The 56,858-nt window shown below is 68.1% G+C and carries 55 protein-coding genes (2 of these 55 cut by a window edge); 27 read left to right on the top strand and 28 right to left on the bottom strand.

Going from position 1 to position 56,858, the window contains the following annotated elements:
- Positions 1–780: the 3' portion of a sugar porter family MFS transporter gene (locus QM841_RS22115; RefSeq protein WP_283333585.1), read on the top strand. 690 nt of this gene lie to the left of the window's left edge; 780 of the gene's 1,470 nt are visible here — the last part of the coding sequence; its start codon lies beyond the left edge, outside the window; its stop codon occupies positions 778–780.
- A gap of 76 nt (positions 781–856) precedes the next feature.
- The gene (locus QM841_RS22120) at positions 857–1,261 is read left to right on the top strand and encodes a hypothetical protein (RefSeq protein ID WP_283333586.1); all 405 of its coding nucleotides are present in this window, start codon (positions 857–859) and stop codon (positions 1,259–1,261) included.
- A 37-nt stretch (positions 1,262–1,298) separates the two neighbouring features.
- Here QM841_RS22120 and QM841_RS43435 read toward each other — a convergent pair whose 3' ends face one another.
- The 11 genes from QM841_RS43435 to iolC all read right to left on the bottom strand — a co-directional run bounded on the left by QM841_RS43435 (position 1,299) and on the right by iolC (position 13,485).
- On the bottom strand, positions 1,299–1,760 hold the full coding sequence (locus tag QM841_RS43435) for a DUF222 domain-containing protein (RefSeq protein ID WP_502943283.1): 462 nt from the start codon (positions 1,758–1,760) through the stop codon (positions 1,299–1,301).
- An 84-nt stretch (positions 1,761–1,844) separates the two neighbouring features.
- Positions 1,845–2,846 (bottom strand): ROK family protein, encoded by a 1,002-nt coding sequence (locus QM841_RS22125; RefSeq protein ID WP_280782356.1) that lies wholly within the window; start codon positions 2,844–2,846, stop codon positions 1,845–1,847.
- Positions 2,843–4,234 (bottom strand): NAD(P)/FAD-dependent oxidoreductase, encoded by a 1,392-nt coding sequence (locus tag QM841_RS22130; protein WP_283333587.1) that lies wholly within the window; start codon positions 4,232–4,234, stop codon positions 2,843–2,845. The genes QM841_RS22125 and QM841_RS22130 overlap by 4 nt, the downstream gene beginning before the upstream one ends.
- 66 nt (positions 4,235–4,300) lie before the next feature.
- The gene (locus QM841_RS22135) at positions 4,301–5,806 is read right to left on the bottom strand and encodes a CoA-acylating methylmalonate-semialdehyde dehydrogenase (RefSeq protein ID WP_283333588.1); all 1,506 of its coding nucleotides are present in this window, start codon (positions 5,804–5,806) and stop codon (positions 4,301–4,303) included.
- A gap of 11 nt (positions 5,807–5,817) precedes the next feature.
- Positions 5,818–6,690: a sugar phosphate isomerase/epimerase family protein gene (locus QM841_RS22140; protein ID WP_005261338.1), complete on the bottom strand. Its 873-nt coding sequence runs from the start codon at positions 6,688–6,690 to the stop codon at positions 5,818–5,820.
- Between the two features lie 5 nt (positions 6,691–6,695).
- Positions 6,696–7,763, bottom strand: a complete 1,068-nt coding sequence (locus QM841_RS22145; protein ID WP_005562834.1) for a Gfo/Idh/MocA family protein — start codon at positions 7,761–7,763, stop codon at positions 6,696–6,698.
- A 26-nt stretch (positions 7,764–7,789) separates the two neighbouring features.
- Complete coding sequence (locus tag QM841_RS22150; protein ID WP_265146199.1) at positions 7,790–8,695, bottom strand: sugar phosphate isomerase/epimerase family protein; 906 nt, start codon at positions 8,693–8,695, stop codon at positions 7,790–7,792.
- 35 nt (positions 8,696–8,730) lie between these two features.
- Positions 8,731–10,689 (bottom strand): 3D-(3,5/4)-trihydroxycyclohexane-1,2-dione acylhydrolase (decyclizing), encoded by a 1,959-nt coding sequence (gene iolD, locus QM841_RS22155; protein WP_283333589.1) that lies wholly within the window; start codon positions 10,687–10,689, stop codon positions 8,731–8,733.
- Positions 10,686–11,582 (bottom strand): 5-deoxy-glucuronate isomerase, encoded by an 897-nt coding sequence (gene iolB, locus QM841_RS22160; protein WP_280782360.1) that lies wholly within the window; start codon positions 11,580–11,582, stop codon positions 10,686–10,688. Before iolB ends, iolD begins: the two co-directional genes overlap by 4 nt.
- A 21-nt stretch (positions 11,583–11,603) precedes the next feature.
- Positions 11,604–12,503 (bottom strand): Cgl0159 family (beta/alpha)8-fold protein, encoded by a 900-nt coding sequence (locus QM841_RS22165; protein WP_283333590.1) that lies wholly within the window; start codon positions 12,501–12,503, stop codon positions 11,604–11,606.
- Positions 12,496–13,485 carry a 5-dehydro-2-deoxygluconokinase gene (gene iolC, locus QM841_RS22170; protein ID WP_280782362.1) on the bottom strand — a complete coding sequence of 330 codons (990 nt, stop codon included), beginning with the start codon at positions 13,483–13,485 and terminating at the stop codon, positions 12,496–12,498. The genes QM841_RS22165 and iolC overlap by 8 nt, the downstream gene beginning before the upstream one ends.
- Positions 13,486–13,687: 202 nt before the next feature.
- Between iolC and QM841_RS22175 the strand changes: the two genes are divergently transcribed.
- The 5 genes from QM841_RS22175 (at position 13,688) to QM841_RS22195 (ending at position 19,024) form a co-directional block, all read left to right on the top strand.
- Positions 13,688–14,425 carry a GntR family transcriptional regulator gene (locus QM841_RS22175; protein ID WP_009474056.1) on the top strand — a complete coding sequence of 246 codons (738 nt, stop codon included), beginning with the start codon at positions 13,688–13,690 and terminating at the stop codon, positions 14,423–14,425.
- A gap of 31 nt (positions 14,426–14,456) precedes the next feature.
- Positions 14,457–15,818, top strand: a complete 1,362-nt coding sequence (locus QM841_RS22180) for an MFS transporter (protein WP_283333671.1) — start codon at positions 14,457–14,459, stop codon at positions 15,816–15,818.
- A gap of 188 nt (positions 15,819–16,006) precedes the next feature.
- A complete protein-coding gene (locus QM841_RS22185) occupies positions 16,007–17,005 on the top strand; it encodes a substrate-binding domain-containing protein (protein WP_280782363.1) in 999 nt (332 codons plus the stop codon).
- A gap of 139 nt (positions 17,006–17,144) precedes the next feature.
- Positions 17,145–18,203, top strand: coding sequence for an ABC transporter permease (locus QM841_RS22190; RefSeq protein WP_105414953.1), 1,059 nt, complete (start codon positions 17,145–17,147; stop codon positions 18,201–18,203).
- 5 nt (positions 18,204–18,208) lie between these two features.
- Positions 18,209–19,024 carry an ATP-binding cassette domain-containing protein gene (locus tag QM841_RS22195; protein WP_105414955.1) on the top strand — a complete coding sequence of 272 codons (816 nt, stop codon included), beginning with the start codon at positions 18,209–18,211 and terminating at the stop codon, positions 19,022–19,024.
- Between the two features lie 60 nt (positions 19,025–19,084).
- Here QM841_RS22195 and QM841_RS22200 read toward each other — a convergent pair whose 3' ends face one another.
- Positions 19,085–20,485: an MFS transporter gene (locus tag QM841_RS22200; RefSeq protein ID WP_280782364.1), complete on the bottom strand. Its 1,401-nt coding sequence runs from the start codon at positions 20,483–20,485 to the stop codon at positions 19,085–19,087.
- Between the two features lie 122 nt (positions 20,486–20,607).
- Complete coding sequence (locus tag QM841_RS22205) at positions 20,608–21,285, bottom strand: TetR/AcrR family transcriptional regulator (RefSeq protein WP_280782365.1); 678 nt, start codon at positions 21,283–21,285, stop codon at positions 20,608–20,610.
- 110 nt (positions 21,286–21,395) lie between these two features.
- Here QM841_RS22205 and QM841_RS22210 point away from each other — a divergent pair, with 110 nt between their 5' ends.
- On the top strand, positions 21,396–22,310 hold the full coding sequence (locus QM841_RS22210) for a shikimate dehydrogenase (protein ID WP_283333591.1): 915 nt from the start codon (positions 21,396–21,398) through the stop codon (positions 22,308–22,310).
- Positions 22,311–22,344: 34 nt separating this feature from the next.
- The gene (locus tag QM841_RS22215) at positions 22,345–22,836 is read left to right on the top strand and encodes a metallophosphoesterase family protein (RefSeq protein ID WP_283333592.1); all 492 of its coding nucleotides are present in this window, start codon (positions 22,345–22,347) and stop codon (positions 22,834–22,836) included.
- A gap of 32 nt (positions 22,837–22,868) precedes the next feature.
- On the opposite strand, the gene QM841_RS22220 is transcribed toward QM841_RS22215, so the two are convergent.
- Positions 22,869–23,888, bottom strand: a complete 1,020-nt coding sequence (locus tag QM841_RS22220; RefSeq protein ID WP_280782368.1) for an Lrp/AsnC family transcriptional regulator — start codon at positions 23,886–23,888, stop codon at positions 22,869–22,871.
- Between the two features lie 142 nt (positions 23,889–24,030).
- Between QM841_RS22220 and QM841_RS22225 the strand changes: the two genes are divergently transcribed.
- The 3 genes from QM841_RS22225 to hutH are packed head-to-tail and all read left to right on the top strand — an operon-like array spanning position 24,031 to position 28,204.
- Entirely contained in the window at positions 24,031–25,416 is a 1,386-nt protein-coding gene (locus tag QM841_RS22225) for an MFS transporter (RefSeq protein WP_283333593.1), read from the top strand.
- Positions 25,413–26,621 (top strand): amidohydrolase, encoded by a 1,209-nt coding sequence (locus QM841_RS22230; RefSeq protein WP_283333594.1) that lies wholly within the window; start codon positions 25,413–25,415, stop codon positions 26,619–26,621. Before QM841_RS22225 ends, QM841_RS22230 begins: the two co-directional genes overlap by 4 nt.
- Positions 26,618–28,204, top strand: a complete 1,587-nt coding sequence (hutH, locus tag QM841_RS22235; protein ID WP_283333595.1) for a histidine ammonia-lyase — start codon at positions 26,618–26,620, stop codon at positions 28,202–28,204. Before QM841_RS22230 ends, hutH begins: the two co-directional genes overlap by 4 nt.
- Before the next feature lie 21 nt (positions 28,205–28,225).
- On the opposite strand, the gene QM841_RS22240 is transcribed toward hutH, so the two are convergent.
- Genes QM841_RS22240 through pcaH form a run of 6 tightly spaced genes read right to left on the bottom strand, consistent with a single transcriptional unit; the run spans position 28,226 to position 34,196 of the window.
- Entirely contained in the window at positions 28,226–29,437 is a 1,212-nt protein-coding gene (locus QM841_RS22240) for an acetyl-CoA C-acetyltransferase (RefSeq protein ID WP_283333673.1), read from the bottom strand.
- 36 nt (positions 29,438–29,473) lie between these two features.
- Positions 29,474–30,271: an IclR family transcriptional regulator gene (locus QM841_RS22245; RefSeq protein WP_280782372.1), complete on the bottom strand. Its 798-nt coding sequence runs from the start codon at positions 30,269–30,271 to the stop codon at positions 29,474–29,476.
- Positions 30,268–31,470, bottom strand: coding sequence for a bifunctional 3-oxoadipate enol-lactonase/4-carboxymuconolactone decarboxylase PcaDC (gene pcaDC, locus QM841_RS22250; RefSeq protein ID WP_283333596.1), 1,203 nt, complete (start codon positions 31,468–31,470; stop codon positions 30,268–30,270). The genes QM841_RS22245 and pcaDC overlap by 4 nt, the downstream gene beginning before the upstream one ends.
- The gene (gene pcaB / locus QM841_RS22255) at positions 31,467–32,819 is read right to left on the bottom strand and encodes a 3-carboxy-cis,cis-muconate cycloisomerase (RefSeq protein WP_283333597.1); all 1,353 of its coding nucleotides are present in this window, start codon (positions 32,817–32,819) and stop codon (positions 31,467–31,469) included. The genes pcaDC and pcaB overlap by 4 nt, the downstream gene beginning before the upstream one ends.
- A gap of 28 nt (positions 32,820–32,847) precedes the next feature.
- The gene (pcaG, locus tag QM841_RS22260; protein WP_283333598.1) at positions 32,848–33,489 is read right to left on the bottom strand and encodes a protocatechuate 3,4-dioxygenase subunit alpha; all 642 of its coding nucleotides are present in this window, start codon (positions 33,487–33,489) and stop codon (positions 32,848–32,850) included.
- The gene (pcaH, locus tag QM841_RS22265) at positions 33,489–34,196 is read right to left on the bottom strand and encodes a protocatechuate 3,4-dioxygenase subunit beta (RefSeq protein ID WP_073369890.1); all 708 of its coding nucleotides are present in this window, start codon (positions 34,194–34,196) and stop codon (positions 33,489–33,491) included. The genes pcaG and pcaH overlap by 1 nt, the downstream gene beginning before the upstream one ends.
- Positions 34,197–34,348: 152 nt before the next feature.
- Here pcaH and QM841_RS22270 point away from each other — a divergent pair, with 152 nt between their 5' ends.
- Entirely contained in the window at positions 34,349–35,098 is a 750-nt protein-coding gene (locus QM841_RS22270; protein WP_005248111.1) for a CoA transferase subunit A, read from the top strand.
- Entirely contained in the window at positions 35,095–35,736 is a 642-nt protein-coding gene (locus QM841_RS22275; RefSeq protein ID WP_009474040.1) for a 3-oxoacid CoA-transferase subunit B, read from the top strand. The genes QM841_RS22270 and QM841_RS22275 overlap by 4 nt, the downstream gene beginning before the upstream one ends.
- A 10-nt stretch (positions 35,737–35,746) precedes the next feature.
- Here the strand turns inward: QM841_RS22275 and fdhD are convergent, their stop codons facing one another.
- The gene (fdhD, locus tag QM841_RS22280; protein WP_283333599.1) at positions 35,747–36,574 is read right to left on the bottom strand and encodes a formate dehydrogenase accessory sulfurtransferase FdhD; all 828 of its coding nucleotides are present in this window, start codon (positions 36,572–36,574) and stop codon (positions 35,747–35,749) included.
- Between the two features lie 129 nt (positions 36,575–36,703).
- On the opposite strand from fdhD, the gene QM841_RS22285 reads away from it, so the two are divergent.
- Genes QM841_RS22285 through QM841_RS22295 form a run of 3 tightly spaced genes read left to right on the top strand, consistent with a single transcriptional unit; the run spans position 36,704 to position 40,495 of the window.
- Positions 36,704–37,333 carry a GNAT family N-acetyltransferase gene (locus tag QM841_RS22285; protein WP_283333600.1) on the top strand — a complete coding sequence of 210 codons (630 nt, stop codon included), beginning with the start codon at positions 36,704–36,706 and terminating at the stop codon, positions 37,331–37,333.
- A 57-nt stretch (positions 37,334–37,390) separates the two neighbouring features.
- Positions 37,391–38,398, top strand: coding sequence for an iron-siderophore ABC transporter substrate-binding protein (locus tag QM841_RS22290; RefSeq protein ID WP_283333601.1), 1,008 nt, complete (start codon positions 37,391–37,393; stop codon positions 38,396–38,398).
- A 48-nt stretch (positions 38,399–38,446) separates the two neighbouring features.
- Complete coding sequence (locus QM841_RS22295) at positions 38,447–40,495, top strand: S9 family peptidase (protein WP_283333602.1); 2,049 nt, start codon at positions 38,447–38,449, stop codon at positions 40,493–40,495.
- Positions 40,496–40,525: 30 nt separating this feature from the next.
- Here QM841_RS22295 and QM841_RS22300 read toward each other — a convergent pair whose 3' ends face one another.
- From QM841_RS22300 to QM841_RS22310, 3 genes are all read right to left on the bottom strand, one after another.
- Positions 40,526–40,786, bottom strand: a complete 261-nt coding sequence (locus QM841_RS22300; protein WP_280782380.1) for a WhiB family transcriptional regulator — start codon at positions 40,784–40,786, stop codon at positions 40,526–40,528.
- 63 nt (positions 40,787–40,849) lie between these two features.
- Positions 40,850–41,401 (bottom strand): HNH endonuclease, encoded by a 552-nt coding sequence (locus QM841_RS22305; protein ID WP_283333603.1) that lies wholly within the window; start codon positions 41,399–41,401, stop codon positions 40,850–40,852.
- A gap of 60 nt (positions 41,402–41,461) precedes the next feature.
- Complete coding sequence (locus QM841_RS22310; protein ID WP_283333604.1) at positions 41,462–41,602, bottom strand: hypothetical protein; 141 nt, start codon at positions 41,600–41,602, stop codon at positions 41,462–41,464.
- Positions 41,603–41,819: 217 nt separating this feature from the next.
- Between QM841_RS22310 and mihF the strand changes: the two genes are divergently transcribed.
- Both mihF and QM841_RS22320 read left to right on the top strand, forming a co-directional pair.
- On the top strand, positions 41,820–42,131 hold the full coding sequence (mihF, locus tag QM841_RS22315) for an integration host factor, actinobacterial type (RefSeq protein WP_005248100.1): 312 nt from the start codon (positions 41,820–41,822) through the stop codon (positions 42,129–42,131).
- 158 nt (positions 42,132–42,289) lie between these two features.
- The gene (locus QM841_RS22320) at positions 42,290–42,742 is read left to right on the top strand and encodes an SRPBCC family protein (protein ID WP_283333605.1); all 453 of its coding nucleotides are present in this window, start codon (positions 42,290–42,292) and stop codon (positions 42,740–42,742) included.
- Between the two features lie 125 nt (positions 42,743–42,867).
- Here QM841_RS22320 and QM841_RS22325 read toward each other — a convergent pair whose 3' ends face one another.
- The 4 genes from QM841_RS22325 to QM841_RS22340 are packed head-to-tail and all read right to left on the bottom strand — an operon-like array spanning position 42,868 to position 46,115.
- The gene (locus QM841_RS22325) at positions 42,868–44,145 is read right to left on the bottom strand and encodes a D-amino acid dehydrogenase (protein ID WP_283333606.1); all 1,278 of its coding nucleotides are present in this window, start codon (positions 44,143–44,145) and stop codon (positions 42,868–42,870) included.
- Complete coding sequence (locus QM841_RS22330; RefSeq protein ID WP_283333607.1) at positions 44,142–44,552, bottom strand: RidA family protein; 411 nt, start codon at positions 44,550–44,552, stop codon at positions 44,142–44,144. The genes QM841_RS22325 and QM841_RS22330 overlap by 4 nt, the downstream gene beginning before the upstream one ends.
- Complete coding sequence (locus tag QM841_RS22335) at positions 44,545–44,694, bottom strand: hypothetical protein (RefSeq protein ID WP_280782386.1); 150 nt, start codon at positions 44,692–44,694, stop codon at positions 44,545–44,547. Before QM841_RS22335 ends, QM841_RS22330 begins: the two co-directional genes overlap by 8 nt.
- Positions 44,691–46,115, bottom strand: a complete 1,425-nt coding sequence (locus QM841_RS22340) for a sodium:solute symporter family protein (RefSeq protein WP_283333608.1) — start codon at positions 46,113–46,115, stop codon at positions 44,691–44,693. The genes QM841_RS22335 and QM841_RS22340 overlap by 4 nt, the downstream gene beginning before the upstream one ends.
- Before the next feature lie 141 nt (positions 46,116–46,256).
- On the opposite strand from QM841_RS22340, the gene QM841_RS22345 reads away from it, so the two are divergent.
- The 8 genes from QM841_RS22345 to rplU all read left to right on the top strand — a co-directional run.
- Positions 46,257–47,417 carry a CdaR family transcriptional regulator gene (locus tag QM841_RS22345; RefSeq protein ID WP_283333609.1) on the top strand — a complete coding sequence of 387 codons (1,161 nt, stop codon included), beginning with the start codon at positions 46,257–46,259 and terminating at the stop codon, positions 47,415–47,417.
- 138 nt (positions 47,418–47,555) lie between these two features.
- Positions 47,556–47,708: a hypothetical protein gene (locus QM841_RS22350; RefSeq protein ID WP_009474026.1), complete on the top strand. Its 153-nt coding sequence runs from the start codon at positions 47,556–47,558 to the stop codon at positions 47,706–47,708.
- Between the two features lie 55 nt (positions 47,709–47,763).
- The gene (locus tag QM841_RS22355; protein WP_283333610.1) at positions 47,764–50,439 is read left to right on the top strand and encodes a valine--tRNA ligase; all 2,676 of its coding nucleotides are present in this window, start codon (positions 47,764–47,766) and stop codon (positions 50,437–50,439) included.
- Positions 50,436–51,863 (top strand): bifunctional tetrahydrofolate synthase/dihydrofolate synthase, encoded by a 1,428-nt coding sequence (gene folC / locus QM841_RS22360; RefSeq protein WP_005261300.1) that lies wholly within the window; start codon positions 50,436–50,438, stop codon positions 51,861–51,863. The genes QM841_RS22355 and folC overlap by 4 nt, the downstream gene beginning before the upstream one ends.
- The gene (locus tag QM841_RS22365) at positions 51,860–52,270 is read left to right on the top strand and encodes a DUF4233 domain-containing protein (protein ID WP_009474023.1); all 411 of its coding nucleotides are present in this window, start codon (positions 51,860–51,862) and stop codon (positions 52,268–52,270) included. The genes folC and QM841_RS22365 overlap by 4 nt, the downstream gene beginning before the upstream one ends.
- Before the next feature lie 18 nt (positions 52,271–52,288).
- Positions 52,289–52,708, top strand: coding sequence for a nucleoside-diphosphate kinase (gene ndk, locus QM841_RS22370; RefSeq protein WP_005248085.1), 420 nt, complete (start codon positions 52,289–52,291; stop codon positions 52,706–52,708).
- A 457-nt stretch (positions 52,709–53,165) separates the two neighbouring features.
- Positions 53,166–56,588: a translation initiation factor IF-2 N-terminal domain-containing protein gene (locus QM841_RS22375; RefSeq protein ID WP_283333611.1), complete on the top strand. Its 3,423-nt coding sequence runs from the start codon at positions 53,166–53,168 to the stop codon at positions 56,586–56,588.
- Between the two features lie 206 nt (positions 56,589–56,794).
- Positions 56,795–56,858 carry the 5' end (the start) of a 50S ribosomal protein L21 gene (gene rplU / locus QM841_RS22380; RefSeq protein ID WP_005248081.1) on the top strand. Its footprint extends 248 nt past the window's final position, so the window shows 64 of its 312 coding nt (coding positions 1–64); its start codon is at positions 56,795–56,797; the stop codon falls past the right edge of the window.

Raw genomic sequence — 56,858 nt, forward strand, 5'->3', positions numbered from 1 at the left:
AGCCGCAGCGAGTCGGACGCCGCAGTCGAGTACGCCAGCATCAGCCTCCATGCCACCCGCGACCGGAACTCGAAGGTCAGTGGCGCCGTCCACTATCTGCGCGACTACCCGTGGATGCGCCGGATCCTCTGGATCGGCTGCGGTCTGGCCATCGTCCAGCAGGCGACGGGCATCAACACGGTCAACTACTACGCCCCGACGATCCTGGAACAGAGCGGGCTGGGTGTCAGCGCGTCCCTGGTGGCCACCATCGCGGTCGGTGTCACGTCGGTGGTCATGACAATTCTCGGAATCATCCTGCTGGGCTACGTGAATCGTCGCACGATGCTGCTGACCGGCTTCATTGGTGTGGCATCCTCGCAGGCCGCGTTGTCGCTGGTGTTCCTGCTGCCCTCATCCACGGGTCGCAGCTACATCATCCTCGCCGCGATGATGGTGTTCGTCGCCTTCGTGCAGTGCTTCATCGGAACCTGCGTGTGGTTGCTGCTCTCGGAGATCTTCCCGATGGCCATCCGCGGGTTCGCCATGGGCATCGCGGTCTTCGTGCTCTGGACGACGAACGCCTTGATCTCGTTCGTCTTCCCGATCCTGAACTCCGTCCTCGGGTCCACCGGAACGTTCGGCCTGTTCGTCCTCGTCAACCTGGTATCGGTGTACTTCGTGTACCGCTTCGTCCCGGAAACCAAGGGGCGCAGCCTCGAAGAGTTGGAGGACCGGCTCGGCGCAGGCAGGCCCGACGCGTCCGCTGCGGGCAGCACCGCCGCCGTCGCCGCCCACTGATCGCACGCTCTCACGCACCGGTGCCGCCGCCGTCGGGTGGTGGTGCCGGTGCGTGGTGGTGTGTGGCTCGTCTCCCGTGCAGTTCGTTCAAGTATTTCGCGTCCTGCTGGTCGTGGGAGCGCTCGGTGAGCAGTCGGAGGGCACAGGAGCGCTGTACCCCGCGGATGTGGTTGTGGGTGAGTTCGATTGCTGCCCCTTCGGGTTCGGTTCGGATGATGTCGCCGCGCGGTGTGGTCCATTCGAGGTTCCCTGCCCCGGTCTGGCGGACGGTCCAGGAGCCGTCGGTTTTCAGCCGGTGGTGGCGTCGGCACAGGCACGCGAGATTCGACTCGACGGTGAGACCACCGTTCTCGGGGTGGTCGTGGTCGAACGGCGTCGTGTGGTCGATGTCGCAGAGCCGCGCCGGGACTGGCAGTTGGGGAAGCGGCAGTTGCCGTCGCGGGCCCGGATCCTGCGGCCGAGAGCCGTCCCCGGTGCGTAGGTGAGTTCGGGTTTGGTTGCTGTGTTCCGGATGTAGGTCACGGGTATGCCGTGAGTCTTCTGAACGGGACTGATCCCGAGGACGTGCCCACCTGCGTCGCCTTCGGTGGCCATTGTGTGGATGCGCTGGAAGACACCGTCGGCGGCCAATGTACGCGCGGAGTCCGCTGGGGGTACCTCCCTGTACGAAGTACTTGGGGGCAGATCGGCCCGTATCCCTCGAGGTGGGCGGGAAGGTCGTCGAGTCCGAGGAGTCGAGGCGTTGACGACGACCTGAATGAGAAGTGCCGCAACCGCATCGCGAGGGTGTGGGCGTCGGCTGCGGGAAGGTGTCCGTCGAGGTAGGCCATACCGTTCTCCGCGGGGCGGATCCATACGTCGCGATCGGCGACCGCGAGTGTGCTGCGGTGGGCGATGCTGTCGGGGTCGTGACGGGCGATGAGGTATGGGAACCGGAGTGGGCCGGGTTGATGCCGCGGCGCTCGTCCTCGTCGCAGCAGAGGTCATAGAACTCGGTAACCGCCACAACTTGGCGGGCCGATGCGGCTCCGCGCCCGTGAGTGCTCGAGGAGTCCAGAGACTCGTCAACCACGCACGGGGAGCGGAGCTCCGCTCAGCAGCGCGTCCCTGGCCATCGTGGCGGCCCCGATCCGCTGGGCCGATTCGCCGAGTTGGGTTTCCCGGATGCGGGCGAGGGGGCGGTGTCCGGAACCGGTTGCGAGAGAAGCGTAGACGTCGCGCGCGTGGTCGAGGAACAGCGGAGCCGAGCCACTGACGCCACCGGAGACGACGACGAGATCGGGGTCGTAGACGTCACCGACCATGGCGAGTCCGACGCCCAACCACCGGGCGAACTCCTCCATGGTGCGGACGGCGAGCGGGTCGCCGTCCCGCGCGGCGCTCGCGATACGGCGGCCGGTGAGCGATCCCGGATCGCTCGCGACCTCGCGTGCAAGGACCGTCGAACTCGTCGGGTCGGCGGCGAGGAGTTCGATGGCCGTGTCGACGAGCGCGGTTCCGCTGCAATACCGTTCCCAGCACCCCCGTTTGCCGCAGGCACACGGTCTGCCGCCCGGCACCACCTGGAGGTGGCCCAGTTCGGGAGCGACGCCGTAACTGCCGCGGTAGAGCGTGCCGTCGATGAGCAGCGCCGCACCGATGCCGGTGCCGATCGCGACCATCACGACATTGCGACCACCGGCGGCGGCACCGAACCGATGCTCCGCCCACGCCGCCGCGTTCGCGTCGTGTTCGAGGACCACCGGCAGTCCGAGCCGGTCGCTCAGGTCGTTCGCGACCGGCACGTTCTTCCACGGCAGGTGCGGGGCGAAGCGCACCGTGGTGAGGTCGGAGCTGATGAATCCGGCCACGGCGAGACCGACGGCGGCGATCCGATGACGGGACGCGAGCTCGCGGACGGCGCGGTCGAGCGCGTCCTCGAGGGCTTTCGCCGACTGCGGTGTGGGTGCCTGGACGGAGTCGAGTACCTCGCCGGTCTCGTCGACCACACAGGCACGGATACTGGTACCACCGACGTCGATGCCGACGGTGAGAGCGGAAGCAGGCACGGAGGGGACGGTACTCACCGTGCGGAGGCCGTCGCCGCCTCGGGTACCGCCCGGGAAGAATCCTCCCAGGCATCGAGCCGGTTGATCGCCGTCCTCGCGACCACCTGTTGCTCCGTGACCGCCAGGTGTCCCCGGGTCCTGCCCAGGAACGACCATGTCCAGGACATGGCGGTCGCGAGTCGGCTCTTGAATCCGACGATGTAGACCAGGTGGATCAGGAGCCAGAGCAGCCAGGCGAGCAGCCCGGTCAGTTGGAGGCGGCCGACCTTCGCGACCGCGTGGAAGCGGGAGATCATGGCCATGCTGCCCTTGTCCGTGTATCGGAACGGGGTGCGTTCGGGCTTGTCGCGACCTTTCCGGTGGGCGCGCACCTCCGCGGCGATCAGCTGCGCGGCGTAGCGGCCGCCCTGGATCGCGACCTGCGCGACACCGGGAAGGCCGTCGCGGTTCATCATGTCGCCGACGACGAAGACGTTGCTGTGGCCGGGCAGGGTGAGGTCGGGTTCGACGAGGACGCGGCCCGCACGATCGGTGGCGGCGCCGGTCTGTTCGGCCAGTTGCCGGCCCAGCGGACTGGCTGCGACACCTGCGGACCAGATCTTGCAGGCGGCCTCGATCCGCCGCTCGACGCCGTCCTGGTCGCGGACGGTGAGTCCGTCGTCGTCGACGTCGGTCACCATAGCGCCGAGCTGGATCTCGACGCCGAGATCCTCCAGCGTATCGGCGGCAGCACGACGCAGTTTCTCGTCGAAGGGCGGGAGCACCGTGGGCGCCGCGTCGAGCAGGATGATCCGCGCGTCACGGGGATCGATGGTGCGGTAGGCGCCGGCGAGAGTGCGGTGCGCGAGCTGGGCGATCTCGCCGGCCATCTCGACTCCGGTGGGGCCGGCGCCGACCACGACGAACGTCAGGAGTCGCGCCCGCTCGGCGGGGTCGGTGCTCACCTCGGCGCTTTCGAAGGCGCCGAGGATGCGGCCGCGCAGCTCGAGGGCGTCGTCGATCGTCTTCATCCCGGGTGCGTGTTCGGCGAAATGGTCGTTGCCGAAATAGGATTGGCGGGCACCGGCCGAGACGACGAGGCTGTCGTACTCGGTGACGGTGGTGCGGCCGCGGTGTGTGGACGTGACGGTCCGGTCGGCGACGTCGATCGTCTCGACTCCGCCGATCAGGACGGACGCGTTCTGCTGGTCCTCGAGGACGAGCCGGGTCGCGGGCGCGATCTCACCCTCGGACAGGATTCCCGTCGCCACCTGGTACAGCAACGGCTGGAACAGGTGGTGTGTCGTCCGATCGATCAGAGTGACATCGACGTCCGTCCGTTTCAGGGCCTTGGTGGCGAAGAGGCCGCCGAATCCCGATCCGATGACCACGACCCGATGACGGCGGGCGAGAGAGGTGTCGCTCATGAAGTTCCTTTCGATCGAACGGACTCCGCGCCGGACCGCGGACGGTCCGGCGCGGAGAACCAGTACCTATGCGTTCTGGGGGAAGCCGAGGTTGATGCCGCCGTGGCTGGGGTCGAGCCAGCGGGTGGTGACGACCTTGCCGCGGGTGAAGAAGTGGACGCCTTCGGTGCCGTGGGCGTGGCTGTCGCCGAACAGGGAGTTCTTCCAGCCCCCGAAGGAGTAGTACGCCATGGGGACGGGGATGGGGACGTTGATGCCGACCATGCCGACCTCGACCTCGTTCTGGAACCGTCGGGCGGCGCCGCCGTCGTTGGTGAAGATGGCGGTGCCGTTGCCGAACTGGCTGGAGTTCACCAGTTCCAGGGCCTCGTCGTAGGAGTCGACGCGGATGACGGAGAGGACGGGTCCGAAGATTTCGTCGGTGTACACACTCATGTCGGTGGTGACGTGGTCGATGAGGGTCGGTCCGAGCCAGAACCCGTCCTTGCCGCCATTCGCCTGCACGGTGCGGCCGTCGACGACGATGGTGGCGCCGTCGTTTTCGCCGGCGTCGATGTAGGAGGCGACCTTGTCGCGGTGCACCTTGGTTACCAGCGGTCCCATGTCGGAGTCTTGGGTGCCGTCGCCGATCTTGAGGGTGTCGGTGCGGTCTTTGATCTTGGCGACGAGTTCGTCGGCGATGTCGCCGACCGCGACCAGGGCGCTGATGGCCATGCAGCGTTCGCCGGCGGAGCCGAAGCCGGCGTTGACCATGGCGTCGGCGGCGAGGTCGAGGTCGGCGTCCGGGAGGACGATGGCGTGGTTCTTCGCCCCACCCAATGCTTGGACGCGTTTGCCGTGGGCGGTGCCGGTGGCGTAGACGTACTGGGCGATGGGGGTGGAGCCGACGAAGCTGATGGCCTTGATGGCGGGGTGGGTGAGGAGTTCGTCGACGGCGGTCTTGTCGCCCTGCAGGACGTTGAAGACGCCGGCCGGCAGGCCGGCTTCGGCCCAGAGTTCGGCCATCCAGATCGCGGCGGTGGGGTCCTTCTCGCTGGGTTTGAGGACGACGGTGTTGCCGGCGGCGATGGCGATGGGGAAGAACCACATCGGGACCATGGCGGGGAAGTTGAACGGGGAGATGATGCCGACCGGGCCGACGGGTTGGCGGAGGGAGGAGACGTCGATGTTGGTGGAGGCGTTTTCGGTCATGCCGCCTTTGAGCAGGTGGGCGATGCCGCAGGCGAATTCGACGACTTCCTGGCCGCGGCTGACTTCGCCGAGGGCGTCGGAGACGACCTTGCCGTGCTCGGCGGTGATGATTTCGGCGAGTTCGCCCTTGCGGGCGTTGAGCAGTTCCCGGAACTGGAAGATCACCTGGGTGCGCTTGGCGAGGGAGGTGTCGCGCCAGGCGGGGAACGCGGCGGCGGCGGCGTCGATGACGGCGCGGGCGTCCTCGACGCTGGCGAGGGCGACCTGACCGGTGACGGCACCGGTCGCCGGGTTGGTGACCGGGGCGGTGTTGCCGCTGGTACCGGCGAATCCCTTGCCGTCGGACCAGTGTGCGATCTCGCGAGTGATGTTGGTGCTCATGTGTTGTCCTTTCACCGCGTGCGCGCGATGTAATCCTTCATGGTCTTCAGTTGGTAGCGGGAGACGTCGTGAGCGTTCTCGTCTTCGGCGAAAACGCTCGACACCATCACCGTGTCGGGTTTGTCGTAGAAGCCGAGTTCGCCGAGCCCGCCGAAGAACTCGTCCCAGTCGAGGTCGCCGTCGCCGATCTTGAGGTGCTGGTGCACACGCACCGGGTTGCCGGGCGGGTTGGTGATGTACCGCAGTCCGTGGGAGCGGTGGTGATCCATCGTGTCCGCGACGTGGACGAGCCGCAGCATGTCGCCGGCCGCGCGCATGATCTCGAGCATCCCGGCGCCCATGTGGTACGAGTGGCACGCGACGTACACCAGTCCGAAGTTCTTCGAGTTGATGCCGCGGATCATCCGGATGGCGTCCAGACCGTTCTCCACGAAATCGTCGGGGTGCGGGTCGATGCGAACGTCGATGCCTTCACGCTCGATGATGGGGACGAGTTCCTCCATCGACCGGTAGAAGGCGCGCTCCGATTCCTCGGCCTTCTCCGGGCGGCCGCTGAACTCGGTGTTCATCACGTTCACACCGAGGTCGACGGTGATCTGAATGGCGCGCTTCCAGTACCGCACCGCCGCCTCGCGGGCGTCTTCGTCGGGGCCCGACCACCGCAGGACCGGCAACACGGAGGCGATTCCGACGCCCGCATCGCTGCAGGACTTGCGGAACTGCCGAACCAGCTCGTCGTCGGCCTTCGGGTGGTTGAAGAACGGGATCATGTCGCGATGAGGGGTGAGCTGCAGGTGTTCGAAGCCGAGTTCGGCAACCACCGCCGGCAATTCGAGGAGGGAGTAGTCGTGGTGGAAGGGGGTGGGGTCGAGTGCAATCTTCATCGTGTTCATGCCCCCGGAATGGAGGAACGGTCGACCATGTCGACGGCCACGCGCTCGCCGGTCTCGAGCGACTGCACGCCGGCAGCGCACACGGCGGCGGCGGCGTAGCCGTCCCACGCACCCGGTCCGTCGATGTAGTTGCCGGTCTCCGCGCCCGTGCGGGCGGCGTTGACCCAGCGCTGGATCTCGACGTCGTACGCCTGGCCGAAGCGTTCCTTGAACGACGGGGTGATCTCCCCGCCCGACATACCTGCGCCCGAGCGGCCGTTGCCCGCGCCGGTGCCGTACTTGCGGACGAGTCCGACATCGAGACCGATGAACGCCGAACCCTTCTCGGCGACGATCTCGGTGCGCACCTCGTACGCGACACCGGTGGTCACGAAGACCTCGACGTCGACGTGGCGACCGGATTCGGTGCTGAAGAACGCGATCTGCGGATCCTGCAGTCCCTCGGGTGCACCCGGGTTCGCGGCGGGGCGGAGGATCTGTACCGAGGTGATCTCCTCGTCGAACAGGAATCGGGTGACGTCCACCTCGTGGACCAGCGAGTCCTTGACGATCATCGAGCTGTCGAAGCTCGGCGGCACGGCGGGGTTGCGGTGCACGCAGTGGGCGAGAAGCACCTGCCCGAACACACCATCGTCGATGAGCGACTTCAGCTGCTCGTACTCGTGGTCGAAACGTCGCATGAAGCCGACCTGGATCAGCTTCTTACCGAGCTCGGCTTCGCGCTTGACGATCTCGAGGGACGTGGCGACGTCGGTGGTCAGCGGCTTCTCACACATCACCGGCTTGCCGTGCTCGAGGCAGGCGAGAAGCTGCTTCTCGTGCGTCGGGCCGGGGGTGGCCAGGACGACGGCGTCGACACCCGGGTCGGCGATCGCGTCGAGCGGGTCGCCGATCACCCGGCAGCCGGGGATTCCGGCCGCGATCTGCTCGGCCTTCTCGACGAAGTAGTCGTTGACGACGGCGACGGTGGCGCCCTTGATGCGTTCGGTGATGCGTGCGACGTGGTCGGCACCCATCATTCCGACACCCAGGACGGCGATGCGCAGGTCGTTGCTTCCGGACATAGCTGACTAGCTCCTGACGTGATCGGTTAGACGAACGTGACGGACGGGATCCCGCAGGACCCCAGGTACTTACGGGTGCGCTGGGCGATCGGCAGCGGAACGTCCACAGCGCAGGGGTAGAGATCCTGCTCGACGATCGCGAACACGTCGATGTCGAGCTTCTCGATTGCGGCGAGCAGCGGCGGCAGGTCGGGGATGCCGAGCGGCGGCTCGATCATCGCGCCGAGCTTGACGGCCTCGCCGAACGGCAGGTCCTCGGCCTCGACCTTGGCGCGGACCTCGGGATCGACCTGCTTGAGGTGCAGGTAGCCGATCCGCTCGGGAGCGCGCTCGATGATCGCGAGGTTGTCGCCGCCGCAGTAGCTGATGTGGCCGGTGTCGAGGCACAGGTTCACGTACTCGCTGTCGGTGCCGTCGAGGAAGCGGTACACATTCTCCTCGGTGTCGACGTGGCTGTCCGCGTGCGGGTGGTACTGCGCCTTCACGCCGTACTGCTCGAACATCTTCTTGCCCAGCTCGTTCATGCCGCCGGTCTTCTTCTTCCACTGCTCCGCAGTGAGATTGCGGTCCTCGAGCACCTCGCCGCTGCTCGGGTCGCGCCACATCTCCGGGATCACGACCACATGCTTGCCGCCGGCGGCGGCGGTCAGCTTCGCGACGTCCTCGATCTGGGTCCACACGGCATCCCAGGAGTCGTCCTGGTGCAGGTGCTCGAACACGGTGCCGGCCGACAGTTTCAGATTGTGGGCCGCGAGTTCGTCACGGAGCTGCTGCGGATCGGTCGGCAGGTAGCCGTACGGGCCCAGCTCGATCCACTCGTAACCGGACGCGGACACCTCGTCGAGGAACCGCCCGTACGGGGTCTGCTGCGGGTCTTCGGGGAACCAGACACCCCAGGAGTCGGGGGCGGATCCGACGCGAATAACGCTCATCGGGAAATCCTTTCGAAAGTTCTACTGAGGGAGAGTCAGTTGCCGGACGGGCGCAGGAACGGACGCTGGATCTTCTTCCACTGCGCGTACGTCTCGTAGGCGGTCCGGGTGGAGTCGAGGGTGCTGGTCTCGCTGACCGGCACGTCCCACCAGGATTCGCTGTCCGGGGCCGCGATTCGCGGGTCCGTCTCGACGTGGATGACGGTGGTGTTGTCGCTGGCCTTCGCCACCTTGACGGCGTCGGTGAACTCGGCGGCCGTGTTCGCGCGGATCACGTCGGCGCCGAGGCTCGCGGCGTTGGCCGCCAGGTCGACGGGCAGGATGTCGCCGTCGAGCCGGCCGGAGTCGCCGCGGTAGCGGTAGTCGGTGCCGAACCGCTGCGAGCCGAGCGACTCCGACAGCGATCCGATGGACGCGAAGCCGTGGTTCTGCACGAGGACCACGATGACCTTGACGTTCTCCTGCACGGCCGTGACGAGTTCGGTGGCCATCATCAGGTACGAGCCGTCGCCGACCATGATGAACACGTCGCGGTCGGGGCAGGCCATCTTGGCGCCGATGCCGCCGGCGATCTCGTAGCCCATGCACGAGAACCCGTATTCGACGTGGTAGCCCTTGGAGTCGCGGGTACGCCACAGCTTGTGCAGGTCGCCGGGCATGGAGCCGGCGGCGCACACGACGACGTCGCGCGGATCGGACAGCGTGTTGGCGAGACCGATGACCTGGTTCTGGTTGAGGCCGAGCGAGTCGTCGTCGATCTTGTAGACCGAGTCCACCGTGGACTCCCAGTGGTCGGCGAGTTCTGCTGTGCGCGCACGGTACTCGCCGGAAACGTGGTAGTCGCCCAGTGCCGCGGTGAGCGCCTCGAGTGCCTCGCGGGCGTCTGCGACGACGCTGACGCCGCCCTGCTTCACCGAGTCGATCGACGCGACGTTGATGTTGACGAACCGCACGTCGGGGTTGTTGAACGCGGTGCGCGACGCCGTGGTGAAGTCGCTGTAGCGGGTGCCGATGCCGATGATCACGTCGGCCTCGGTGGCGAGAGCGTTGGCCGCCGTGGTGCCGGTCGAGCCGATCGCGCCGACCGACTGCGGGTGGTCGTAGGGCAGTGAGCCCTTGCCGGCCTGACTCTGGCCGACCGGAATGCCGGTCGTCTCGGCGAACGAGGCCAGTGCCTCGGTGGCGCCGGAGTAGATCAGGCCGCCGCCTGCGACGATCAGCGGCTTCTTCGCCGACCGGATCACGTCCGCGGCCCGCTCGATCACCGACTTCTCGGGAAGCGGCCGGGCCACGTGCCACGTGCGCTCCGCGAACAGCGACTCCGGCCAGTCGAACGCCTCCGCCTGCACGTCCTGCGGAATGGCGACGGTGGCCGCACCCGTCTCGACGGGATCGGTCAGCACGCGCATCGCACTGAGCAGCGCCGAAGGCAACTGCTCCGGCCGCCACACCCGGTCGAAGTAGCGCGACAGCGGTTTGAACGCGTCGTTGACGGTGACGTCGCCGCTCGAGGGCAGTTCGAGTTCCTGCAGCACCGGTGCGCTCGCGCGGGTCGCGAACGTATCGGCGGGCAGGAGCAGGACGGGCAGCCGGTTGATGGTGGCGAGCGCCGCGCCCGTCAGCATGTTGGTCGAGCCGGGGCCGACGCTGGCCGACACCGCCCACGTCTGCAGACGATCCTTCTGGCGTGCGTACGCGACCGCGCTGTGCACCATCGCCTGCTCGTTGCGCCCGAGGACGTACGGCAGTTCGGATTCGGTACCGGCTTCGACGGCGTCGATCTCGGCCTGGAGCAGTGCCTGACCGAGCCCGGCGACGTTGCCGTGGCCGAAGATGCCGAAGCAGCCGGCGAAGAACTTGGTGCGTTCGCCGTCCCGCTCGACGTACTGGTTGGCGAGGAATCGGATGGTTGCCTGAGCCACCGTGAGGTGGACGGTGCCCTCGGCGTTGGGGTTCTTGCTCGCCGACATCGGCGCGGTGGACACCACGGTCATGCTCCTTCGGACGGTGCGTGGAGGGGGAGGCGGGGATCGACGGTCTGGTGTTCCCAGCTGCCGCGCAGCCAGGTGTGGGCCGGGTCGTCGCAGATGTTCCAGGCGCGGTCTTCGCCGGGGCCGGCCATGACGTTCAGGTAGTACATGTGATGTCCGGGGGCGGCGATCGACGGTCCGTGATAGCCGTGCGGCACGAGGACCACGTCGCCGGAGCGCACTTCCTCGAGCACCTCGATGGGCCGCTCGGGAGTGCCGTACACGCGATGGTAGCCGAATCCGGTTCCGCCGAAATCCACTGCGGTGGAATTGGCGTCGGCGATCTCGAAGTAGTAGATCTCCTCGAGCTGCGACTCGACGTCGCTGTTCTCGTCGTGCTTGTGGCTCGGGTACGACGACCAGTTGCCACCGGGAGTGATGACCTCGCACGCGATGATCGAATCGGCTTCGAAGCGATCGGCGGTGCCGAAGTTGTGCACCTGGCGGCTGCAGTTGCCCGCGCCGCGCAGTTCGACGGAGACGTCGGCTGCCGGGACGTACCGGAACGGGAACTTCTGCCGCGCGCGGGCCCCGCACAGGGCGAATCGTCCACCGGTCGCGCTCGCCACCGTGTAGGCCGAATCCCGGCCCACGTAGGCGAAGTCGCTCGGCCCGTCGAACACGGACCGCCGTCCGGTGAGGGCGAATTCGGTGCCCTCGCTCGACACCGCCGCGGACCCGGCCAATGGCACGACGATGATCTCGTCGTCACCGGACGCGAGTTCGGCCGACCCGCCGGGGGCCAGGGTGAGCACCCGGAGACTCGATTCGGTCCAGCCCGCGGATTCGGGGGTGACCTCGAGGTCGAACGGTCCGGTGGCCGCGGAACCGACCGGCACGTAATACTTGCTGTTCATCGTGGGCCTCTCCGGCGTGCGTCAGTGAACGAGGGATACGGCGGTGTCGACCGCGGCGGCGACGTCCTCGTCCCGCGGGTACAGCAGGGTGCGTCCGACGATCAGGCCGCGGACCGACGGCAGCGCGAGGGCCTTGGCCCAGCTCGCGAACGTCTCCTCGGGTGCCGTCTGCGGGTCTCCGCCGAGCAGCAGCGTCGGAAGCGTCGTCGCGTCCATCACGCGTTCCATCTCGTCGACCACCGGAAGCTTCATCCACGTGTACGCGGACGTGGACCCCAGGCCCTGGCTGATGTGGATCGACTTGATCACGGCGTCGGCGCTGAGATCGTTCTTGACCTTGCCGTCGACACGCCGCGACAGGAACGGTTCCACCATGGCCATCAGTCCGGCCTCGGCCAGCGCATCGACCGCCTGGGCGCACGCGGTGAGGGTGGAGAGGGTGCCGGAATCGTCGAGATCGATGCGGCACAGCATCTTTCCGCCGTTCATGCCCGCCTTCGCGGTGCCGGCCGCGGTGTAGCCGGTCATCCGGTCGTCGAGTTCGAAACTGGCGCCGGCCAGGCCGCCGCGGTTCATCGACGAGATGACCACCTTGTCGTCGAGCGCGCCGAGCAGCACCAGATCGTCGAGGATGTCGGCGGTGGCGAGCACGCCGTCCACACCGGGGTTGCGCAGGGCGGTGCGGAGGCGGTCGAGGAGGTCGGTGCGACTGTTCATCGCGGTCGGACGGTCGCCGACCGAGAGTGCACCGCGGGCGGGGTGGTCGGCGGCGACGATCATGAGCCGGCCGTTACCGCGGACCGTGGGCCGGGCGATCCGGGTCGCCCAAGCGCGGTCGATGGCGGCCGGGTCGTTCGCGCGTACCTCGGTGACGTCGGCGTAGGACGTGCAGACTGCGCGGTGAGCGAGAGTTTCAGACATTGACAGCCTCCGAAGTGGTGGAATCGGCGAGCGCCCGGACCTCGTCGGCCGTCGGCATCGCGGTGGAGCATTCGAGCCGGGAGGCGACGATCGCCCCCGCGGCGTTGGCGTAGCGCAGGATCTTCTCGAGCGGCCACCCGGCGAGCAGGCCGTGGCACAGCGTGCCGCCGAAGCTGTCGCCGGCACCGAGCCCGTTGACCACCTGGACGTCGTTCGGGGGCACCGTGATGCTCTGGGTGCGTGTCTTCCCGAGGACCCCTTTGGGGCCCTGCTTGACGATGGCCAGTTCGACGCCGAGATCGAGCAGGGCGTCCGCGGCCTTGTGTGCGTTGGTCTCGCCGACCGCGATCTCGCATTCCTCACGGTTGCCGACCGCGACGGTGACGTGCTGGAGGGCGCGCTGCACCTGAGCGGTGGCGTCGGCGGGGGAGGACCAGAACATCGGGCGGTAGTCGAGATCGAGGACGGTGTGGGTGCGGCGTCCGCGGGCCTCCCAGGCTGCGAAATGCGCGCTGCGGCTGGGCTCTTCGGACAGACCGGTGACGGTCGACCAGTACAGCTTGGCGTCGCGGACCGCGTCGAGATCGACGTCCGCCGGCGTCACCTGCAGGTCCGGAGCGACAGGTTTGCGGTAGAAGTACAGCGGAAAGTCGTCCGGCGGGAAGATCTCACAGAACGTGACGGGAGTCGGGTGCTCGGTGTCGATGCCGACGTAGCGGTTGTCGACGCCGAGATCGGTGAGCGCGGTGCGGACGAAACGTCCGAACGGATCGTTGCCGACGCCCGAGATGAGCGCGCTGCGGCAGCCGAGGCGGGCGGCGGCGACGGTGACGTTGGCCGCGCTTCCGCCGAGGAACTTGCCGAACGTCTCGACGTGTTCGAGTCCGACTCCGGTCTGCAATGGGTAGATGTCCACACCGCAGCGCCCGATGGCGAGGACGTCCAATCCGTTCCGGTTGGTATGCGTCTGGATGGTGGTCAAGGCTGACTCCCGAATAGGTCGTTGTGGGTGGTCTGCGCAGGGCGCCGAGGTCTGATTGAAACTGTGCTCCACCTCACCGACTCCTGTCAAGACTTTGTCCTGACATTATTACTTGAAGTCAATCTGGTGTTAGTGTTCGCATACACTGCCGGAAAGATCGGCGACGGCGACGTCGCCCCGCGCACGAGGATCGGAGTTGTCCGTGGGTGCACCACTCGCAGTCGAGCTCGACCGATCGAGCCCGGTTCCGCTGTATTTCCAGCTCGCGCAGACGATCGAGAACGCGATCATCGGCGGGGAACTCGCCCCGGGTGACCGCTTCGAGAACGAACTGGCGCTCGCCAAGCGGCTGAACCTGTCACGCCCCACCACGCGCCGCGCCATCCAGGAGCTCGTCGACAAGGGGCTGCTCGTCCGCAAACGTGGGGTCGGAACCCAGGTGGTGCAGAGCGCCGTGCATCGGCCGGTCGAACTCACGAGCCTCTTCGACGACCTCGCGCGGGCGGGGCAGAGCCCGACCACCAAGCTTCTCGACTACCAGGTATCCGTGCCGGCCGAAGACGTCGCCGCCGAACTCAACCTGCAGCCCGGCGCCGAGGTCGCATCCATCCGGCGCCTCCGCAGCACCAACGGCGAACCGCTGGCGCTGATGACCAACCACATCCCGGTGGACCTCGCGCCGGACCCCGAGGAACTGGAGGCGCACGGCCTCTACCACGCACTCCGGGCCCGCGGCGTGCACATCCGTCTCGCCCGGCAACGCATCGGCGCGAAAGCGGCGAGCAAGGCGGAGGCGTCGCTGCTCGACGAGAAGACCGGGGCGCCGCTGCTGACGATGAACCGAACCGCGTTCGACGACTCGGGAAGCGCCGTCGAGTTCGGCAGCCACTGCTACCGCGCGTCGCGGTACTACTTCGACACGACCGTTGTCGATCGCTAGAACCGCGCGCGCGACGTCGTTCCCCCGTGGAATGGCCCTGCTGGTGGCAGGTGCCCTCTTCATGGAGATTCTCGACGCCACCATCATCGCGCCCGCCGTCCCGCTGATCGCCGAGTCCTTCGGTGTCGACGCAGTCGACGTCAACATCGCGATCTCCGCCTACCTGGTCACGGTCGCCGTCCTCATCCCCGCGAGCGGGTGGGTGGCCGACCGGTTCGGGACCCGCCGCGTGTTCGTGGCCGCCATCGCCGTGTTCACGCTGGCGTCCATCGGGTGCGCGGCGAGTGTCTCGTTGCCGATGCTCGTCGCGATGCGGGTGCTGCAGGGAGTCGGCGGCGCCATGATGGTGCCGGTCGGGCGGCTCGCGGTGCTGCGGTCGAGCACGAAGAGCGACCTCGTCCGCGCGATAGCCCTGCTCACGTGGCCCGCGCTCGCGGCGCCGGTCATCGCGCCCCTGCTCGGCGGTGCGATCGCCACCGTCGGCTCGTGGCGATGGATCTTCGTCATCAACATTCCCATCGGCATTCTCGGAATCCTGCTGTCCCTGAAGCTGGTTCACGGGGCAGGCTCGCGGTCGACCAGCAGGCTCGACTGGTGGGGCCTCCTCGGAGTCGGAACGGGAATCGCGGCAGCCCTCATCGCGCTGGAGAGCATCCGTGTGACGGGCACCGACTGGCGGCGAGTCGCGATCGGGGGAGTGGTCGCGGTCGTTCTGCTGGCGGCCTCGGTGCGCCATCTCGCCCGCACGCCCCACCCGCTCGTCGACTTCCGCGTGCTGCGCGTGCGCACGCTACGCACCACTGTCACCGGGGGGTCGCTCTACCGGCTGATCGTCACCGCGGTGCCGTTCCTGCTGCCGCTGCAGTTCCAACTCGGCTTCGGCTGGACGCCGTTCCTCGCGGGTCTGCTCGTCGCGGCGTTGTTCGCCGGCAACATTGCCATCAAGCCCTGTACGACGCCGCTGATGCGGCGCTTCGGGATCAGGCCGATCCTGCTGGTCAACGCCCTGCTGTCCGTCGGCTGCTTCGGGCTGCTCGCCGCCCTGAGCTCGTCGACCCCGATGCCGGTCATCGCGGCGGTCCTCTTCGTGAGCGGAGCCCTGCGCTCGGTCGGATTCACCGCGTACAACAGTCTCGCGTTTTCCGACGTCGATCGTGCCGACCTCACGCACGCGAACACTCTCAACGCCGCCGTGCAGGAACTGGCGGCCGGTCTGGGTATCGCGGTCGCGGCGCTCGCCCTCACTGCGTTCACGCCGTTGGCGACGTCGTCCGAGCGCGGGTTCGGGTCCGAATATTCTTGGACCTTCGTCCTTTTGGGCCTGCTGATGCTGTGCACGGTGGTCGACACGCTGCGTCTGCCGCGCGACGCCGGGGCAGCGGTCACGCGCTGAGCGCGCCTGCACCCGTCCACCCATCTGCTCGGTTTCCGGGCCGTCTGCGGGGACACCCATGTCCGCTCATTTGATCTGTGGTCCTAATGTCCAGACAAACTATTGACTTTCGGGTGTGACGCGTATTACATCTAAGGCACACGGCCGAGACGTCACCGGGCCGTTCGTCCCCCCGAGAGGAAAAGCAGATGAACTTCCCCAACCGGCGTCGCGTGGCGGTACTGGCCTGCGCGAGTGCCTTGGTGATGAGCCTCGCGGCGTGCTCGAGCACCGGAGGCAAGCCGGACAGCAGCGGGTCCGGGATCGGCGCCGGCACCGCCGACACCCCGCGCATCACGATCGCAATGGTCACGCACGCGGCACCGGGCGACACGTTCTGGGACCTGATCCGCACGGGCGCGCAGGATGCCGCGGACAAGGACAACGTGGAACTGAAGTACTCCTCCGATCCGCAGGCTCCCAACCAGGCCAACCTCGTGCAGACGGCCATCGACTCGAAGGTCGACGGGCTCGCGCTCACCCTCGCCACCCCCGAGGCGATGGCTCCCGCCGTCAAGAGCGCGCAGGACGCAGGCATCCCGATCTCCGCGTTCAACGCCGGATACGGAGCCTGGAAGGACATGGGGGTCACCCAGTACTTCGGGCAGGACGAGACCATCGCCGGCCAGGCCGCGGGGAACCGGCTGAACGAGGACGGCGCCAAGCACGTCATCTGCGTCATCCAGCAGCAGGGCCAGATCCAGCTCGAATCCCGTTGCGCCGGCGCCAAGCAGACCTTCCGCGGCACGTTCGAGACCCTCAACGTGAACGGTGAGGACATGCCGTCGGTGAACTCGACGATCGCTGCCAAGCTCCAGCAGGACCCGTCCATCGACGGTGTGCTCACGCTCGGCGCTCCGATAGCCCTCACCGCCGTGCAGTCGGTCGGCAACGCGGGCAGCCCGGCCAAGGTCTACACGTTCGACACCAACGCGGCACTCGTCGACGCCATCTCGGACGGCAGCGTGCAGTGGGCCATCGACCAGCAGCCGTACCTGCAGGGCTACCTGGCCATCGATTCGCTGTGGCTCTACCTCAACAACGGCAACGTCATCGGCGGCGGCGGACCGACTCTGACCGGGCCGTCGTTCATCGACAAGTCCAACATCGACAAGGTCGCCGAGTACGCCAAGGCCGGCACCCGCTGATCGGCGGTCGATCACATGTCAGGGCACACGATCCGGACCCCGGTGGGTCCATCTCACGCACACACCATCACCATCGACCCGGTCGCACGACCGGCCGGCATCGCACAACGCTGAGATCCACCGGCGCGGAGAGGAAATCATGTCCACACAGCAAGATCTGGACCTTGCCAGTCACAAGGTCGTCCACGACGAGCGGGTGAAGGAGCAGAAACGCCTGCAGCGTCTGCTGGTCCGCCCCGAGATCGGTTCCCTGTTCGGTGCGATCGCCATCTTCGTCTTCTTCATGGTCGTCGCCCCCCCGTTCCGCAGCCCCGAAGCGCTGGCGACGGTGCTCTACGCCTCGTCGACGATCGGGATCATGGCGTGCGCGGTGGCACTGCTGATGATCGGCGGGGAATTCGACCTCTCCGCCGGCGTCGCCGTCACCACCAGCTCCCTGGCGGCGTCGATGATCGCCTACAACCTGCACCTGAACCTGTGGGCCGGCGCCGCCCTCGCCCTCGTGGTCTCGCTGGCGGTCGGGTTCTTCAACGGGTACCTGGTGATGAAGACGAAGATCCCCAGCTTCCTGATCACGCTGAGCTCGTTTCTGATGCTCACCGGCATCAACCTGGCGGTCACCAAACTCGTCACCGGGCAGGTCGCCACCCCCAGCGTGTCCGACATGGCCGGGTTCGACTCGGCGAAGAGGGTGTTCGCGTCCTCGTTCGAGGTCGGCGGGGTGTCGGTGCGGATCACCGTGGTCTGGTGGTTGCTGTTCACCGCGATCGCCACCTGGGTGCTGTTCAAGACCCGGATCGGGAACTGGATCTTCGCCGTCGGCGGCAACCAGGACTCCGCCCGCGCCATCGGCGTCCCGGTCACGAAGGTCAAGATCGGGTTGTTCATGACCGTCGGGTTCGCCGCGTGGTTCGTCGGGATGCACCTGCTGTTCTCGTTCAACACCGTCCAGTCCGGGCAGGGTATCGGCAACGAGTTCCTCTACATCATCGCCGCGGTCATCGGCGGCTGCCTGCTCACCGGCGGGTACGGCACCGCGATCGGCGCCGCGATCGGCGCGTTCATCTTCGGCATGACGAACCAGGGCATCGTCTACGCCGGCTGGAACCCGGATTGGTTCAAGTTCTTCCTCGGCGCGATGCTGCTGTTCGCGGTCATCGCCAACAATGCCTTCCGTAACTACGCCGCCAAGAGGTGACCGGTATGAGTACCATCGAACAACTTCCCGTCGATACCGAACCCGGTGGTGGCGACAAGATCCCGCTGATCGAGCTCAAACACGTCGGCAAGCAGTACGGCAACATCATCGCCCTCGAGGACATCAACCTGCGGGTGCGGGCCGGGGAGGTCACCGGTGTCCTCGGCGACAACGGGGCCGGCAAGTCCACCCTGATCAAGATCATCGCCGGCCTGCACCAGCAGAGTTCGGGCGAGTTGCTCGTCGACGGCGAGGCCCTCACGTTCGGCTCGCCGAAGGAGGCCCTGTCCAAGGGCATCGCCACCGTCTACCAGGACCTGGCGGTGGTGTCGCTGATGCCGGTGTGGCGGAACTTCTTCCTCGGCCAGGAACTACGGAAGGGACCGCTCAAGTCCCTCGACGCGAACGGGATGCGCGCCACCACGATGTCCGAGTTGTCGAAGATGGGCATCGAGCTGCCCGACGTCGACGCCCCCATCGGGTCGCTGTCCGGCGGCCAACGCCAGTGTGTGGCGATCGCCCGGGCGATCTTCTTCGGCGCCCGCGTGCTGATCCTCGACGAGCCCACCGCCGCCCTCGGCGTCAAGCAGTCCGGGATGGTGTTGCGCTACATCTCCGCCGCCAAGGAACAGGGCTTCGGGGTCGTGTTCATCACCCACAACCCGCACCACGCCTACATGGTCGGCGACCACTTCGTCCTCCTCAACCGCGGCCGCCAGAAACTGGACTGCACGTTCGACGAGATCAGCCTCGAAGAACTCACCCAGCAGATGGCCGGCGGCGACGAACTCGAAGCACTCACCCACGAACTGCGGCGTTAGGCACCGACACGACGATGCGCCCGGCACACGTGCCGGGCGCATCGTTCGTTTCCGAGTGGGTCAGACCTTCGCGTTCGCCTTCGCCTTCGTGAGCGCGACATCCTCCTTGTCGAGGTCGAGCAGCGGAGTGCGGGAGTTCTCCTTGGCCGTGGAGGCAGAGGCCGCGGCGATGAGCGCGCAGACGGCGGTGAAGATCGCGACCGGCACCCAGTTCTTGGGGTCGGCGCCCCGCAGTGCCTGGGCGATGGTCGGTGCGAAACCGGCGAGAGCGAATCCGAGCTGCGTGCCGATCGCCATGCCGGAGTAGCGAACCCGCGAGGAGAACATCTCGGCGTAGAACGCCGGCCAGATGGCGTTGGTCCCGGCGTAGACGCCACCCATCAGCAGGATGCCCGCGAGGAAGATCATCGCCACGTTGCCGGTGCCGATCGCGGCGAAGTACAGGAAGATTCCGGCGGCCGAACCGATCGCGCCACCGATGAACACCGGCTTGCGGCCGATCCGGTCGGACAGCATGCCGAACAGCGGCTGCGAGACCAGGGCCACCGCGTTGGCGGCGATCGCGACCCACAGCATGGTCGTGCGGCTCATCCCGATCTCGGGGGTGGTGGCGTAGGCGAGGCCGAACACGGAGAACACAGTGCTGACGACGGCGATGAACGCGCAGAAGACCACACGGAGAACGTCGCGCCAGTGCGTGCGGAAGAGGTCGACGACGGGCAGCGGGGCGGGCGTCTCGTCCAGCGCTTCCTTGTTGGCGATGAAGATTTCGGGCTCTTCGAGCTTGCGACGCACGATGTAGGCGACGACGAGGACGAGGAGGCTGCACCAGAACGGGACGCGCCAGCCCCAGCTGTAGAGGGTCTCGTCGGGCAGCGCCGCGACGGGGATGAACGCGAGGCTCGCGACGATGAAACCGGCCTGGGTACCGGTGAGCGTCCAGCTGCAGAAGAAGCCGCGACGGTGTGCGGGGGAGTGCTCGAGGGTGAGTGAGCCCGCACCCGACTGTTCGCCCGCCGCGGAGATGCCCTGGCAGATGCGCAGCAGCACCAGCAGCACCGGTCCGACCATCCCGGCCTGCTCGGACGACGGCAGACAGCCGATCAGGAACGTGACGACGCCCATGAGAACCAGGCAGAACATCATCACCTTCTTGCGTCCGGCCCGGTCGCCGAAGTGTCCGACGAACACGGCGCCGATCGGGCGCGCGATGTAGGAGATGCCGAAGGTGGCCAGCGACAGCAGCAGCGGATTCTTCGATCCCTCGAAGAACACGTGCGGGAACACCAGCGCAGCAGCCGAGGCGAAGATGTAGAAGTCGTAGTACTCGAGCAGGCTGCCGAAGAACGCGGCCTTCGCGGCCTTCTTCGCGTTGGTGGGATCAGCGTTGGGGTCGACGGAGGAGCGGCCTTTGCCGTCACCGTTTCGACCGGAGACGCCGGTGCCGTAGTCGATGGTCATCGATACTCCTGGGGAGCGAGGAATGTGAACACTGGCGGCTCGGAAGAGCAGGTGTTCGTAGGTCGTAGAAGCAAGGTAACCCCGGTCACAGCCTCGAGTCAATAATGGTCGAAATGGTTAGTTCATACTTTTCCGGGCTGCTGCAGGTAGGCCAGGACGACGTCGCCGATCATCGTGCGCAGGTGGGGGCGGTTCTCCGCGCCGGTGAGATCCCAGTCGAACAGCGCCCTGAACGTGTACCGATTGGCCACCCGGAAGACGCAGTACGAGCTGATGAGCATGTGGATGTCGAGCGCCGTCGTGTCGGTGCGGAAGAGACCCGCCTCCTGCCCTCGCCGGAGGATCTGCTCGAGCGTGCGGATCGCCGGGGCCTGCGTCTCGGGGAGCCCCTCGGCCTGGACGAGGTTGACGCCGCGATTCGTGTTCTCGATCGCGACGAGACGAATGAAGTCCGGGTGAGCCTCGTGATGGTCGAACGTCAGCTCGGCGAGCGCCCGGATCGCCTCGGTCGGCTCGAGGTGGTCGACGTCGAGCTGGGACTCCTCGTAGCGGATCTCCTCGTAGGCACGCTGGAGAACCGCCCGGTACAGCCCCTCCTTGTCGCCGAAGTAGTAGTAGAGCATCCGCTTCGTGGTGGCGGTCTTCGCCGCGATCTCGTCGATGCGGGCGCCGGTCAGGCCCTTGTCGGCGAATTCCGTCATCGCCACCCGCAGGATGTTCTCCCGGGTCTTCTCGGGGTTACGGGTCCGTTTGACCGTCTCCTTCTCGGAGGTCGCGCCCGTCGTCTCGCTTCGTGTCATCGGTGAAACTCCTGCCTCTGCTGTCTTCCGCGCGGTATGGAGGTATGCTACCGTGACATAACTCACTAGATAGTTAATTAGCTCCCAGCCCTCTCCCGGAAGTGATCGCCATGACCTCTCGTGACCTCGATGCCCCCACCGCTCGCCCGTCGTACCTGTGCGGTCTGATCGGCACCGGGATCTCGAAATCGCTGACCCCGCCGCTTCACGAGGCCGAGGGTCGCGCGCAGGGCGTCGGGTACGTCTACCGGATCCTCGACCTCGACACGCTGGGCATGGGGGTCGAGGGACTGCCGCAGCTCCTCTCGGCCGCCAAGCTCCTCGGGTTCAACGGGCTCAACATCACGCACCCCTGCAAGCAGGCCGTCATTCCGCTCCTCGACGACCTGTCCGACGACGCCCGCAAGCTCGGCGCGGTCAACACGGTCCACATCGACGGTGGGCGCCTGATCGGCCACAACACCGATTGGTCCGGATTCGCGCGCAACATGGACGAGGGTCTCGAAGGCGCGCCCATGAACCGCGTCGTGCAACTCGGGGCCGGCGGGGCAGGCGCGGCCGTCGCCTACGCCGCACTGACCCGGGGTGTCGGACACTTCACGATCATCGACGCCGACGCCGCGCGCTCTAAGGACCTGCGCGACTCGCTCGCCGAACTGTTCCCGGACCGGGAAATCGCTGCGGGCGACCTCTCCGCCGTTCCCGCCGCGGTCGGTGCGGCCCAGGGCCTCATCCACGCGACGCCGATCGGCATGGCGGCCCACCCCGGCATGGCACTCGACGCCGCCCTGCTGCGCCCCGACCTGTGGGTCGCGGACGTCGTCTACCGTCCCGCCGAAACCGAACTCCTCGCCCGCGCCCGGGACATCGGCGCCCGGACCCTCAGCGGAATCGGCATGACCATCGGACAGGCTGTCGACTCCTTCCGGATCTTCACCGGCCTCGAGCCGGACGCCCAGCGGATGCGTGAGCACATGGGTCTGCTGTTGCAGGCAGAGGACGCCGCCGCGCTCGCGGGCGCGTAACGGCCGCGCCTGCCACGTGGCGCAGACTGTCACCGTGAGGTTATTGCTGCTGGCCGACACCCATGTCCCGAAACGGGCACGAGACCTGCCCGCCCGGGTGTGGGACGAGGTCGACCGCGCGGACGTGGTGATCCACGCCGGCGACTGGGTCGATCTCCCCACGTACGAAGCCCTGCAGGCCCGATCGGCGCGGCTCGTGGCGTGCTGGGGCAACAACGACGGCGACGACCTGCGCGCCCTGATGCCCGAGCGGGCGGACGTGACCCTGGCCGGGGTGCGCATCACCGTCGTGCACGAGACCGGGGCCTCCGCAGGCAGGGAGAAACGGATGTCGGCCGCCTACCCGGACACCGACGTCCTGATCTTCGGGCACAGCCACATTCCCTGGGACACCACCACGGAAACCGGTCTGCGACTGCTGAACCCGGGATCACCGACGGATCGACGGCGGCAGCCGCACTGCACGTACATGACGACCACCGTCCGGGACGGGGAACTCGGCGACGTCGAATTGCAGCGGTTGTGACGGACCCGACGTGACGGTGATTCGGGCGCCCTTCAGTACGCAGTCAACGGGATCACGCCAGTGGTCCGGCCGAGGGGATCGAGGACGTGCCCGCCCCGCTTGAACGTGTGCAGGGTGATGAACCTGTCGGTGATCACGAGTGAGGGGAGTTCGCGCGTCAGGGCCGCCTCGAACGGCGCGATCTCGGCAGCCGCCCGAAACCACATGGTGGCGACGATCGTCGACGTTCCCGTGACGGCCTCGACGACACGACATCTGGGCATGCGGCCCAACAGGTTTCCCGCTGTGTTCAGCTCACCCGGCGGAACGGTCATCATGAAAGTCGTCGGCACGATGGGCCCGAGAAGTTCGGGGGCTCCCTCGCACCGCAGGGCGACACGACCCGAGTCCGTCATTCTCTCGACTCGGCGGCGCGCGGTCGGCCCGGTCGTCCCGCACCGGGCGGCGAGATCGGTCCAGGATTGCCGGCCGTCCGTCGCCAGGGACTGAAGCAGAGCCCGGTCGAGGTCGTCGAGTGAGGAAAGCGGTGTCCGACGGGTGGAGGGGGTCGGCGGCACCAGGCGAGTGGACTGTTCCAGGTCCAGGGCTTGGACCCGCCACCGCGAACCCTCCCGGTAGGTGGTCAGCGCGACCATCGATGTCACCGCGGTGATTCCGTCGATTCGTTCGATCCGGTCGTCGAGAAGCCGAGCGAGATCTGCCATGCCGGGAACGAACACGTCGAGAAGGAAATCCGCTGCGCCAGTCGTGCTGGACACGGTCGCCACAGCCGATTCGCCGACGAGTGCCCGGGCCACGTCGCGTTTCGCCTGAGGTCTGCAGTGGACGGCCAGGAATGTGGCACATCCCTGGCGAACGAATGCCGGGCCGGGAACGACCGCAACCCACGCGGAACCGCGTTCGGTCAGCAGCTTCCACCTTCTCGCGAGGGTCTTCGGTGTGTGCCCGAGGGTCTGAGCCAGCTCTGCCCAGTCGACTCGCGGGTTCAGCTGGAGGGCGTCCGTGATGGCGAGATCGAGCTCGGTAGCTACCTCTGGCGTTACATCTGGCATTCTGCAGGGCCTCTTCTGTGAGAAACCGGTCATCTTTCCAGGTTAGTGAGGTGGGCCACCGAGAGTTGTCGCAGCGCAGGTGCGCAACCTGGAACAACCAGGCACAGCGAAGTCGAGGTCGATGATGCGAACAATATCGGTTGTGGGTGAAGACCTGAGGGCCAGACGGCTCCCGGTAGGGGCGCTGCTGGGCTCGATGGCCACCGTCGAGTTGCTCAGCGGCGTCACACAGGGCTATCTCACCCCACTGCTGCCTTCGCTCGGCGACAGCCTCCAGATCACGGTATCCGGACAGACCAGGATCTATCTGCTGTCTCAGTTGGCGTTCGCGATCTGGACACCGTTACTCGCCAAACTGGGCGATTCGTTCGGGTACCGCCGTTTTCTCCGCCTCTCCATTGCCCTCGTCGCTGCCGGGTCGCTGATCATGGCGATCGCGCCGAGCGTGCTGACGATCTCGGTCGGTGTCGTTCTCCAGGGTGCGGTCGTGGGCTTCATGCCACTCCTGATCGGGATCCTGCGACACCAGGCGCCGGCGAGTCGCCGCACAGGAGTAGGCCTCCTGGTCGGCGTCCTCACCGCGGCCGTCGGCATCGGCGGTGTCGTCTCGGGCTCCCTCAGCGAGCGGTCGGCGACCCTCGGGCTGTGGGTCGCGGTACCGGTCGCGGTCCTGGCGGTGATCGCCGGTTTCCTGCTTCCCGATGGGGCCCCACGGGCGGGCGGCCGTATTCCACTCGTGTCCTTCGCCCTGCTCTCGCTCGGTCTGGCCGGCGTGGTGGCCGCCCTGTCGCTCGGTGCGGACTGGGGATGGACATCGGGAGAAACGATCGGATCGATGTTTGTGGGTGTCGTCGGTCTCGCCGCATGGATCGGCGTCGACTCGGCCTCGAAGTTCCCGATGGTGGATCTCCGCATGCTCGTCCACCCACCCGTGGCCGTCGTCTCCGGGGTCACCTTCTGTCTGGCCTTCTCGACGATCGGCTTCTTCGGTGCGAACGCCGTCTTTCTCGGGTCCTCGCCCGACGACAGCGGATTCGGCCTTTCCTACGGGCCTCGTTCGATCGCGCTGGTCGCACTGGCTCTCAACGTGTTCGCGCTGGCGAGTTCACTCTCCACCGCGACGATGCTTCGCAGGCTCGGCGAACGGCAGACACTTGCCCTTTCGGGCGCCCTGATCGCAGCCTCGTTCGGCAGTCTGCTCCTCTGGCATTCGACGGCGCCCCAGTATCTCGCCGCCATCGCTCTGCTCGGCGTCGGTTTCGGCGGCTATCAGGCCTCGACGCGCGCACTGTGCGTCGAATCGGTACCCGACCGCGAGACCGCCATGGCGGCGGGGATCAACGAACTCGCGCTCTCGATGGGTGCGGCGATCGGAGCGGCCACAGTCGGCGCAATCCTGTCCGCGACCAGCACTTCCGCGGGGGTCACGTTGCAGTCCTACGTGTGGTTGTGGTGCGTGTGTGCAGCGGTCGCACTCGTGGGGGCCGGCCTCGGACTGTGCTACCGGAAGGGGGCGGACCTCTCATGACGGACCGAAGTACGCTCGTCCCAGCCGATGTTGCGGCGAAGATCGAGTCCTGTGTGGAGACCTGGTCGGGCGCACTGATCACCCTGAGCCACAGCCTCCATCACGAGCCGGAACTGGCATTCGAGGAACATCGATCGGTATCCAAGATCATCGACCTCGCGGAAGGTGCCGGGTTCGAGACGGCGCACGGCGTCGGGGGCCTGGCGACGGCCTTCGTCGCGACCAAGGGTACCGGCGCCCTCACCATCGGCTTCTGCGCCGAATACGACGCGCTTCCCGAGATCGGCCATGCGTGTGGGCACAACGTCAACGGCGCCGCCGCGGTGGGTGCGGCAATCGCGTTGGCGGAGGTGGCGGACTCCCTGGATGTCCGGGTCAAGCTCGTGGGAACCCCTGCCGAGGAAGCGGGCGGCGGGAAGGCCATCCTTCTGCGAGCCGGCGTATTCGACGATGTCGCCGCCGCCATGATGGTGCACGCGGGCGGGCGAGACGAGGTGGGCGGATCCTCCCTGGCGATGAGCCAGTGGACGGCCGAATATATGGGTAGGTCCTCGCACGCCGCGACCGCCCCGTGGCTGGGCGCCAACGCGCTCGACGCGGTGGCCGTGGCGTACAACGCCGTAGGACTCCTGCGTCAGCAACTCGAGCCCGGCCTCGTCGTATCGATCATCGTCACCGACGGCGGGCAGGCGTGCAATGTGATTCCGTCGAATGCCCGGGTGGCAGTGGAGATTCGAGCGACCTCGACGGCCAAGCTCCGGCAGGTGCAGGCGAGAGTGCGAGCGTGTCTCGAAGCCGGTGCCCTCGCAACGGGCACGGACGTCACCATCACACCCTGTGGCGAGGACTTCGCGGAATTACGGCAGGACGATTTCATGACCCGCGCATACTCCCGGGCGATCGGCACCCGCGGCCGGAGCGCCCTGTCCCGGGCGGGCGACCACATCGCGTCGACGGACATGGGGAACGTCTCCCACGTGCTACCCGCCATCCACCCGACCATCGGGTACGACGTCGGTGATGCCGCACACCACACGGCCGAGTTCGCACTGCACGGCACGTCCCCGTCCGCCGACGAAGCGGTACTGGACGGGGCACTGGCGATGGCAGCGGTCGGGGCGGAACTCGCCCTCGATCGAGATCAGCGCACACGACTGCTCGACCGCATCCAGAATCCACACCTCCGAAGGGAAGAAGAAGTATGAGCATCGATACCGTTGCGCGTCACGGAGACGACTGTGCACGAGCCGAGGAGACCGTCGTACTCGGCGTCGGAGCTGTCACACCGGAGCAGGTGCTGAGTGTCGCTCGCCGAGGCGCCGCCGTGACGCTGTCCGAAGACGCGCTCCTTGCGATGAGCGAGTCACGTCGGCGCATCAAGGATCTCGCGGAGGATCCGAAGCCCGTCTACGGAGTGTCCACCGGGTTCGGGGCCCTCGCGACCCGGCACATTCCGCTTCCATTGCGTGCCCGATTGCAGCGCAGCCTGATTCGCTCGCACGCGGCAGGGTCGGGTCCCGGGGTCGAGCGGGAAGTGGTGCGGGCGTTGATGTTGTTGCGCCTGTCGACCCTGGCCACCGGGCGCACGGGGGTGCGCCCAGAGGTCGCGCAGGTTTACGCGTCGCTCCTGTCGGCCGGCATCACGCCGGTGGTCCACGAATACGGGAGCCTTGGGTGCTCGGGTGATCTGGCGCCGCTGGCCCATGTCGCGCTCGCGGTGATCGGTGAGGGCACGGTGCGGGATGCGGACGGGGCGCAGATGCAGGCGCGAGAGGCGATGTCCGCCGCCGGAATCGAACCCGTCGTGCTCGAGGAGAAGGAGGGGCTGGCCTTGATCAACGGCACGGACGGCATGCTCGGCATGCTGGTGCTGGCGTGCGAGGACCTGCACGGGCTGCTGCGTCTGGCCGACGTCACGGCGGCGATGAGTGTGGAGGGTTTGCTCGGCACCGACAAGGTGTTCGCCCCGGACCTGCAGGCGCTCCGGCCGCATCCCGGACAGGCGGCTGCTGCGGACAACATGACGCGGTTGCTCGCGGGTTCAGCCATCGTCGCCAGCCATGCGGGGCCGGAGTGCACGGTGGTGCAGGACGCCTACTCGTTGCGGTGCGCACCGCAGGTGGCCGGGGCGGCGCGGGACACGCTCGCGCACGCCGAGCGGGTGGCGTCGTGGGAACTGGCGAGCGCCGTCGACAATCCGGTGGTGACGCTGGACGGGCGGGTGGAGTCGAACGGCAATTTCCACGGGGCGCCGGTCGGGTACGTGCTGGACTTTCTGGCGATCGTCGTCGCGGATGTGGCGAGCATGAGTGAGCGTCGCACCGACCGCTTCCTCGACGTCGCCCGCAATCACGGGCTACCCCCGTTCCTGGCCGACGACCCCGGGGTGGACAGCGGCCACATGATCGCCCAGTACACCCAGGCCGCGATCGTCTCGGAGCTGAAGCGGCTGGCGGCGCCGGCGAGTGTGGACTCGATTCCGTCGTCGGCGATGCAGGAGGATCACGTGTCGATGGGGTGGTCGGCGGCCCGGAAGCTGCGCCGGGCGATCGACGGACTGACCCGGGTGCTCGCGATCGAGGCGTTGACGGCCGCTCGTGCGCTCGACCTGCGTGCCCCGCTGGCGCCGTCGCCGGCGACGGGTGCGGTGCGGGACACGATCCGTGAGCACGTCGCCGGACCGGGGACCGATCCTCACCTCGCGCCGGAGATCGAGGCCGCGGTCACCCTCGCGGCCTCGGGCAGGTTGCTCGAGACCGCTGAGGGTGTCGTGGGTGCGCTGGCCTGACGACCGACCCGCGTTTCTGGATCAGACCCGCTCGAACACCGCAGCCAGTCCCTGGCCGCCGCCGATGCACATGGTCTCGAGGCCGTAGCGGGATTCGCGACGGTCCATCTCCCGCAGGAGGGTGGCGAGAATACGGCCGCCGGTGGCACCGACAGGGTGTCCGAGGGAGATGCCGGATCCGTTGGGGTTGAGGCGTTCGTCGGTGGGGTCGAGGTCCCAGCTGCGGAGGACGGCGAGGGTCTGCGCGGCGAAGGCCTCGTTCAGTTCGATGACACCCATGTCGGACAGCGACAGTCCGAGCTGACCGAGGGCCTTCTCCGTGGCGGGCACCGGGCCGATGCCCATGGTGCGCGGCGGGACGCCGGCCACGGCCCAGGACGCCATGCGGGCGAGGGGCTTCAGCCCGAGTTCCTTCGCCTTCTCGGCGGTCGTCACGATGCACACGGCGGCACCGTCGTTCTGCCCGCTGGCGTTGCCGGCGGTGACGGTGGAGGCGGAGTCGATCTTGGAGCGGATGGCACGGAGCTTCGACAGGGACTCCACCGTGGTGTCTGCGCGCGGGTGCTCGTCCTTGTCGACTACGAGCGGGTCCGACTTGCGTTGCGGCACCGTCACTCCGACGATCTCCTCGGCGAAGCGGCCCGATTCCTGCGCGGCGACGGCACGCTGGTGCGATTGCACGGCGAGCGCGTCCTGGTCCTCACGGCTGATGTCGAACTCGGCGCGAAGGTTCTCGGCGGTCTCGATCATGCCGCCGGGCACGGGGAAGTTCGCGCCGCCGGCGGTGACGCGGGCGCGGGCGAGCCGGTCCGCGAGTTGGACCCCTTCGCCCTTGACGCCCCAGCGGATGTTCGGGTTCGTGTAGAACTCGGTCTGGCTCATGGATTCGGCGCCACCGGCGAGGACGAGGTCGTTGCCGCCGGACGCCACCTGCAGCACGGCGGTGATGACCGCTTGCAGACCGGACCCGCAGCGGCGATCCACCTGCATGCCGGGGACGTCGATGCCGAGTCCGGCGTCGAGGGCCGCGATCCGGCCGATGGCCGGGGCTTCCCCGCCCGGGGACGCCTGGCCCAGGATGACGTCGTCGATCTGGCTGCCCTCGATGCCGGTGCGTTCGACGAGCGCCGTGATGACGGTGGCCGCGAGGCTCTGCGGGGTGATGTCCTTGAACACTCCGCCGAAGCGCCCGACCGGCGTTCGCAGGGGCTCGCAGATGACGACGTCACGCATGGAAAGACCTTTCATGAAGTTTCCTCGGGCACTGCGTCAGCGATTGACGGTGGCGAGGTCCTGTTCGATGTCGGTTGCGGTGACCCGCAGCGACGGGATGAGATCGGAATGCAGATCCTCGAGGCTGTATCGCGCGGCCGGAGTGGAGATGTTCACCGCGGCGACGGTCAGCCCGGAGGCGCCCCGGATCGGGGCGGCCATCGACCGCAGGCCTGCCTCGAGTTCCTGGTCGAGAACGCAGATACCGTCCGCGCGAACGGCGAGAATCGCAGCTTTCAGCTCGTCACGGGCCGTGATCGTGCGTTCGGTGAGCCGCTGGATGTCGAGCTTCTCGAGGTACGCGTCGAGTTCGTCGTCGGGCAGTCCCGCCAGCAGGACCCGGCCCATCGAGGTGGCGTACGCGGGGAGCCGGGTGCCGATGGTGATGCCCACCGTCATGATCCGGCTGACGGGCACGCGGGCCACGTACACGATGTCGGCGCCGTCGAGGATCGACACCGACGACGACTCGTGCACCTTGTGGCTCAGCCTCTCGAGGTGCGGCTGCGCGACCTCCGGCAGCGACAGGCTCGACAGGTAGCTGTATCCGAGTTCGAGAACCCGCGGGGTGAGCCAGAACGCGGAACCGTCCGTGGCCACGTAGCCGAGCTCGACGAGGGTGAGCAGAAATCGGCGTGCGGTGGCGCGGGTCAGGTCGGTGGCGCGGGCGACGTCACTGAGCGTGCGCCGCTGATTCCGGTTGTCGAAGCAGCGGATCACGGCGAGGCCTCGGGCCAGCGACTGCACGTAGTCGGGGGACGGGAGGATCTTCTCCGTCGGTTCGGTAGCGGTCATGTCTGCGAATTCTCCTCCGTGGGCCCGGTGCCGGTGGAGGACAGGTCGGCGAGGGCCTGTTTGCCGAGTGCGAAACCGAGATTGCTGTTGGGCACACCGGCGTAGACGGCGGTGTGGAGGAGCACCTCACCGATGGTGTCGGCGTCGACACCCGCGCGGAGGGCGGCGCGGATGTGCATGTCGAGTTCGTGCTCGTTGCCCACCGCGGTGAGAACGGCGATCGTGAGCAGTCGCCGCAACTCGTGGTCCAGCCCGGGGCGCGACCAGATGTCGCCCCACGCGGTGCGGGTGATGAAGTCCTGGAACGGTGCCGTGAAGTCGGTGGTTCCCGCCACGGAGCGGTCCACGTGCGCGTCGCCGAGTACCGAGCGTCGCACCGTCATTCCCTGTGCGTGCGCGGCGCGACGTCCGCGCGCGTACCCGCCGCCGACGATGTGTTCGCGCAGCAGCGCCGTCACGGCACCTGCCTGCTCGAGGTTCGCGACGTGGGCGGCGGGGGAGAGCACCTCGAACCGGGCACCGGTGATGCCGTCCGCGAGGATCTGCATGACCGACGGCGGGGTGGACGGATCCTCCTCGCCCGCGATCACCAGTGTCGGTGCGCTGATGCGGGACAGGTCGGCAGTGAACTCCCAGTCGGCGAGGGCGTCGCAGCACGCGGCGTATCCCTCGGGGGACGTCGACGCGATCATTTCGCGGTAGTGCCGGACGAATTCCGGATCACGTTTGGCGAGCCCCTCGCTGAACCACCGTGCGACAACGGCATCCGCGAGCGACTCCGGACCGTCGGTGCGTGATGCCGCGGCCCGCTCGATCCATGCCTGCGGTTCACCGAATTTCGCGGCGGTGCACAGCAGCGACAGCGACAGCACCCGGCGCGGAGCGTGCGCGCCGAGCCACTGGGCGATCGCCCCGCCCATGGACAGTCCGACGAAGTGGGCGGCGTCCACGCCGAGCGAGTCGAGCAGGGCGAGGACGTCCTCGGACAGGTCGCGGACGGAGTACGGACCGTCCGGTGCCGGCGATTCGCCGTGGCCGCGTTGATCGACGGCGACCACCCGGCATTCGTCGGACAGGGCCGCGATCTGCGGGTCCCACATGGACCGGTTGGAGCCGAGCGATCCGAGCAGGACGACGACGGGGGCGTCCGCCGCGCCGCTTCGGGGTCCGGAGATTTCGTGTGCGAGTGCGACTGTCATCGCGTTCCTTCCCGGCCGCGGGCCACTGTCTCCAGTGCGCGGTCGACGATGTCGTGGGCGTGGCCGAGGTATCCGGCGGGGTCGAGCAGGGCGCGGATCTCGTCCGCCTGCAGGTACTGGAGGAGCCCCGGATCCTCGTCGAGGGGGTGTCCGGTCTCGCACGCGGCGGTGACGAGGTCGCGCGCGTTGTCGGTGCGGGCGGACAGGGCGCCGGTGACGCGTTCCGCGAGGAGCAGGCCACCGGTGATGTCGAGGTTGCGGGCCATCGCGTCGGGGTGAACGTTCAGCCCACCGAGCGAGTCGGCGATGCGCGCGACGGCTCCGCCGGTGAGACGCAGCAGGTCCGTGAGCGTTTCCCACTCGGCGTGCCAGGCGCCCGCGGCGCGCTGCTGCTCGTGATCCATCGAGCCGAGGATCGTCGCGACGAGTCCCGGGGTGCGGCGGGACGCGGCGCGGGCCGCGATCGCGGCCACCGGATTGCGCTTGTGTGGCATGGCCGACGAACCGCCGGGTGACCCTTCGCTGACCTCGCCGACCTCGGTGGACGACAGGAACACGAGGTCGGTGGCGATCTTGGACACCGCGCCCGCGGCCGTTCCGAGCGCCGACGCGAGCAGTGCGATGCGGGTGCGATCGGTGTGCCAGGGCACGTCCTGACGTGCCAGCCCGAGCTCGTCGGCGAGCACGTCGGCGACGTCGAGGCCGTGCGGGTAGAGCGCAGCGGACGTGCCGGCCGCACCTCCCAGTTGCACGGGCAGGCCGTCCAGTGCGTCGAACAGCGCGCGGGAAGCCCTGTGCAACGCCGTCATCCACCCCGCGGCGAGTACGCCGAACGTGGTGGGGAGGGCCTGCTGGCCGAGTGTGCGGCCGGCGATGGGGGTGTCGCGCTGGGCCCGTGCGAGCGCCTCGGCGCACAGCACCGCCTCGTCGAGGGACGCCAGGATGTGCGCACCCGACCGGCGGCACAGCAGCATCAGGGCGGTGTCGAGGATGTCCTGACTCGTGGCGCCCTTGTGCACGTGGCTTCCGGGCACCCCGAGATCGGCGGCCGTGACCTCGCCGCGGAGCAGTTTTACCAGCGGGATCACGGGATTGCCGCCCGCTGCGGCCGCCTCGCCGAGGGCACCGACATCCACGGAGCCCTCGGCGACGACGCGCGCGAACACCGACGAAATGGCGTCGGCGGACGCGGCGGGGATGACGTCGCATTTCGCTTCCGCCCGGGCCAGTGCGGCCTCGACCTCGACCATCGCGGTGACCCACGCCCGGTCCGAGAGCAGTGCCGACAACTCGCCGGCACCGAACGTCGGATCGAACAGGGCACCCCGGGAAGGCTCCGGAGAGTTCACGCGCGACACCTTTCTGGGTTGTGACCGGTTACAGCGCGAAGAACGGGGTTTCCCGTCCTTCTGTGTTCTGCACGTGGATCGTCAGGTGGTATCCGCGATCCGTCTTCTCCGCGATCAGCTTGGGGCGGTCGGCTTCCGGGACGGCGGAGAGCACGGGGTCCGATGCGTGCGCGTCCGTGTCCTCGGGGAAGTAGAGCCGCGTGTACAGCCGCTCGAGCATGCCGCGGGCGAACAGTCCGACGTTGATGTGCGGGGCCTCGACGGCGCCGTCCTCGGCGGGAAGTGCGCCCGGCTTGACCGTGTGCACCACGATCGTGCCGCTCTCGTCGGCGAACACGCGGGCCAGGCTGCGGAAGCCGGCGGGGGTCGCCTCGGCGGCACCGCGGGGATCGGTCGGGCTGTTGAACCGGCCCGCGGCATCTGCCTGCCAGGTTTCGATCATCGCGTCGCCGATGGGCTGACCGGCGCCGTCGATGACGTTGAAGGACACGTCGATTCGTCCCGGCGCATCCTCGGGGACGGCGTCGCCGCTGTTCTCCCACGTCGGGAAGAGGCCGATGTGGACGTACGGGCCGACGGTCTGGGACGGGGTGACACCGAACGGCACCTGGTCCTGGCTCTTGGCGAGGACCGGGTAGCGCGGGGCGTCGGGGTTCTGGGTGTCGATCATCAGTGGCCCTCCTCGAACGGGGTGGCGTCCTGACCGCGCAGGACGATGTCGAACTTGAAGCCGACGGCCCAGTTCTCGCGGGTCTGGTCGTAGTCGAATGTGCTGATCATCCGCTCGCGGGCGGCTTCGGGCACCGAGTTGTAGATCGGGTCCTGGAAGAAGAACGGATCGTCCGGGAAGTACATCTGCGTGACCAGGCGCTGGGTGAACGCCTGACCGAAGAGGGAGAAGTGGATGTGCGCGGGACGCCACGCGTTGTGGTGGTTGCCCCACGGGTACGCGCCCGGCTTGATCGTCGTGAACTCGTAGTGGCCCTGCTTGTCGGTCAGGCAGCGGGCGACACCGTTGAAGTGGGGGTCGAGCGGGGCCGGCCAGGAGTCCATCTTGTGGCGGTAGCGGCCTCCGGCGTTGGCCTGCCACACCTCGATGAGGGTGTCGGGGATGGGTTTGCCCGCGCTGTCGAGGACGCGGCCGTGGACGATGATGCGCTGTCCCTGGGCCTCGCCGCCGTTGGCGTGGGTCATGTCGTTCTCACCCTTGGCGATGTCGGCGTCGCCGAAGACCGGACCGGTGATCTCGCCGAGTCGCTGCGGGACCAGGATCAGGTCGTTCTTGGGGCTGCGCAGCCGAGTCGTCTTGTACTCGGGGAACAGCAGCGGGGCATTCGCTTCGTGCCCGGCGTGGTGGTGGGCTGGCAGATGCAGCATGGAAAAAGATCCTCACGTTCTCGATGTGAACAGTCGGCCGCTATTCGCACATAGTAGTCGCGTTCTGTGATGGGGCCAACAGGCGGGGCGCAATTTGTTCGCAATGTGGATGGGTGTTCACTACTCGAACATTTTGCGGTAGCCTGGGTCACATGGTCAACAAAGTCTTCGCAACGGCGGCCGAGGCCGTTGCCGATGTCCCCGACGGAGCGTCCCTCGCGGTGGGCGGCTTCGGCCTCGTCGGCATCCCCTCGGTCCTCATCGACGCCCTCCTCGCACAAGGTGCGACCGACCTCGAGACGGTCAGCAACAACTGCGGCACCGACGGTTTCGGTCTGGGTCTGCTCCTCGAGCAGCACCGGATCCGGCGCACGATCAGCTCGTACGTCGGCGCGAACAAGGAATTCGCGCGGCAGTACCTCAGCGGAGAGCTCGAGGTCGAGCTCACTCCGCAGGGCACGCTGGCCGAGCGCATGCGCGCCGGGGGAGCGGGCATCCCCGCCTTCTACACCCCCGCCGGTGTCGGGACGCAGGTCGCCGACGGCGGTCTGCCGATCCGCTACGACGGCCAGGGCGGCATCGCGGTGGCGAGCAAGCCCAAGGAGACGCGCGAGTTCGACGGGGAGGCCTTCGTCCTCGAACGCGCCATCCGCACCGACTTCGCGCTGGTCCATGCATGGAAGGGTGACCGCCTCGGCAACCTCGTGTACCGGGAGACGGCCCGCAACTTCAACCCGGACGCCGCCGGCGCCGGTCGCATCACCATCGCGCAGGTCGAGTACCTCGTCGAGCCCGGCGAGATCGACCCCGCCGAGGTGCACACCCCCGGCATCTTCGTCCAGCGTGTGGTCGAGGTCGGCAAGCAGGAAACGGGAATCGAGAACAGGACGGTACGGGCATGAGCTGGACGCGTGACGAGATGGCGGCCCGGGTCGCGGCCGAACTCGAGGATGGGCAGTATGTGAACCTCGGCATCGGCATGCCCACCCTCATCCCCGGTCACATCCCGGCCGGCAAGGACGTCATCCTGCATTCGGAGAACGGCATCCTCGGCGTCGGGCCGTACCCGACGGACGACGAGGTCGACCCCGAACTGATCAACGCGGGCAAGGAGACCATCACGGTGGTCCCCGGCGGCGCGTTCTTCTCCTCCTCCGACTCCTTCTCGATGATCCGCGGCGGCAGCGTCGACGTGGCCGTTCTCGGCGCCATGCAGGTCAGCAGCCACGGAGACCTGTCCAACTGGATGGTCCCGGGCGCCATGGTCAAGGGCATGGGCGGCGCGATGGACCTCGTCCACGGCGCGGGCAAGGTCATCGTGATGATGGATCACGTCACCAAGAAGGGTGAGCACAAGATCCTCGAGGAGTGCACGCTGCCGTACACCGGCAAGCGCTGCGTGCAGAAGATCGTCACCGATCTCGCCGTCATCGACGTCACTCCCGACGGCCTGCGGCTCGTCGAGACCGCTCCCGGCCACAGCGTCGAGGACGTCCAGGCGGCCACCGGCGCGACGCTCCTTGTCGACGCCACCGTCTAGAAACGCCCGCTCAGGCCCCGGTCTTCACGCGCTGGGCTCCGGCATAGACGTTCATCGACTCCCCACGGAGGAAGCCGACGAGCGTCGTGCCGGATTCCAGTGCCAGGTCGACGGCCAGCGAGGACGGCGCCGACACCGCGCCGAGCATCGGTACCCCCGCCATCACGGACTTCTGCACCAGTTCGAAGGATGCGCGCCCGCTGACGAGGAGAACGCTGCCCGACAGCGGCACCCGATCCTGTGTCAGCGCCCACCCCAGCACCTTGTCGACGGCGTTGTGCCTGCCGACGTCCTCCCGCAGCGCGACGAGTGCGCCGTCGGGGGTGAACAGGCCCGCGGCATGCAGTCCGCCCGTCGAATCGAAGATGCGCTGACCCGACCGCAGGGTGGCCGGCATCGACGACAGGGTGGCCGCGGTCACGGACAAGTCGTTGCCGGACAAGGGGAATCGTGACCGTGTCCGGACCTGGTCGAGCGACGCCTTGCCGCACACTCCGCAGGCCGACGAGGTGACGAACCGGCGTTCCGGTTCACCCGGCGCCGGGACGCCCTCGGCCAGAACCACGTCGAGCACGTTGTACGTGTTGGCTCCGCTCTCGTCTACGCCGTCGCAGTAGCGGGCGACGGACACGTCGTCGCGGCTCTCGACGATGCCCTCGGTCAGCAGGAATCCGTGCACCAGATCGATGTCGTCGCCCGGCGTGCGCATCGTCACCGACAGCGAACGGCCGCCGACCCGGATCTCGAGGGGTTCCTCGACGGCCAGCGAATCGGGTCTGCGTGTTGTTCCGTGCTCGGTGATGCGGACGACCGGGCGTCGCGCGGTGACGCGGCCCATCACCTGCCGCCGGATTCGAGCGGACTGCGTGCGGACGAGGGGCGGGTCATGGGTCCATAGTGGCCCCGAACCGGGCGCGACGGCCAGTCGTTCCGGCGCGCCCGCCTGGTGTGCCCGTACCCTCTGGACATGGGTGTGAGCGTGCGAGCGGCGACCGGATCCGACATCCCCGAACTGGCGCGCGTCCTGGCCGACGCGTTCTTCGACGACCCCGTGATGGTGTGGATGTGGCCAGATCCCGAGCGCAGGCGGCGCGGCCTGCCGCGACTGTTCGCGGTGGAGATCCGCCATCACCATCTGGCCGGGGGCGGAGCCGAACTGGCCGAGGACGGCGACGGCGTGGTCCGCGGGGCCGCGATGTGGGATCCGCCCGGCGGCTGGAAGCAGTCGACGTTGTCGTCGCTCCTCAGCCTGCCGGGGCTGGTCCGCGCGTTCGGCTCGCGGCTGGGCGTCGGGGCCGCGGTGAGCGGAACCGTCGAGGACGCACACCCGGTCGATCCCGTGCACTGGTATCTGGCGACGATCGGGACGTCCAACGCGGGACGGGGCGGCGGTTACGGGAAGGCGCTGTTGCGGTCGCGGCTGGACCGATGTGATGCCGAGGGGCTCCCGGCATATCTGGAGTCGAGCAAGGAAGACAACATCTCCTACTACCAGCGGTTCGGCTTCGACGTCACCGGCGAGATCCGGATCCCGGACGGCGGGCCGACGCTGTGGGCGATGTGGCGCGAACCCCGTCCGCGCGACCCCTTAGGCTAAGCTCGGCAAGCCTTACCTAAGTGGATCGTAGTACCTGGTAGACGAGAGGGTCGCCGCATGAACGTGGGTCAACAGAGGATCGGCCTGAGCCGACGCGGATTCCTCGTGGGCACCGGGGGAGCGCTGCTCGCGTTCGCCGCGGCCTGCAGCAGCTCGGACGGCGACGGCTCCGGCAGTGAGTCGTCCGGCCCGGTCATCGCCCACAAGTACGGCGAGACCCAGGTGCCGACCGACCCGCAGCGCATCGTCAGCGTGGGCTACAACGACCAGGACACGATCCTCGCGCTCGGCGGCGCGCTGGCAGGCACGTTCGACTGGTACGGCGACTACCCCTACGGCGTGTGGCCGTGGGCGCAGGACCTCCTCGGCGACGCGCAGCCCGAGATCGTGGGCACGGCGTCGACCAACATCGATTTCGAGAAGGTCGCGACGGTCGCCCCGGATCTGGTGGTCGGTACCTACTCCGGCCTCACCCAGGCCCAGTACGACAAGCTGAGCGCCATCGCGCCGACGGTCGCGCAGCCAAAGGAGTTCGCCGACTTCGGCGTCCCGTGGCAGGACCAGACGAGGATTCTCGGCGAGACGCTCGGCAAGAAGGACAAGGCTGCCGAGCTCGTGTCCTCCGTCGAGACGCAGTTCGATGACGTCCGGGCCGCCAACCCGGCATTCGCGGGAAAGACCGTCCTCGTCGGCGCGCTCAAGGGTCCCGGGCAATTCGGTGTGTACGGTCCGGAGGACCCGAAGGTCCGCTTCTTCACCGAACTCGGCTTCGTCAATCCCGCTGTGACGGAGCAGATCACCGGCAACTTCGCCGAGATCAGCACGGAGCAGCTGTCGCTCGCGAACGTCGATCTCCTCGTCTGGTACGCAGGCGGCGGTTACGGCGACAAGCTGCGCGCGGAACTCGACAAGACGCCGATCTATCAGGAACTCGACGTGGTGAAGGCCGGCCGCACGATCACGCTCGAGGACGCCGCTGCCGAGGCGATGGCGTGGAGCACCGTATTGAGCCTGCCGTACGCGTTGAACGAGATCCCGCCGCGGGTCGCGCCCCTGCTCGTCTGAGACGCGGATGTCCGACGGTGTGAGCGCGGTTCGTGATACCAACGACTCGTGACCGCGATTCCTGAACTCCACGCCGGAACTCCTTTCGACGACCTCGACGACTACCTCGCGCTCGGCCGCGTCGGCGGCCTCGCGCTGTCCGCGGACGGGCGAAGGCTGGTCGTCGCGCAGTCGACGCTCGACGAGAAGGCGACGAAGTACGTCACCGCGTTGTGGGAGGTCGATCCCACCGGCGGGTTCGCGGCCCGCCGGCTCACCCGTGGCCGCAGCGGGGAGTCCAACCCGACGTTCACCAGCGACGGCGATCTCCTCTTCACGTCCTCCCGTCCGACGCAGGACGAGGACGACCTTCCCGACGACCTGTGGCGGCTGCCCGCGCGGGGCGGCGAGGCGGTGGTCGTCGCGCGCCGCGGCGGCGGCATCACCGGGGTCCGCGCCGCACGGTGCGCGCCGCGGGTCGTCGTCACCACCGGGGTTCTCGGGAGATCCGGGGAGTCCGCCGACGACGAGCGGGTGCGCACCGAGCGCAAGGAGAAGAAGGTCTCGGCGATCCTGCACACGGGCTACCCGATCCGCTATTGGGACCACGATCTCGGTCCCGACGTGCCCCACCTCCTGTCCGCCTCACTGGACGCGCTCGCGGAGAACGGGCAGGAGCCGGAGCTGACCGACCTCACCCCGATGCCGGGTCCGGCGCTGCGGGAGGCGAACTACGCGCTGAGCGACGACGGCGCCTTCGTCGTGACGTCGTGGACGGTTTCCGGTCCGCTGGCGTCGATCCGGAACATCCTCGTGCGCATCGACACGGAGACGGGGGCGCGCACGATCCTCGTCGACGACGCCGACGCCGATCTGTCGGACCCGGTGATCTCCCCGGACGGACGGCACGTCGTGTTCATGCGGGAATCACATGCGACACCCGACTCCGCGCCGCGATTCACGCTGCACCGCTACAGCTTCGACAGTGGCACCGTCTCGGAGGTGGCGCCGGGGTGGGACCGGTGGGCCACGTCCGTGGTCTGGCTGTCCGACGGGTCGGGGCTCCTCGTCACCGCTGACGACCGCGGGCGCGCGCCGATCTTCCTGCTCCGTGACGGCGCGGACCCCACTCGGGTGACGACCGACGACTGCGCGTACACCGACCTGCAGGTCGCCCCCGACGGGTCGACGGTGTTCGCGCTGCGGGCGTCGTACGCGGCGCCGCCGCACCCGGTGCGCATCGACATCACCTCCGGCGCCGTCTCACTGCTGAAGGCGCCCGCCGACCTCCCCGAGTTGCCGGGGACGCTGACGGAGGTCGAGACGGTTGCCGCCGACGGCGCCGCGGTGCGCGCGTGGCTCGCGGTGCCGACCGGCGCCTCCGCCCACGCGCCGGTTCCTCTCGCGCTGTGGGTGCACGGCGGCCCCCTGGGGTCGTGGAACACCTGGTCGTGGCGATGGAACCCGTGGCTGCTCGTGGCGCGGGGATACGCCGTGCTGCTGCCCGATCCGGCGTTGTCCACCGGCTACGGGCAGGAGTTCGTCGAGCGGGGCTGGGGTAAGTGGGGCAAGGCCCCGTTCACCGATCTCATGGCGATCACCGACGCCGCGGTGGCACTGCCGGAGATCGACGACAAGCGCACCGCGGCGATGGGCGGATCGTTCGGCGGTTACATGGCCAACTGGATCGCCGGACACACCGACCGGTTCAAGGCGATCGTCACCCACGCCAGCCTGTGGGCGCTGGACCAGTTCGGCCCCACCACCGATGCCGCCTGGTACTGGCAGCGGGAGATGACGCCCGAGATGGCGGTGGAGAACTCGCCGCACCTGTACGTCGCGGACATCGTGACCCCCATGCTGGTCATCCACGGCGACAAGGACTTTCGCGTTCCGATCGGTGACGGGCTGCGGCTGTGGTTCGAGCTGCTGTCCGAGTCGGGGTTGCCCGCGGACGACGAGGGTCGCACCGAACACCGCTTCCTCTACTTCCCGGACGAGAACCACTGGATCCTCACCCCGCAGAACGCGAAGGTCTGGTACCAGGTCGTGCTCTCGTTCCTCTCCGAGCACGTGCGGGGCGAGGACGTCGCGCTGCCCGAGATCCTGGGCCGGTAGCCGGCGGACCGGGGCCGCGCCGAGGCGGAGTCACGCCCGCTTCTCGCGACCCCGATCGAATTCCTTGCCACCCCACACGCCGGACTGGCCGGTGGCCCTGGCGAACAGCTCGCAGCGCGTCCGCAGTGGGCAGTGATGACACACGTCGCGCGCGTACGCGAAATCCTCGGTCGGGAACGGGAACCACCGGTCCGGCTCGGGGTCGGCGCGACACGCGGCGTCGACCCAGCCCGCGGGGTCGTCGGAGGCAGGCAGCAGGGTGGACAGGGTCGTGTCCAGGACGTCGGTCATCGGGAAATCTCCCCTTCCTGGGAGAAGGTCGGTCGGGTGGAGGCGGGTGCGGGGGTCTCGCGGTCAGACCGCCGCGAGATCCCTCCAGATCTGCCGCTGCGCCTTCTCGATGTGCCGGGGCGCCTTCGGCTCCCAGAGGAGCGGCATTCCCGCCTCCTCCGGTGTGCGGTCGGCCTTCCTCTGGTTGCAGGGGACGCAGCAGGCCACGAGGTTGGCCCAGGTGTTCGGGCCACCGCGGCTCCTCGGCAGCACGTGGTCGATGGTCGTCGCGACAGGCTCGGCGCAGTAGCCGCAACGATTGCGGTCGCGGCGGAACACGCCCGCGAACGTCGCGCGGCTGCTGTCGGTCACCAGCACGGAGTGCGGGACGTAGACGTAACGCAGCAGTCGGATGGTCTGCGGCAGGCTGATCTCGACGTGCTGCGAGCGGATCGGGAACGGCGGCTCCCGATCCGCGACCGTCTCGGCCGCACCGACACTGATCAGCACGACGGCGCGCTCGGCGGGAATCTCACAGAGGGCCTCGTACGTCACATTGAGGACCAGCACATCCGCACGCGACCAGTTGCGCGCGTCGAGGGTGCTGCCGGGTGGGTTACGGGAGAAGTGCCTCACGGGAGATCTCGGTTCTGTCGGTTCGCGGCGGTGGGGGCACGCCGGCCGACGGAAGTCGAGTCAGGCGTGGCGGGCGGTGCGGTGGGTCTTCGGGGCGGGCATGATCCCGCGTTCGCCTTGCCTGCCGACGGGGAAGGAGGAGGCGATGCCCGTGCGTGACGGCTGCAACCGGGTTGCGTGGGCTGTGGGCAGTGCGCGCATCGCTACGTCCTTCCTGAACTCGACGTGTGAACTGAACCGATCGGACACGTCGAGCATGACACAGCGCACGGCCCGCGTCCTGGTATTTTCGGCGCCGTCGGACCCGTGAGCGGGGCGTGTCGAATCGGACAGGATCCGCGACACGTCCGATGGATGCGGTGAAGTAGCGGTTCTCTCGCTACGGTGTTCGATACGTACCCCGAATGAAGGAGACATCGTGGCACTTCCCCAGCTCACTGACGAACAGCGGGCAGCAGCTCTCGAGAAGGCCGCCGCCGCTCGTAAGGCACGCGCAGAGCTCAAGGACAAGCTCAAGTCCGGTGACATCACCCTCAAGCAGGTCCTTTCCAAGGCCGATGTCGATGACATCATCGGAAAGACCAAGGTCAGCGCCATTCTGGAAGCCCTGCCGAAGATCGGCAAGGTGAAGGCCCAGGAGATCATGGCCAACCTGGAGATCGCTCCGACGCGCCGCCTCCGTGGCCTCGGCGACCGTCAGCGCGACGCCCTGCTGGCGCACTTCAGCTGACACGTTCCCCGGGTGCCCGCCCCATCGCCTTCCGGCGACTGGCGGGCGCCCGGACGCGTCTTTCCTGCCCCCACCCCCGCTAGTGCAACCTGACGGTTGCGCAAATGGCCGCCGATGTGCAACCGTGAGGTAGCACATTGTCGAGAGGTGAGGATGACATGAGCGTTCCGGACGCATCCCAGGACAGGATCGAGCGCGAGATTCAGATCGACGCCCCCATCGAGCGGGTGTTCCGGCTGGTGAGTGAACCCGGCTGGTTCATCGGCGACGGCGAACCCGGCAAGACGACTACCACACGCGAAGGCGACGTCTTCGTCGTGGACTTTCCCCCGTACGGGCGCTTCCCGATACTTCCCGTCACGTCCGACGCACCGCACTACGTCTCGTTCCGTGGGGGAGACGATCCCGCGCAGCCGCTCGTGGAGGGCACGTCCACCCTGGTCGAGTTCTTCCTGTCGGAGCGGGACGGTGGCACGCTCCTCCGCGTCGTCGAGACCGGATTCGCCGCCTTGTACCCGAATGCCGAGCGCCGCGCGGCCGCCTACGAAGGCAATATCGAGGGCTGGGAAATGCAACTGGCGTTCGCCAAGCGTGACGCCGAAAGCGGCTAGCGCGAAGCATCTGTCGCGCTGATGTGTCGACCTCGCTGACCGCAGTCGGGGGTTGCGGTCAGCGAGGTCGGTGCGCCGCCGTTTCGGGAGGCACGCTCGGATAGTCGTCGGGTCAGTGCACTTCGTTACGCGCCTCGTCCGCTCGGATGCCGGCGCGACGAAATCGGGGAGTACGGACTCGGGTCGATGTCCGGTCGCCGTTCGTCCACGAGATCCGCGAGGATGCGGGCCGAGCCGACCGCCATGGTCCAGCCGACGTGACCGTGACCGGTGTTGAAGTACAGATTGTCGTGCCGTCCCAGCCCGATCATCGGCGGGCCGTCGGGCGTCATCGGGCGAAGGCCCGTCCGGTATCTGGCCGTGTCCCAGTCCACGGCGCCGGGGAACAGTTCGTTCCCCGCGTCCACGATGCCCGCGTAGTCGGCGGGTGAGAGACTGCGGTCGTACCCGACGAATTCCGCGGTGGCCGACATTCTCAGCTCGTCACCGAACCGCGACCAGGCGACGAGTGTCTTCTCGTCGATGCCGCCCACCACCGGTGCGCGTTCGGGGTCCTTGACGGTCGCGGTCAGCGTGTATCCCTTGGCCGGGTAGACGGGTAGCCGCAGACCGACACTCCTCGCGACGAGAGCACTTGCGGCCCCCGCGGCGAGGACGAAGGCATCCGCGCGAATGTCGCCCCGGTCGGTGACGGCCGAGGTGATGGCCGCGCCGTCGGTCTCGAGGCGCATGACGGACGTGCCCAGGTGGAACCGGACCCCTAGCCGTCCGCATTCCTCGGCGAGCCCCACCGAGAACCGGTGCGGGTCGCCGGTGCCGTCGGTGCGGTCGTGGATCGCCCCCGCGAACGTGGCCGTCCCGTGCCGGAGGGCGGGCTCCGCGGCCGCGATCTCCTCCGGTCCCAGCATGTCCTGCTGCTGTCCGTGGTCGCGGAGCAGCTGCGAGTTCACCTGCGCGTGCTCGAGTTCCGCTTCGTCCCGGTACAGGTACAGCACGCCGTTGCGGGTCTGGCAGTACTCCAGGTTCTCGCGGGCGGTGAGTTCGTCCATCAGCTGCTGGCTGTACCGGGCCAGTCGGAGCTTCGCGAGAGTGTTCGACCGCGCCCGGGAGTCCGTGCACTCGCGGAGGAATCGCACACCCCACCGGGCGAGTTCGGCGTCCGCCCGGGGGCGGACACGGATCGAGGTCGACGCGCCGAGCAACGATCGGACCAGCATGGTGGGAGCCGACGGCGACGCCCACGCGTAGGAGTGACCGGGGGCGATCAATCCGGCGGTGCTCGCGCTGGTGTCGGACGCGACCTCGCTGCGCCGGTCGTATACATGCACCTCGTGTCCACGCTCGACCAGAGCGTGGGCGGTCGCCACACCGACGACCCCTGCTCCGAGAACTGCCACCTTCATTCCGCTTCCTTTCCTTCGGTCGAGCCCCGGCCCGTGACGGCGACGGCCTGTATCTCCACGAGTAGCTGCGGGTCCAGCAGGGCCGCGACCACCGTCGCCCTGGCCGGGCGGTGGTCTGCGGCGAACCAGCGCATCCATTCCTCGTTGAAACGCGGGGCGTCCTCGGCGTTCGCGAGATACACCGTGGCCGAGGCGATGTCGTGCAGGGTGGCGCCGGCCGCGGCGAGGACCCTGTCGAGTCGTGTGAGGGAGTGACGTGTCTGCTCCACCACATCGGTACCGACGACGTTGCCGGTGTCGTCGAACGAGACCTGGCCGGAGACGAACACGAGGTCGCCGACCCTGCGCGCCGACGGGTACGGGCTGGTGCCGGTGGTCACCCCGGGGACGTCCACGATGTCACCCATGGTCGCGCTCGCCCGCTGTGGCGCCACCGCTGTCACCGCGGAGCACTTCCTTGACGTAGAAGCGCCAGCCGAGGAATCCGACCCACAGGGTGACGGTGACGACGGCGGTGGGTACCCCGTAATAGAGGAGGACGGGAATCATGCGAATTCTCCTTCGGTGACGCGGACGGCAGGCTGTTGCCGGCGCGGATAGCGGGACGAGGTGGCCGTCGCGACCGTGACGAAGACGAGGAGGTTGGCGACGACGCCGGGCACCAGCCCATCCAGTCCGAACGGAGCGTCGAGGCCCCACTGCCACACCGCGGTGACGATCGCGCCCGCCGTGATCGCCGACAGTGCCGCCGGCGCGGACCGCACGCCGAACAGCACCGCGCCGAACAACGGAACGATGACCGTCGGAGCCCACAGTGTGTAGCTGTAGAGAAGGGCGTCGACGATGGACGGAACGCTGAGGGCGAAGATGGTCGCCCCGGCACCGACGACGACACTGGTGGCCCTCTCGATGGTGAGACGCCTCGACGGCGGCAGCTCGGTGGGGCTGAGGGGCTGGTAGATGTCCTTGGTCAGGACGACGGCGGTGGAATTGAGGTAGGAACTCGCCGTCGACATCACGACCGCCATCAGCGCCGCCACCACCAACCCGAGAACGCCGACCGGCATCAGATTCATCACCACGGTCGGTAGCGCCTGATCGCTTTCGATGTCCGGGTACAGGACGAGTGCGATCAACCCGAGAGACGCCGAGGTGAAGAAGAAGAAGAACGAGAAGAACCCGGCCAGTGCGTAACCCTTACGGGCGTGCCGCGAGTCGGGGGTGGAGAACGTCCGCTGCGCGTACGGCGGGACCAGCGTCTCGCCGAGCAGTAGTGCCGCGAAGAGCGTGAGGAACTGTGCGGGGGAGTAGTCACCCATGAACGAAAGATGCTCGGCGGGAACACTGTCCAGGAGGGCCGACGGTCCGCCGACGGCGTCGAGCCCGATGAGGAGCGCCACCGGCAGGAGTACTCCCAGGAAGACGAACTGCAACAGGTCTGTCTGGATTACCGCCCAGGCCCCACCGAACGAGGAGTAGAGCACGACCACACCCATGCCGATGATCACCGCGGGCACGGTGGGCACGTCGAGGGTGGCGTTGACGACGGTACCGATGGCCAGGGCCTGGGCGCCGAGGATGCCGGCACACAGGACGACGGACAGTACGCCGGTGACCAGTCTCGCCGGCCGGCCGTAGTGGGCCTCCATGATGTCGCCGAGGGTGTGGGCGCCGATGTAGTTCTTGAGTCTGGGCGCGACGAAGTAGCCGACGAGCACCGTCTGAACGCCGAATGCGCAGAAGGCGAACATGTACACGTAGCCGTCACGCATCGCGGCGCCGGCGACACCGAGCGATGCTCCGCCGCCGAGGAACGCTGCGGCCAGGCTGCCGAAGAAGACCGGCCAGATGATTCGGTTGCCTGCCACGGCGAAATCGTCCGGCGACTTGACGCGTCGCATGGTCTGGACGCCGATCAGGACGAGTAGCAGGAAGTAGGCACCGAGAAGTATCCAGTCGAGGATTGCCATGTGAACTCCTAGTTGGGATGAACCCATCGTAGGAACGGCATGTGACCGCGGTCACTAGGCAAGTTGACCTTGATATACACTGGAATCGATACTTGATTGTGCGATATGCACAACCCCTCGCAGGGTTCGGAAGGACTGTCGATGCTGAGTGAGGCTCTGGCGCAACAGATCGCGAACGAGATCACCGACGTCATCGGGTTCAACGTGCTCATCACGGACGCGGCAGGCACGGTGGTCGGCAGCGGGGACGAACGTCGCATCGGCCAATTCCACGAGGCATCGATCGAGGTGATCCGTGCGCGGCGCATGATCGCGCATTCGGCAGCGGACGTCCGCGACCTCGTCGGCAGTCTGCCCGGCGTCACCATTCCGCTCGTCATCGACGGTGACGTGGTGGGCACGATCGGGCTGTCCGGTTCGCCCGAGCAGGTCGAGCAATTCGGGCTCGTGGTCAAGCGGCAGACCGAAATCCTGATGCAGGAGGCCTCGCGGATCGGTACGCGGCTGACCTACGAGCGGGCAGCGGAAGAACTGCTCCGCGACATCTGTGATTGGCATCGCTCCACGTTCACCGAGGCCCAGATCGTCCGGCGGGCAACGGGTCTGGGATACGACCTGCGCCTTCCCCGGGTCATGCTGCTGATCAGCTACGACAGTCACTCCGACGACGTCGCGGTCCAGGGGCAGCCCGTGTCGCACAAGGTCCTGCGCGCCGTGCAGGACGCCTTCGACTCCGCGACCGATCTGGTCGCGCCGCTCGCTCGGCAGGTCGTCGCGGTCACCACCGTGGTGACCGCACGGACGCCCGCGGCGGATGCGGCTCTGACGGACCGGTGCCGGAAGTATGTGTCCCTGGTCCGTGAACGGGGATGGGACACCCGCGTGGGGATCGGCTCCATCGCGCACGGGGTCGAACAGCTCAATCTCTCGTCCCAGGACGCGTACGACGCGCTCCGGCTCGGCGCGGTTCTCGACCCACGCGGACAGGTCTACGACATCGACCGGTTCCGCCTCCATCAGGCCGTCTCGGTGATACCCGCGGAAACCCGTGACAGACTGTCACGGGCCGTGCTCGGCGCGTTGGCCACCGACAACGACTGGCCGCACCTGCAGGAGACGCTGATCGCGTGGGGGGAGTGCGGGTTCAACTCCAGCCGGGCGGCGCAGCGGCTGCACGTCCACCGCAATACCCTCGCCAACCGACTCGACAAGATCGCCCGGCTCCTCGGTCGCCCGCTGGACGAACCGGGTCTGGGTATGACGCTCTACCTCGCCTGTGTGGTGGCACAGCGGGCCGGCTGAGCCTTCTGCCGGCGTGTGTGTGAACCTCACCGGCGCGCCCGTCGCCGTGTCGCCGCCGATCGGCAGCGTTTTCGATGCATACTCGACATTCTCGAGTGGTTGCCGCACTGGATGCGGCAGACGAACCGGAGGAATCCCTTGAACGACCACCACGTGCAGCTCTTCTCCGAGCTGCACAGCACCGCAGGATCCCAGGCAGGCGGCGAGGATGCCGGCGAGGCGCTGCGCCCCGTCGACCCGGAGCATCGCACCGCCACCGAGGTGCACCGCGCCCTGTTCAGCGACCAGTAGCGAGGCGGACGGTAGCCCCGTCGTCGGTCGTCCGCGCGTTCATTAGACTCGACGGGTGACCAGTGCAGCTCCAGAAAATCCCCAGAACCGTGCCGATGCCCTTCCGAAGAGCTGGGACCCCAGTTCCGTCGAGGACGATCTGTATCAGGGCTGGGTAGACGCCGGTTACTTCCGCGCGGACCCGCACAGCGACAAGCCGGGCTACTCCATCGTCCTGCCGCCGCCGAACGTGACCGGCAGCCTGCACATGGGTCACGCGCTCGACCACACGTTGATGGACGCGCTGAGCCGCCGCAAGCGGATGCAGGGCTACGAGGTGCTGTGGCTGCCCGGCATGGACCACGCGGGCATCGCGACGCAGACCGTGGTCGAGAAGCAGCTCGCCGTCGACGGCAAGACGAAGGAAGACTTCGGCCGCGAGCTGTTCATCGACAAGGTGTGGGACTGGAAGCGCGAGTCCGGTGGCACCATCGGCGGCCAGATGCGCCGGATCGGTGACAGCGTCGACTGGAGCCGCGACCGGTTCACCATGGACGACGGGCTGTCCCGCGCCGTCCAGACGATCTTCAAGCGCATGTACGACGACGGGCTGATCTACCGGGCCGAGCGTCTCGTCAACTGGTCGCCCGTGCTGCAGACGGCGATCTCCGACATCGAGGTGAAGTTCGAGGACGTCGAGGGTGAGCTGGTCTCGCTGCGGTACGGCTCCCTGAACGACGACGAGCCGCACGTCGTGGTCGCGACCACCCGTGTCGAGACGATGCTCGGTGATACCGCCGTGGCCGTCCACCCCGACGACGAGCGCTACAAGCACCTGATCGGGACGACGCTCGAGCATCCCTTCACGGGGCGCGACATCCCGATCATCGCGGACGAGTACGTCGATCCCGAGTTCGGCACCGGCGCCGTCAAGATCACGCCCGCACACGACCCCAACGACTTCGAGATGGGCCTGCGGCACAACCTGCCGATGCCGACCATCATGGACAAGACCGGCAAGATCGCCGACACGGGAACGCAATTCGACGGTCTCGACCGCTTCGAGGCGCGCGTCAAGGTGCGCGAGGCGCTCGCCGAGCAGGGTCGCGTGGTCGCGGAGAAGCGGCCCTACCTGCACAGCGTCGGGCATTCCGAGCGCACCGGTGAGTCCATCGAGCCGCGCCTGTCGCTGCAGTGGTGGGTGAAGGTCGAGTCCCTCGCGAAGGCCGCCGGTGACGCGGTGCGCAACGGTGACACGGTCATCCACCCGGCCAGTCAGGAACCGCGATGGTTCGCCTGGGTCGACGACATGCACGACTGGTGCATCTCGCGTCAGTTGTGGTGGGGTCACCGGATCCCGATCTGGTACGGCCCCGACGGCGAGGTCGCGTGCTTCGGACCGGACGAGACCGCACCCGAGGGATGGGTGCAGGATCCCGACGTCCTCGACACCTGGTTCTCCTCCGGGTTGTGGCCGTTCTCGACCATGGGCTGGCCCGAGAAGACTCCCGAGCTCGAGAAGTTCTATCCCACAAGTGTTCTCGTCACCGGTTACGACATCCTGTTCTTCTGGGTGGCGCGGATGATGATGTTCGGCACGTATGTGTCGGAGGACGACGCCATCGCTGGCGGCAAGTCCGGACCGCAGATGCCGTTCGAGGACGTGTTCCTGCACGGCCTCGTCCGCGACCAGTTCGGCAAGAAGATGTCGAAGTCGCGGGGCAACGGCATCGACCCGCTCGACTGGGTCGACCGCTTCGGCGCCGATGCGCTCCGCTTCACGCTGGCCCGCGGCGCCAACCCCGGCAGCGACCTGTCCGTCGGCGAGGACCATGCGCAGTCGTCGCGGAACTTCGCGACCAAGCTGTTCAACGCGACCAAGTTCGCCCTCATGAACGGGGCCGCGCCGGCACCGCTGCCCGGACGCGGCGAGCTCACCGACGCCGACCGGTGGATCCTCGACCGTCTCGAGCAGGTGCGCGGGGAGGTCGACGCCGCATTCGACCGGTACGAGTTCAGCAAGGCGTGCGAGGCGCTGTTCCACTTCGCGTGGGACGAGGTCTGCGACTGGTACCTCGAGCTGGCCAAGGTGCAGTTCGCCGAGAGCGACACGGTCGCGGCGAACACGAGGGCCGTGCTCGGCAACGTCCTCGACGCCCTGTTGCGACTGCTCCACCCGGTGATCCCGTTCGTCACCGAGACGCTGTGGACGGCGCTCACCGAGCGTGAATCCGTCGTCGTGGCGCAGTGGCCGCAGTCGAGCGAGACAGCCGCGGATGCGGTTGCGGCGCAGCGTGTCGAGGACATGCAGCGACTGGTGACCGAGGTGCGCCGATTCCGCAGCGATCAGGGTCTCAAGCCCTCGCAGCGGGTTCCCGCACGGATCAGCGGCATCGCCGAGGCCGATCTGGACACGCAGCTCGCCGCGGTCACGTCGCTGGCGCGCCTGACGGACCCGGAGGACGGGTTCGCGGTGTCCGCGTCGGTGGAGGTGCGCCTGAGCAAGGCGACCGTCACCGTCGACCTCGACACGTCCGGCAACGTCGACCTCGGCGCCGAGAAGGCCCGGCTGGAGAAGGACCTCGCGGCCGCGCAGAAGGAACTCGCCGGTACCACGGCCAAACTGTCCAACGAGGCGTTCCTGGCCAAGGCCCCCGACGCCGTCAAGGACAAGATCCGTACGCGTCAGCAGATCGCGACGGAAGAAATCGAACGCATCACCAAGCGATTGAAGGAGCTGGAAGGCGCGTGACCTCGCCCGACTTCACGCCGGAGGAAGTCAGTCCTGTCGACCTCGCGGAGCTGACACTGGTCGAGGCGGAACTCGACAAGCGGTGGCCCGAGACGAAGATCGAGCCGTCCCTCACCCGGATCGCGGCCCTGATGGACGTACTCGGTTCGCCGCAGCACGGCTATCCCGCCATCCACGTCACCGGCACCAACGGCAAGACGTCGGTGACGCGGATGATCGACGCGCTGCTCACGGCGCTGCACCGGCGCACCGGCCGCACCACCAGCCCGCACCTGCAGCTCGCCACCGAGCGCATCAGCATCGACGGGCGCCCGGTGTCGCCCCGCCGGTACGTCGACACGTACCGGGAGATCGAGCCGTACGTGCAGATGATCGACCAGCAGTCGCAGGCGGCCGGCGGCCCCGCGATGAGCAAGTTCGAAGTGCTCACCGCGATGGCGTACGCCGCGTTCGCGGAGGCGCCCGTCGACGTGGCCGTCGTCGAGGTGGGTCTCGGCGGGCGTTGGGACGCAACCAATGTCATCGACGGCGAGATCGCGGTGATCACCCCGATCAGCCTCGATCACGCCGAGTATCTCGGCGACGACCTGGCCGGGATCGCCGAGGAGAAGGCCGGCATCATCAAGAAGGGCCGCGAGGACGCGCTCGTGCCCCGCGACGCCGTCGCGATCCTGGCCGAGCAGACGCCGGAAGTGATGGAGGTGCTGCTCCGCCGGGCCGTCGAGGTGGACGCCGCGGTCGCGCGGGAGGGCTCCGAATTCACGGTGCTCGCCCGGCAGATTGCCGTCGGCGGCCAGCAGCTCGAGCTGCAGGGCCTCGGCGGGGTCTACACCGACATCTTCCTGCCCCTGCACGGGGAGCACCAGGCGCGTAACGCGTCGCTCGCGCTCGCCGCGGTGGAGGCGTTCTTCGGTGCGGGCCCGGAACGGCAACTCGACCAGGAGGCCATCCGGGAGGCGTTCGCCTCGGTCGTCAATCCGGGCCGGCTCGAACGTGTGCGCAGCGCCCCGACCGTCTTCCTCGACGCCGCCCACAACCCGGACGGGGCGCGTGCACTCGCCGCCGCCCTGACCGCCGAGTTCGACTTCCGCAAGCTGGTCGGCGTCGTCAGCGTGATGGGGGACAAGGACGTCGACGGCATCCTGTCGGCGCTGGAACCGGTGTTCGACGAGCTCGTCGTCACGAACAACGGTTCGGCGCGGGCCATGGACGTCGACGATCTCGCCAACCTCGCGGTCGCCAAGTTCGGCGACGAACGCGTCGTCGTGGCACCCACACTCGCGGATGCGCTGGAAACGGCCATCGGGTTGGCCGAGGAGGTCGCCGAGCCCGGTGAGGCAGTATCGGGGGCGGGCGTCGTGGTCACCGGATCCGTGGTGACCGCCGGTGCGGCCCGCACCCTCTTCGGAAAGGACCCAGCGTGAGCGAGCCGGACTCGAATGCTTCGGAACCGGAGTTCGGACCGCCGACCAAGGACCCGTGGAAGGGATTCCGCGGGGTGGTCGCGGGATCTCTGATCCTGGAAGCCATCGTGGTGCTTCTCGCCCTGCCGGTCGTCGCGACGGTCGGCGGCGGACTCACCTGGTGGTCCGGAACCTACCTCGTGGGGCTCGCGGTCCTCATGATCCTCGGGGCGGGCCTGCAGGGCCGCCCCTGGGCGATGAAGTACAACCTGTTGTTGCAGGTGGGGCTGCTACTCGGGTTCTTCGTCCACGTGTCGATCGGTTCGGTCGGAGTGGTCTTCGCCATCCTGTGGGGATACCTGCTCTACTTCCGCCGTAACGTCCGCCAGAGAATGGAGCGGGGCCTGCTGCCGGGGCAGCGGGGCTGACCATTTAGGCTGTGCGCCGTGACTGAGCGCACCCTTGTACTGATCAAGCCCGATGCCGTTGCCCGCGGATATGTAGGAGAAATCCTCGGTCGTATCGAGCGGAAAGGTCTGACGATCTCCGCGCTCGACCTGCGCACCGCTCCCGGCGACATCGCAGCCGCCCACTACGCCGAGCACGAAGGCCGCCCGTTCTACCCGGGCCTGCTGGAATTCATCACCGGCGGCCCGCTCGTCGCTGCAGTGCTCGAAGGTCCCCGGGCGATCGCGGCGTTCCGCCAGCTCGCCGGCGGCACCGACCCCGTCGAGAAGGCCGTTCCGGGCACGATTCGCGGTGACTTCGGGCTCGAAGCCCAGGAGAACCTGGTGCACGGCTCCGACTCGGTCGAGTCCGCCGAGCGCGAGATCGCCCTCTGGTTCCCGCACCTCGCCGCCAACTGATCTACCTCTCCACCCACCCCTCGACCCAACGGCCTGCCCTCCGGGCCGGCGGCGCAATCGCGTGCGGAACATGTTCCAGACCGATACGTGCGCCGCTGGCACGGACTGCGGCACACGTGTGGGATACTGAGGGTGGTCGGACCGCAATTTGTGCACCACGTGGCTTCGACCGGATGACACCACGGCTCGATGCCCTTCATCGCTGCCCCTGCGTCAACAGGAAATACCTGGGCGTTTCGGCACGCTGGATGATCAGGCGCTCGCGCCGCGGACGACGGCCATCCGCAAGGCACTACATGGGTGTGCAGTGAAAACGGACACTGCACGCGCTGTGTGGAGCGAGACCAGACAATCTCGCGCTCACATCTGGGGCGCGAGTACACATACTGCGCCCTCGCGTGGCCGCGTGACACCCCCAGACACGGGAGTGGACGCGCCCGGGGGCTGAGGAGACTACGTGGCCGATCAAGCGCCGCCCACAAATTCAGAGCCGAACGAATCGGCCACCGCCGGGAGCGCGGTTCCCGCTCTTCCGGAGAAGATGCGCGTTCACGCCCTCGCGAAGTTGCTGGGCGTGACGAGCAAGCAGGTTCTCGCCGAGGCTGCGGCCCTCGGAACCGAACTGCGCAGCGCGCAGTCCAGCCTGCAACGCGACGTCGCCGAGCGGGTGCACGCAGCTTTCACCGCTGCGCAGAACGCTCCCACCGAGCCACCCGCCGCGGCCGAACCGGCCGCGGAGACCCCGGCCGCCGAACCGGTCGCGGAGACCCCGGCCGCCGAACCCGCCGTCGAGGTCGCGCCGGAATCGGTCGCGGCTTCGGACGTCGAGGAAGCGGCGGCCGAGCAGGCTCCGGCCCCCGAAGTTCCCACCGAGGAAGCACCGGCCCAGGAAGCTCCCGCCCAGGAGCCCGTCGCGGAGGAAGCCGCGGTCGCCGAGCGCGACCTCGGACGTGACCTGTTCACCACTGCGTCCTACCAGGTCGAGGCGCCCGCCGCCGAGCCCGCCAGCGAGACCCCGCCCGCCGTCTCGCAGGTCCCGCTCTTCCTGCAGCCCGACCTCGCAGCGGTCGAGACCCCGCCGCGACGCCGGCGCAGCCGCCGGGACGCCGGGACCCCGGAACCCACCACCGAGCAGCCGCCCGTCGCCGAAACGCGCGAGGAGGTGCCCGAGCCCGCCAAGGCCACGGACACCGGAACCGCCGACACCGAGTCGGACGAGTCCGACGTGGACGGCGATCAGCCGCGTCGTCGTCGCCGCGGCCGCCGCGGCCGTGGTCGCGGACGGGGCGAACAGCAGAACGAGCAGGACACCGACATCGACACCGAGGGTGCCGAGGCCGAGGAATCCGCGCGGGAATCCGTTCGCGAGGAGAAGGCCGCCGAGACACCGACTCGGGAGCCCGAAGAGAAGCCGAAGCAGGATTCCGAGGAGAAGCCCGCCGAGGCCGAGGAGGCCGAAGCGGAGTCCGGTGACGAAGAGACCGGTGAGGGTGACTCCGACGGGTCGAGCCGTCGCCGCCGTCGCCGTCGCCGTCGCAAGTCCGGTGGCGAGGGGTCGGGAGAGGCCACGTCCGAGGACGATCCGCCGAACACCGTCGTCCACGAGCGTGAACCTCGCAACAAGAGCCGCTCGAAGGACGAGGTCCAGGGCATCACCGGTTCGACGCGGCTCGAGGCGAAGCGTCAGCGTCGCCGCGACGGCCGCGATGCCGGCCGCAGGCGCCCGCCGATCCTCACGGAATCGGAGTTCCTGGCCCGCCGCGAGGCCGTCGACCGCGTGATGGTGGTGCGCGACCGTATCGCCACCGGGCAACCGCACGCGACGACGCAGGTCGCCGTGCTCGAGGACGGCGTCCTCGTCGAACACTTCGTGACCACGTCGGCGTCGGCCTCGATGGTCGGCAACGTGTACCTCGGACGCGTCCAGAACGTGCTGCCCAGCATGGAAGCCGCGTTCATCGACATCGGCCGCGGCCGCAACGGCGTGCTGTACGCGGGTGAGGTCAACTGGGAGGCCGCGGGACTCGGTGGCAACTCCCGCAAGATCGAGCAGGCCCTAAAGCCGGGCGACCAGGTGCTGGTCCAGGTCAGCAAGGACCCGGTCGGTCACAAGGGTGCACGGCTGACGACGCAGATCAGCCTCGCGGGCCGCTTCCTCGTGTACGTGCCCGGCGGCACGTCCACCGGTATCAGCCGCAAACTGCCCGACACGGAGCGCAAGCGCCTCAAGGACATCCTGCGCGACATCGTGCCCTCGGACGCCGGAGTCATCATCCGGACAGCGTCGGAGGGGGTGAGCGAGGAGGAACTCGCCCGCGACGTGAAGCGTCTGCAGGACCAGTGGGCCGGGATCGAGGCTCAGGCCGCGAAGGCGGAATCCGGTAAGTCCGGCAACCCGCAGGCCCTGTACGAGGAGCCCGACCTTCTCGTGAAGGTCATCCGCGACCTGTTCAACGAGGACTTCTCCAAGCTCGTGATCGAGGGCGAGAAGGCCTGGTCGACGGTCGAGTCGTACATCAAGTCCGTGGCCCCCGATCTCATGCCGAGGCTCGAGCAGCACACGTCGGACAACGGTGTCGACGTCTTCGAGGCGCACCGCATCGACGAGCAGCTGGCGAAGGCACTCGACCGCAAGGTCTGGTTGCCGTCCGGTGGCACGCTCGTGATCGACCGCACCGAGGCCATGACCGTGGTCGATGTCAACACCGGCAAGTTCACCGGTGCCGGTGGAAACCTCGAGGAGACCGTCACCCGGAACAACCTCGAGGCGGCCGAGGAGATCGTCCGGCAGATGCGCCTGCGCGACATCGGCGGCATGATCGTCGTCGACTTCATCGACATGGTGCTCGAATCCAACCGCGATCTCGTGCTGCGACGCCTGACGGAGGCCCTGGGCCGGGATCGCACCCGCCACCAGGTGTCCGAGGTCACGTCGCTGGGCCTGGTCCAGATGACGCGGAAGAAGCTGGGCACCGGGCTGGTCGAGGCGTTCTCGACGACGTGTGAGCACTGCCACGGCCGGGGCATCATCGTCCACGCCGAGCCGATCGAGGTGAAGACCTCCGAGGACAACGGTGCGCGCGGGTCGTCCCGCGGCGGCGACTCCGGTGGCTCCCGCAAGAAGCGGGGACGCGACAAGTCGTCCGGCGGGGAGACGTCGCAGCCTCCCGTGCACGAGGAGACCCCGACGGTGGACGCCACCGTCAAGCGGGCCCACCCGGTCGCTCTCGCGATGGCACACCACCATCACGAGGAGGAGGCCGCGCACGCACACAGCGGGCACGACGCGGAATCCGCCGAGCAGCCCGCCGCGGCGGTTCCCGAGCCCGAGCAGCCGGTCGCCGCCGAAGCGGAGACACCGGCGGCTGACCTGCCCGGCATCGAAGAAGCCGTGGCCGAAGCCCCGGCAGCGGTCGCTGCGGAAGCCGTCGTGGCACCCGAGGCGGAGGACACCGTCGCCGAGGAAGCTGTGGTCGAAGAAGCCGTGGCCGAAGAGGCTGTAGCCGAGGAGTCGGCCGTCGAAGCCGCGCCGGCCGAAGCGGCTCCGGTCGCCGAGACCCCGGAACTCGTCGTGGAGCGCGAGCCCGAGCCCCAGCCGGAGCCGGTGGCCCCGCCGCGGCGAAGGAGCCGCCGGGTGTCGAGGGCAGCGGCGGCGCCGGTGTCCGAAACCCCGAGCGCCGGGACGGTGTTCGTGATCCCGACATCGGAGACCGGCGCGGAGCACGCACCGGAGCCGGAACCGGCCATGTCGGCGTCGGCCGTGAGCGCGCCGCCGGCGTCCTCGCCCGACGGCGCGGATTCGCAGGCAGCGCCGCGCAGGCCGCGTCGTCGCCGGGCGGCGGCACGTCCCGCCGGCCCGCCGGTGGACGCCGACAACTGACGAGGGAGCGCGGGAAGGCAATCGGCGCCGGTTTGTACGGAACGGTTGCCTTCCTGTAACCTTGACCAGTCGCTACTCGGCGATGAAGGTCAGCTGTGCCCTCACTTGTGAAGGCTGCGCGATCTCGACCGAGCTAGCCGTCACACCAGACCAGTCGCGCACACTGTGGCGCGAGCAAGTTCGAAGAAGCAAGGGGTAGCCCTCCGATGGCAACGTACGCGATCGTCAAGACCGGCGGAAAGCAGTACAAGGTCGCTGTTGGTGACCTCG

Source organism: Rhodococcus sp. IEGM 1307, from assembly GCF_030056915.1.
GTDB classification, from domain to species: domain Bacteria; phylum Actinomycetota; class Actinomycetes; order Mycobacteriales; family Mycobacteriaceae; genus Rhodococcus_F; species Rhodococcus_F opacus_D.

Excerpts from the sequence above, each read along its gene's own strand:
- QM841_RS22135 (WP_283333588.1), bottom strand. The coding sequence starts at position 5,806 with ATGAGCACCAACATCACTCGCGAGATCGCACACTGGTCCGACGGCAAG.
- QM841_RS22340 (WP_283333608.1), bottom strand. The coding sequence starts at position 46,115 with ATGGCAATCCTCGACTGGATACTTCTCGGTGCCTACTTCCTGCTACTC.
- QM841_RS22245 (WP_280782372.1), bottom strand. The coding sequence starts at position 30,271 with ATGACCGCTACCGAACCGACGGAGAAGATCCTCCCGTCCCCCGACTAC.
- QM841_RS22345 (WP_283333609.1), top strand. The coding sequence starts at position 46,257 with ATGCTGAGTGAGGCTCTGGCGCAACAGATCGCGAACGAGATCACCGAC.
- iolB (WP_280782360.1), bottom strand. The coding sequence starts at position 11,582 with ATGAACAGCAAGTATTACGTGCCGGTCGGTTCCGCGGCCACCGGACCG.
- QM841_RS22150 (WP_265146199.1), bottom strand. The coding sequence starts at position 8,695 with ATGAGCGTTATTCGCGTCGGATCCGCCCCCGACTCCTGGGGTGTCTGG.
- QM841_RS22200 (WP_280782364.1), bottom strand. The coding sequence starts at position 20,485 with ATGACCATCGACTACGGCACCGGCGTCTCCGGTCGAAACGGTGACGGC.
- QM841_RS22205 (WP_280782365.1), bottom strand. The coding sequence starts at position 21,285 with ATGACACGAAGCGAGACGACGGGCGCGACCTCCGAGAAGGAGACGGTC.
- QM841_RS22140 (WP_005261338.1), bottom strand. The coding sequence starts at position 6,690 with ATGAAGATTGCACTCGACCCCACCCCCTTCCACCACGACTACTCCCTC.
- QM841_RS22330 (WP_283333607.1), bottom strand. The coding sequence starts at position 44,552 with ATGGGTGACATCGTGGACGTCCCCGGGGTGACCACCGGCACCAGCCCG.
- QM841_RS22195 (WP_105414955.1), top strand. The coding sequence starts at position 18,209 with ATGAGTACCATCGAACAACTTCCCGTCGATACCGAACCCGGTGGTGGC.
- QM841_RS22285 (WP_283333600.1), top strand. The coding sequence starts at position 36,704 with ATGGGTGTGAGCGTGCGAGCGGCGACCGGATCCGACATCCCCGAACTG.
- QM841_RS22270 (WP_005248111.1), top strand. The coding sequence starts at position 34,349 with ATGGTCAACAAAGTCTTCGCAACGGCGGCCGAGGCCGTTGCCGATGTC.
- QM841_RS22320 (WP_283333605.1), top strand. The coding sequence starts at position 42,290 with ATGAGCGTTCCGGACGCATCCCAGGACAGGATCGAGCGCGAGATTCAG.
- QM841_RS22185 (WP_280782363.1), top strand. The coding sequence starts at position 16,007 with ATGAACTTCCCCAACCGGCGTCGCGTGGCGGTACTGGCCTGCGCGAGT.
- QM841_RS22275 (WP_009474040.1), top strand. The coding sequence starts at position 35,095 with ATGAGCTGGACGCGTGACGAGATGGCGGCCCGGGTCGCGGCCGAACTC.
- QM841_RS22180 (WP_283333671.1), top strand. The coding sequence starts at position 14,457 with ATGGCCCTGCTGGTGGCAGGTGCCCTCTTCATGGAGATTCTCGACGCC.
- QM841_RS22230 (WP_283333594.1), top strand. The coding sequence starts at position 25,413 with ATGACGGACCGAAGTACGCTCGTCCCAGCCGATGTTGCGGCGAAGATC.
- QM841_RS22325 (WP_283333606.1), bottom strand. The coding sequence starts at position 44,145 with ATGAAGGTGGCAGTTCTCGGAGCAGGGGTCGTCGGTGTGGCGACCGCC.
- pcaDC (WP_283333596.1), bottom strand. The coding sequence starts at position 31,470 with ATGACAGTCGCACTCGCACACGAAATCTCCGGACCCCGAAGCGGCGCG.
- QM841_RS22165 (WP_283333590.1), bottom strand. The coding sequence starts at position 12,503 with ATGTCTGAAACTCTCGCTCACCGCGCAGTCTGCACGTCCTACGCCGAC.
- QM841_RS22335 (WP_280782386.1), bottom strand. The coding sequence starts at position 44,694 with ATGATTCCCGTCCTCCTCTATTACGGGGTACCCACCGCCGTCGTCACC.
- QM841_RS22145 (WP_005562834.1), bottom strand. The coding sequence starts at position 7,763 with ATGTCCGGAAGCAACGACCTGCGCATCGCCGTCCTGGGTGTCGGAATG.
- pcaH (WP_073369890.1), bottom strand. The coding sequence starts at position 34,196 with ATGCTGCATCTGCCAGCCCACCACCACGCCGGGCACGAAGCGAATGCC.
- pcaG (WP_283333598.1), bottom strand. The coding sequence starts at position 33,489 with ATGATCGACACCCAGAACCCCGACGCCCCGCGCTACCCGGTCCTCGCC.
- QM841_RS22240 (WP_283333673.1), bottom strand. The coding sequence starts at position 29,437 with ATGCGTGACGTCGTCATCTGCGAGCCCCTGCGAACGCCGGTCGGGCGC.
- QM841_RS22220 (WP_280782368.1), bottom strand. The coding sequence starts at position 23,888 with ATGCCAGATGTAACGCCAGAGGTAGCTACCGAGCTCGATCTCGCCATC.
- QM841_RS22210 (WP_283333591.1), top strand. The coding sequence starts at position 21,396 with ATGACCTCTCGTGACCTCGATGCCCCCACCGCTCGCCCGTCGTACCTG.
- QM841_RS22300 (WP_280782380.1), bottom strand. The coding sequence starts at position 40,786 with ATGACCGACGTCCTGGACACGACCCTGTCCACCCTGCTGCCTGCCTCC.
- QM841_RS22290 (WP_283333601.1), top strand. The coding sequence starts at position 37,391 with ATGAACGTGGGTCAACAGAGGATCGGCCTGAGCCGACGCGGATTCCTC.
- QM841_RS22190 (WP_105414953.1), top strand. The coding sequence starts at position 17,145 with ATGTCCACACAGCAAGATCTGGACCTTGCCAGTCACAAGGTCGTCCAC.
- iolD (WP_283333589.1), bottom strand. The coding sequence starts at position 10,689 with ATGACCGTGGTGTCCACCGCGCCGATGTCGGCGAGCAAGAACCCCAAC.
- QM841_RS22130 (WP_283333587.1), bottom strand. The coding sequence starts at position 4,234 with ATGAGCGACACCTCTCTCGCCCGCCGTCATCGGGTCGTGGTCATCGGA.
- hutH (WP_283333595.1), top strand. The coding sequence starts at position 26,618 with ATGAGCATCGATACCGTTGCGCGTCACGGAGACGACTGTGCACGAGCC.
- fdhD (WP_283333599.1), bottom strand. The coding sequence starts at position 36,574 with ATGGGCCGCGTCACCGCGCGACGCCCGGTCGTCCGCATCACCGAGCAC.
- QM841_RS22310 (WP_283333604.1), bottom strand. The coding sequence starts at position 41,602 with ATGCGCGCACTGCCCACAGCCCACGCAACCCGGTTGCAGCCGTCACGC.